This is a genomic window from Acidovorax sp. GW460-11-11-14-LB4 (assembly GCF_059423685.1).
In genome coordinates, this window is sequence record NZ_JBWKYJ010000016.1 from 1 (window position 1) to 55,889 (window position 55,889).

The window sequence follows — 55,889 nt, forward strand, 5'->3', positions numbered from 1 at the left end:
CCAGCCCCAGCCCACCCAGGGCTTTTGGGCGATCAGGTGCAGCACATTGGCCCACAGCACGCGGCGGCTGGTGCAACCAGGCTCTTCGTCGAGGATGCGCACAAATAGCCCATCCGATGCGAACCCGGTCCAGTCCAGCAGTAAACGGGGTAGCAGCCAAGCCGCTGCGCCATACAACACCAGCCCCACCAATCCCAGCCCCAGGACCAGGCGCCCCCACGACACGCGCCAGCACAACATCAGCCCCAGCATCAAGAGCCACTGCGCGGCCCCGGTGCGTGATGCCGTGGCGGCACTCGACATCGCCAGCAACGCCAACGCCCAGGCCACCAGCAACCCCGTCAACCACCCGGGCCAAGCCTTTCCTCTCTGCACGGGGGTGGCGATGCCTGGGTGTTGCAGACGTGCCTGCCTCTGGGCCAGGACCCACAACAGCGCCCAAACGCCCAGGCTCAGGAGCGTTGCCTGCTGATTGCGCTGGCGCAGGTTGCCAATGGCCTGCCCCAGCGTGGAGGGCTGCACTCCTGGGAGGCCAGGGTCCCCCAGGAAGTACTGCAGCAGCCCGATGACTGCACTGATCAGTGCCGCTACGAGAAGGCCGGCCGCCAGCATCCGGCTCGACACCAGGGCTGGCGCAGCCCTGGTCTCCCCTTCCTGATCCCGCCCCGGCGAACTGCCGTAGCGAGCCAGAGCCAGCAGCACCAGCACCGCGCCGCAGCCCCAGGACGCCAGCAGGGGCCAGAAGTTGTTGATGGGGGCCTGCGTGAAGCAGAACAGGAACGGCAGCGCCAGTGCCAGCAGTGTCAGCGGCGTGGCCATGGTGGCAAAGGGCATGGGATGGCAGGTCGGGCAGAAAGGGCGCGCCGTGGATCATATGCGCGGCTGCCCGGGTACCCGCTGGCGCCCATGGGACAATCGCCGCCATGCACGCATTGTTTGAAGAAGCCGGCAAATTTCTCGCCGGCCGTATCCTGTCCGAAGCCGATACCTCCGCCCAAGTGGAGCTGGACTCGGGCAAACGGGTCAAGGTCAAGGCCGCCCACATCCTCCTGAAGTTCGAAAAACCCTCCCCGGCAGAACTCATCGCCCAGGCCCAGGCCGTGGCCGAGACCATCGAGTTGGATCTGGCCTGGGAGTTCGCGCCCGAAGACGAGTTCGGCTTTGCCGACCTGGCACGCGACTATTTCTCCGACAACGCCACACTGGCCCAGCAGGCCGGTGCGCTGTTCCGCCTGTACGACGCGCCCCACTACTTCCGCCGTGCGGGCAAGGGCCGGTTCAAGAAGGCATCGGCCGAGATCCTGCAGCAGGCGCTGGCCGCCATCGAGAAGAAAAAAGCCATCCTCGCGCAGATCGATGAATGGGCCGCGCAACTGGGCCGGGGCGAATGCCCGCAGCCCATCCGCGACCAGCTCTACAAGATCCTGTTCAAGCCCGACAAGAACGCGCCCGAATACAAGGCCGTGGTGGACGCCAGCCGCGCCACGCACACCGCGCCGCTCGATCTGCTGCAAAAGGCGGGTGCCATCGACTCGGCCTACCAGTTCCACTGGAAGCGCTTTTTGTTCGAGAACTTCCCCAAGGGCACAGGCTTTCCAGCCGTCACGGCGCCCGTCATTGCCGATGAGCTGCCGCTGTCCACCGCGCAGGCGTACTCCATCGACGACTCGCAGACCACCGAAATCGACGACGCGTTGTCGGTGCAGGGCCTGGGCACCGGCACCGTGGTGCTGGGCATCCACATCGCCGCGCCCGGCCTGGCCATCCAGCCGGGCAGCGCGATTGACCAGCTCGGCCGTGCGCGCCTGTCCACCGTGTACATGCCGGGCTACAAGATCACCATGCTGCCGGATGATGTGGTGCAGACCTACACGCTGGACGAAGGCCGCGCCAACCCGGCCGTGTCGCTGTACGTGACCATCGACGAAGCCACGCTGGAGTTCAAGGGCTCCGAGACCCGGCTGGAGCGCGTGCACATCGCCGCCAACCTGCGCCACGACCAGCTCGACGGCGTGGTGACGGAAGAATGGCTGACCAACCCGGCGTTTGAGCATCAAAACGACCCCCACCGCCTGTCCGACCTGCGTGGGCAGCTATCATTTTTGCACCGCCTCGCCAAAGACCTCAAAGCCCGCCGCGAAGTCGTGCGTGGCAAGCCCGAGAACTTCAACCGGCCAGACTACAACTTCCGCCTGGTCGGCAACAATGGCGCCGAGCCCACGGGCGACGAGCAGGTGCAGATCAGCGTGCGCCAGCGCGGCGCGCCGCTCGATTTGATCGTGGCCGAGGCCATGATCGTGGCCAACAGCACCTGGGGCAGCTGGATGGCCGAGCTTGGGGTGCCCGGCATCTACCGCAGCCAGGCCAGCATGGCGCCGGGCGTGAAGGTGCGCATGGGCACCAAGGCGCTGCCGCATGCGGGCATCGGCGTCAAAGCGTATTCGTGGGCCACCTCGCCCCTGCGCCGCTACACCGATCTGGTCAACCAGTGGCAGATCATTGCCTGCGCGCGCCACGGCAAGACGGCCGCACTGGCCGCGCCTTTCAAGCCCAAGGACGCAGACCTGTTCTCCATCATCAGCAGCTTCGACGCCGCCTACAGCGCCTACAACGGCTACCAGGCGGGCATGGAGCGCTTCTGGACGCTGAAATATGTGGAGCAGAACGGCATCACCGAGTTGAACGCCACGGTCTTCAAGGAAGGCCCGGGCGGCAGCTTCCTGGTGCGGGCAGACGATATTCCGCTGGTCTTTCCCGTGCTGGGTGCGCAGAACCTGCCGCGCGGCGCGCGCCTGAAGGTCAAGCTGGGCGAGGTGGACGAAATCACGCTGGACATCCACGGCACCGTGATCGAGCGCCTGGACGACCCCGCCGACACCAGCGACGACGGCCCGGTGGACGATGCCGAGGACGACGACACCGTGGCAGGGCCCATCGCCATTGCGGTGGACGTGAACGAGGCCCCCGCCGACGCCACTGCAGCAGCACCGGCCGCCTAAGCCCCGGACAGCCCCTGATAATTGCCGGCGATGAAACTCCCTGCCTTCCTCCGCACCTTCAGCACGCTGCAGCTGGCGCTGGGCGTCTCCATCGCCGTACACGCTGCACTCATCTCGGTGCGCTTCATTGACCCCGAGGGCTTCAACCGGGTGTTCCAGGACACGCCGCTCGAAGTCATCCTGGTCAACGCCAAGTCGAACGAGCGGCCCGACAAGGCCCAGGCGATTGCCCAGGCCAACCTGGCAGGCGGTGGCGATGCAGAGAAGGGCCGGGCCACCAGCCCCCTGCCCTATTCGGCCCTGACCACCATCGGTGACGACTACGAAGAAGCCCAGCGCAAGATGGACGCGATGCAGGAGCAGCAGGCCCAGCTGCTGGCCCAGTTGCGAAAGCAGCTGGCCACCATGCCCGCGCCCGATCCGCGCCAGGCCAGCCAGAGCGGAGAACAGGCCAGCGAGCAGGAAAAGCGCCGCCAGCTGGTCAAGCTGCTGGCCGAGATAGAAAAACGCATCAACGAAGAAAACTCGCGCCCCAAGAAGCGCTACATCAGCCCCGCCACCCGCGAGGAAGCCTACGCCGTGTACTACGACGCGCTGCGCCGCAAGGTCGAGGACAAGGGCACCGAAAACTTCCCGGAGCAGGGCGGGCGCAAGCTGTACGGCGAGCTGACGATGATCGTCACCGTCAACCATGACGGCCGCGTGCTGGGCACGGAGATCGTGCAAGGCTCAGGCAATGGCACGCTGGACCGCCGCGCCGAAGCCATTGCCCGCGCCGCAGGGCCGTTTGGCGCCTTTGATGCCGAGATGCGCAAGAAGGCCGACCAGATCGCCATGGTGGCGCGCTTCAAGTTCACCCGCGACCAGACCCTGGAAACCGTTGTGAAGTAACTGCCCGGCGGGTGCGCAGCGAGGCCCTTCTCGCCGGCCGCCAAGGCCTCCACGCCCACCTGCCCGCCCCACAGAACACACCGCACGGCCGCCCGTACCGCCAGCCCCACGCCGCCCTAGCCACCCATGACATCCCCCGCCTCCCCTGCCGACCTGTACTGCGTGATGGGCAACCCGGTCGCCCACAGCCGCTCGCCTGCCATCCACGCCCGTTTTGCCGAGCTGACCGGTGAACACATTGCCTACGAATGCCGCCTGGTGCCCATGGACGGTTTTGCCCAGGGTGTGCGGGCGTTTGCCGCTGAGGGCGGGCGCGGCTGCAACGTCACCGTGCCGTTCAAGACCGAAGCGCCAGGCCTGGCGACCGAATGCAGCGAGCGCGTGCAACTGGCGGGTGCGGCGAACACCCTCACCTTCCGCGCCGACGGCAGCATCTACGCTGACAACACCGATGGCCTGGGCCTGGTGGCCGACATCACGCGCAACGCGGGCGTGTCGCTGGCCGGGCGCGATGTGCTGCTGGTGGGCGCCGGGGGCGCCGCCGCAGGCGTGTTGGGCCCGCTGTTGCTGGCGGGGGCCCGCCACATCACCGTGGCCAACCGCACCCTGGCCAAGGCGCAGGCGCTGGTGCAGTCGCACAGCGCCTTGGCTGCGCTACAAAAAGCAGAGCTGTCAGCGCAAGAACCACTAGCGCTATCGGCCCATTTCGATGTAATCATCAACGCCACGGCCAGCAGCCTTTCTGGCGGCGGCATCCCGGTGCCCGCTAGCGTGCTGCGCCCCGGAGCCCTGGCCTACGACATGATGTACGGCCCCGCAGCGCAAGGCTTCCTCGACTGGGCGCGCCAGCACGGTGCGGAGCCCCGTGACGGCCTGGGCATGCTGGTGGAACAGGCCGCTGAAGCCTTCTTGCTGTGGCGCGGTGTGCGCCCGCCTTCGGCCCAGGTGCTGCGCGAAATGCAGCAATCCATTGCGGCCTGAGCCCCGAGGACGCCCCGATGAAAGCCGTGCTGCGCTGGCTGGGACTGCTGGTGATCGCCTTCGTGGCGTTGCAGCTGTTCTTCGTGCTGCGCATTGCCGCCATGGTGGCGATCAACCCCCAATCCACCACCTTCCAGCGCTCTGAAGCCTGGACGCTGCTGGCCAGCAAAGGCCACGTGCCCTGGCGCCAGCAATGGGTGCCGTACGCGGACATCTCCGACCACCTCAAGCGCGCCGTCATCGCCTCGGAAGACGATGGTTTTGTGAACCACGACGGCGTGGACTGGAACGCCATCGAAAAAGCCTGGGAGCGCAACGCCAAGGCCGAAGCCCTGGCCAGCAAGGCGCAGGCCCGTGCCCCCGAGCGCCCGGTGCGTGCGCCCAAGATCCGGGGTGGCTCCACCATCACCCAGCAGCTGGCCAAGAACCTGCTGCTGTCGGGCGAACGCACGCTGCTGCGCAAGGGGCAGGAGTTTGTTCTCACACTGGCGCTGGAGCAGTTGCTCTCCAAGCAGCGCATCCTGGAGATCTACCTCAACAACGTGGAATGGGGCGAAGGCGTGTTCGGCGCCGAGGCGGCCGCGCAGCACTACTTCCGCAAAAGCGCCAGCCGCCTGAGCACCGCCGAAGCCGCGCGCCTGGCCGTGATGCTGCCTGCGCCCAAGCGCTTTGAGAAAACGCCCGGGTCGGCGTATCTGGCAGGACGGACACGCACGATCCTAGGGCGCATGGGCGGCGCGGAGTTGCCCTGAACTTCACCCACAGGTAAGCAGCGCGCCTTATCGCCCCAGCGGCGCATCGCGCCGCTGCAGCCACAGCGCAGACGTCCCCTCTGGCCGCAGTGTCACTTGAAACCGGGGCGCTCCCACGGCGCCCCCCACCGGCAGCCGCACGGTGTAGCGCTGCAGCAGCATGGCCGCCAACAGCGTCATCTCCAGCATCGCAAAGTGCTGGCCAATGCACACGCGAGGACCCAGGCCGAACGGAATCCACGCGCCCCGGGGGATGGGCGGCGCGCCGTCCAGAAAACGCTCGGGCACAAAACGGTCCGGCTCGGCAAACCAGCGTGCATCGCGGTGCAGCACCCAAGGGGTGATGCGCAGCATGGCGCCCTGGGGCACCGGCACGCCGCCCAGCGCGACGGGCGCGGTGGTGCGGCGGCTCATCAGCGCGGCAATCGGAGGGTACAGGCGCAGCGCCTCTTTGAGCGTGGCGCCCAGCCAGGGCAGCTGGGCCATATGCTCGGGGCCGGGGGTGCCGCCCTGCAGCACGGCATCGACCTCGGCCTGGGCGCGCTGCGCGGCCTCGGGGTGCTGGGCCATGAGCAGGGTCCACCACAGCAGCGTGGTGGCGCTGGTTTCGTGTCCGGCCTGGAAGCTGACGATGCACTGGTCAAACACCTCCTGCGCCGACAAGGCCTCGCCGGTTTCCTCGTCGCGCAGGGCCAGCAGCATCTGCAGCAGGTCCGTGCGCGCAGGGGCATCGGGTGGGGGCACCTCGGCCTGGCGGGCATGGATGTGGCGCCACACCAGCCCCTTCAACGACCGGATAGCCCGCCGCTTGGCCGCCTTGCCCGGCAGGGGCAGCCAGTCGGGCAGCGTGAAGGGCATAAACATTTCGCGGAAGGCGGTTTCCGACAGCGTCTGCGTGGCCCAGGCGGCATCGCGCGCATCGGCCTGGGCCGATTCGCTGAACAGCGTGCGCAGGATCACGTCCATGGCCACGTCCGTCCACAGCGCATCCACCGCCACCTGGGCGCCGGGCTGGCCCGGGGGCACGGCAGCGTCGAGTGCGCTGCGGGCGGCATCGGTCATCAGTTGTGCGTAGCCTGCCACCCGCTTGGGAGTGAAGGCGGGCATCAGCATGCGGCGCTGGCGCTGCCAGGTGTCGCCTTCGGTCACCAGCACGCTCTGGCCAAACACTTCTTCGAACACCGCAATGCCACGCTCCCAGCGAATGAGCTGGTCGGCATGGGTGACGAGTGCCTCGCGCACGAGGTCGGGGTGCATCAGGTCCCACGCATCTTCATACCCTAGTCGCATGCGGGTGAGGTCGCCATGCTCGCGCTGCAGTTGGGTGACAAAGCCCAGGTAGTCGGCCCGCATGGCGCGCAGCAGCGGCAGGCCCCACCAACGGGTTCGCGGGCCGCGTGGCGTTGCAGGCGTGGGGGGATGAGTGGGAGAAGTAACAGAGGACGTGGTGACTGTGGGCGAGTTCATGCCCCACATGCTGCAGCGCAGCGACGAGTCAGTATTGAACGATTGCGACAGCCCCCGTCGCCTACACTCGCGCCCCATGGCAAGCTTGGCCCCCCTTTCCCCCCGGCACCCTGCCGGGTTGATCCCCTCGGGCGAACTGTGGCTGCCGCGCGCCAGCCTCACGGCCTGCCTGCGCGCGGCCATGGCGCGCAGCACGGTGGGCCATGCGCTCAGCGATGCGCAGCGCATCAACCGCTTCCCTGCATCCCCCTTGTGCAGCCTGAGCTGGTGGTTTGAAGGCCGCAGCGAGGCCCTGGTGGCCGAGCGCCCCGACACCATGCCCACGGAACACAGCCCGCGCGAGGCCTACCCCGGCCGCTGGGTGCTGGCAGGCCCGCAGACGCGCCCCACTTCCAGCTACTGCGCAGGGCCCACGCACGCCATGATGGTGATGTTCATGCCCGACGCGCTGCACCAACTCACCGGCGTGGGCCCCGGCGCCCTGACCGACCGCATGGTGGACGCGCAATCCCTGTTGCCGCCCGATTGGCTGGCGCTGTGCGAGGCAGTGCAGAACCTGCCCGACAACGCGGCCCGCCTGCAGCACCTGGAGGACTTCCTGGAGCCCCGCTGGCAGGCCTGCCGCCCCGCCCAGGCATTGCCCACACAGCGCTACGGCGACTGGGCCGCGCACCTGGCGCAGCGCGCCGCCCTGTCGGCCCCCGGCCGCAGCCTGCGCCAGCTGGAGCGGCGCATCAAGCGCTGGGCCGGGCTGCCCCTGCGCGAGCTGCGCGGCTTTGGCAAGGCCGAGCAGGCGTTCTTCGACACCATCGCGGCCGATGCATCCCAAGGCAGCGTCAAATGGGCGGATGTCGCAGCGGGCGCCGGGTTCTCGGACCAGTCGCACCTGTGCCGCGTCACGCGCCGCATCACGGGCTATGCACCGCAGGCGCTGTATGACGGCATCTATGGGGACGAAGCTTTCTGGGCCTATCGCATCTGGGTGTAGCGCTGCCCAGGTCCTTGCCTGGCATGCAGGCCCGGCGCCCGTATCATCCCCGCCATGCTTGCCAAGTTGATGAGTTTCCTTCTGCTGGGGATCGTGCGGTTTCTCACCGGCTCCCAGGCCCGCTGGTATGGCTGCCCGCCCAAGGCCGAGCAGCGTATCTACTTTGCCAACCACCAGAGCCATGCCGACATGGTGCTGATCTGGGCGGCGCTACCCGAAGAGCTGCGCAGCATCACGCGGCCCATCGCTGCCAAGGATTACTGGACGAAGACGCCGTTCCGGCAGTGGATCACCACCGCCGTGTTCAACGCCGTGTATGTGGACCGCCAGGCCACGCCCGCGCGGCCGGTTGCGCCGGTGGCGGCCGAGCCCACTGGGGCACCAGCCACGCCGAGCGATGCAGACACGGCCGCCGCAGGTGGCCCAGACCCATCACCCGAAGCCCCGCCGCGCGCTCCAACCCCCGAGGAGTTGCGTTCCGCCCTGCCAGAGTCCGACCCGCTGGCCCCGCTGGTGCGCGCGCTCGAGAGCGGCGACTCCATCGTGATCTTCCCGGAAGGCACGCGCGGCCATGGCGACGAGCCCCAGTCGTTCAAATCCGGCCTGTTCAAGCTGGCACAGATGTTTCCGCAGGTGGTGCTGGTGCCCGCATGGATCAACAACGTACAGCGCGTGATGCCCAAGGGCGAGGTGGTGCCTGTGCCCATCCTGTGTTCGGTGACCTTTGGCGCGCCCATCCAGCTCGAAGCGGGTGAAGAGCGCCGCCCGTTCCTCGACCGTGCGCGCCGCGCCGTCATCGCTCTGCGAGAAGTCTGAGCATGACCCGTCCGAAGCCCCTGACCTTGCCGAATGCTGCGCCCCAGAGCGCGCGCTGACATGAACCAATTCTTGCGCAACCTCACCGCCACCCAGCAGATCGGGGCCTTGTTCCTGGTCGTGTTCGGCATCCTGTCCATCGTCACCGTGTGGGCCTTTGTGCGCAATCTGCGAGAGCACGCCAGCGACGACCCCGAAGCAGAAGCCCGGGCCCTGGAAGCCAAGCGCTTCTGGGGGCTGCTCAAGACCTCCTGGGTCATGGCCACGGTGTTCTGGATCGGCTGGGTGCTGGGCGAAACGGTGGCCACGGTGCTGTTTGCCATCGTGGGCTTTTTTGCGCTGCGCGAGTTCATCACCCTGTCGCCCACGCGCCGGGGCGACCACCGCAGCCTGGTGCTGGCGTTCTTCGTGGTGCTGCCCTTGCAGTTCTGGCTGGTGGGCAGCAAGCACTTCGACCTGTTCACCGTGTTCATCCCGGTGTACGTGTTTCTGGCGCTGCCCGTGGTGAGCGCACTGGCCAACGACCCCCAGCGGTTTCTGGAGCGCAATGCCAAGCTGCAGTGGGGCATCATGGTCTGCGTGTACGGCATGAGCCACGTGCCCGCGCTGCTGCTGCTCGACTTCCCGGGCTACCGCGACAAGGGCGCGTTTCTGGTGTTCTTTCTGGTGTTTGTGGTGCAGACCTGCATGCTGGTGCAGCACCTGCTCGGGCGGCGCTTTCCGCACAAACCGGTGGCGCCGCAAGTGAGCCAGAGCTTTCAGTGGACCAGCTGGCTGGCAGGCGTGGCCGCCGGGGGCCTGGCAGGCGGTCTGCTGACCTTCATCACCCCCTTCAAACCCGGCCAGGCGCTGGGCATGGCGCTGCTGGCCTGCGTGGCGGGCAGCCTGGGGCACCTGGTGATGAAAGCACTCAAACGCGACCGCGGCATCACCAGCTGGGGCATGCAGGGCATGTCCGTCACCGGTGCCGGGGGCCTGCTCGACCGGGTGGATGCGCTGTGTTTTGCAGCGCCCGTGTTCTTCCATTCGGCACGCTGGTACTTCGGTTTGTAGAAGAATCGGCCGATAGCGCTAGTTCCCATTGCCCCAATAGCTATAAAAACGAGAGCAAATGCGCATCCTTGGTATTGACCCCGGCCTGCAGACCACCGGCTTCGGCGTGGTGGACATGGACGGCCACAAGCTCAGCTACGTGGCCAGCGGCACCATCCGCACCACCACCCTCGCGCTGGGCGACCTGCCCGGGCGCCTGAAGATCCTTTTCGACGGCATCACCGAGGTCGCAGCCCGCTACCAGCCCGATGTGGCCTCGGTCGAGATCGTGTTCGTCAACGTCAATCCCCAGTCCACACTGCTGCTGGGACAGGCGCGGGGCGCCGCCATCACCGCCCTGGTGGCCAGCAATCTGCCCGTTGCCGAATACACCGCGCTGCAGATGAAAAAGGCCGTGGTCGGCCACGGCCGCGCCGCCAAAAGCCAGGTGCAGGAAATGGTGCGGCGGCTGTTGCAGCTGCCAGGCCTGCCGGGCACGGACGCAGCCGACGGCCTGGGCATGGCCATCACCCATGCACACGCCGGTTCCGCCATGGGCCGCTTGGGCGAAGCCGCCACGCTGAACCGGCGGCAGCATGCGATGTACAAGGATGGGCGGAGTTATTGAAATCCCGCCATTGCCAACGTCGAAGTACCTAGGTTTGGAGCATCGCCCATACTGCACCTGACAGACGCACTTGGATCAGTTGCACTGTGAGTAGCCTCGAGGCGATAGGGATGACGTCTCGCGCGCTACGCGCCTGGCCAAAAGGATCGAAGACTGAACTGCATCAAAGCTGGCCCCAGTCCCAGGCCAGTAGAGGCCACGCGGTCCTGAGCAGAGCGTCAGAATCTGCGGTTTGGCATCAATCTCCGCCCCTTCTCCGCGCTCCACCACCATCTCATAACGGATGGTTGAAGCGGGTTTGCCTCGAAAGGTCTCCAACACGCGTGCGTGATAGATGTGACGCTCCTCGGTCACTACGTCAGCTGCCTCGTGGTGCGCACTTTTATTGTGCAGTGGAGCTATGTCCACACGGGTGTGAACAACAAGGGCCGAGTAGGGCGTCTGCGCAATCGCTTTTGCCAGAAACTCCCTTTCGGAAGACGCCATGGCTTCGGCAGAGTTCGTTTCTCCTGCGGCTGACATCGTCACCGCAAAGGCACCGTCGGTGTTGAACCAGGAACCCGCGATAAATGTGGCTACCAACACGCTAGCGCGCAAACTCATGACTCACTCCCCGCTTCAGACGACGTCCCCTGAAAGACTGGCAAAGATTTGCCCTGCGCCGATCCGGAGGGAAAGGTGAATGCATCCCAGACACTCGCGGGATATCGACTGATATTGACTTCATTGCCCTGGTTGCCTCCGAGCATGAAGTAGTGTTTGCCATCACGGCTCTGGCCGACCGCAAACGCCACATACCCTCCGCCAGACCTGCTTTTGATACAGATGGCACCATACACGGGACTCTTGAGTTCCACGCCGAAGTTAGACCACTCCTTGGCTCTGAACGCGTTTGGAGGAGGCAAGTAGCCGTGCTGGGACATGACCCAAGCCACGAACGATCCACACCAAGCGTCCTTCTTGCCAGAATCGTCTTTGGCCCAGTATTTGGCGGCCTTGTGATACTCCATGATGCGCGGATTGGCGCTGGCACCTGCCAGTTCTTTCTGACCCAGTTCGCGTTCGGCCGTCGCGATCCAAGGAGCCCCCAAATCAGCGCTGGAGGGCGCGGGGTTGGTCAAGGCAAGCTTCGATTGCACCGTGTTTTCGGCGTCAGCCCGGCACATGAGCGCGGTCATTGTTTTGCTGCCAGGCCGAATCAACCCATCCGGACGCGTTATGCCTATGCTGCGTTGAAAGGCGTGAATCTTGAAAATGGTCCGCGCCCCGGGCGAACCATCTGCCACCAGTTGCTGAACACCCGGCATGTCAATCTCGTTCAGCGACCGCTGAACGATCATGGTGTCGTTCAAGGAATTGCGGCCGCCTTGGCCAACGGTATCCGTGATCATCGGCGTCTCCTATGCGCTCGCTGGATGTTCAAGGCTTTCACGCCAACTGCGTCTTCATCCGCTCCGCCCGCTCCTTCGGCGAGGGGTGGGTGGACAGAAAGTTGCTCGAATCACCGCCCGACATCACGGCCAGCTTTTCCAGTGCGCTCACGCAGGCACTCGGCTGGTAGCGCTTGGCTTTCATGAAGCCCATCGCGTAATCGTCGGCCTCGCGTTCGTTGCTTTGGGAGTGCTGGGCGCGCACCACTTTTTCAAACAGATCGCCCAGTTGCGAGTCGGCGATGGCGCCGGCGCGGCTGTTGCTGGACGAGACGGCATTGCGCAGGGCGCTGGTGCGCAGGGCCGCCTGGATGCGGGCCTTGCTGTGGCCCTTTTTGACGTGGCCGATTTCGTGGCCGATGACGTAGCGCACTTCGTCATCGGTGAACTTGTCCATCAGGCCCGAGTACACACGGATGGTGCCGTTGGCCATGGCAAAGGCATTGATGTCGGGGGTGAGGTAGACCTTGAAGTTCATCTTCAGGCCGTCATACGTGCCCAAGCCCGCCGTGAGTTTGTTCAGGCGCGTGGCGTAAGGGTTGCCAGCGGGAGCAATGCGGTTTTGGCGGTCGCTTTCAGCGGCCATCTGGTCAAAGGCAGCCTTGACCTCGTCGTCGGTCAGCGACTCGGATTTGGCCAGGTCCTTGCCCGCGTCGAGCATCTTGCCCAGGTCAAACTGTGCCCAGACGGGCGATACGGCACTCACGCCGGATGCCAGGGTCACAAGCGTCAGTAGTTGGCGGCGGTCCATCGAATTCCCTCTCTCTTCTTTATCGTTGCTTTAGGTATGGATGTTTTATTGAGCAACCTTGTGCAAGCAAAGGTTCTCAAGTGCGCCGAAATATAGCGACGCACCCCCCCGATTTCGGGGGCGAGTCCTATCTGCAGATGTAAGAGCTGTGTGTCGATGCTCGGCGCGGTCAGTACGCCAAGGCGTCGTTCACGTCCGCTCTAAAAAAGGTATCGCTAGCGACACCTCCACCTTCGCGCTGCGCGACGCGCGCAGCGGCAGAGGATTGCGGCTTCAGAAGGCCGAACGGCTTGGCAAAAAGAATGCCCCCACCCGGGGTGGTGCGGCTCAGCGCCCCAGCCCGCGCTTGAGCTCCTTGAGCAGCAGCAGCACCTGGTTGGATGCGTGGCGGCAGCTGCCGTTGAGCAGCTGCGCTGCCTTGGGCTGGTCGCCCGACTGGAAAGCTGTCACCACGTCGGCCGCCTGCTGGTGAAAGTATTTGTGCCGCGCCACCAGCATGTCGAACGCGGGGTAATGCCCCAGGCGCACCCGGCCCGTGCCGTAGAGCCATCGGCCCAGGTCACAGCGGTCGTCCTGGCAGATGCGTTCGGGCCGCATGACTTCGTCGGAGCGCCCGTTGACCATGTCTTGCAGCTGCAAGCGCCAGCGCTCGTGGCTGGCAATGGCGGCGTCGATGTCGATCTCGGTCATCAGCGTGGCCGCGTACTCGGCATCCAGCACCAGTTCACTGCCGTTGTCTTCCATGGCCCAGGTGGTCTCGGGGCTGGTGGGGTCCTGCTCCCGGATCTTGAACAAGCGGCTGAAAAAACCCATGCGTCATCCCTTTTGCGCGACTGGCCCGCGCAGCGCGAAATGGCAGCCGGCGCGGAAATGTCTTGAAACATTCTGTGGCGCCTCCGCCGTTTTGGCTACCAAAAAATGGCTCCTTCGTAAAAATGTGCGTGGGCAACCATGCTGCCACTGCCAGCTCTGCACCCACCGCCTGCACAAAAGCAACGGCAGCCGGACAATGCATGCATGACTTCCACTCCCCGCCGCCCTGCCCTTTCCATGCTTGATCTGGTGGCCGTCCGCGAAGGCGGCACCGTGGCCGATGCGCTGCAGATTGCGCTGCGCACCGCCCAGCATGCCGAAAAACTGGGCTTTGCCCGCTACTGGCTGGCCGAGCACCACAACATGGCGGGCATTGCCAGCTCCGCCACCGCCGTGCTGGTAGGCCACATTGCCGGTGGCACCTCGCGCATCCGCGTCGGGTCGGGCGGCGTGATGCTGCCCAACCATGCCCCGCTGGTGGTGGCCGAGGCCTTTGGCACACTGGCCGAGCTGTACCCTGGCCGCATTGACCTGGGCCTGGGCCGCGCGCCGGGCACCGACCCCACCACCATGCGAGCACTGCGCCGCGACCGGGTGGAAACCGAAGAAGACTTTCCCCGCGACGTGGCAGAGTTGCAGCGCCTGCTGGCCCCTGCCGAGCCCGGCCAGCGCCTGATTGCCATGCCAGGTGCGGGCACCAATGTGCCGATCTGGCTGCTGGGCTCCAGCCTGTTCTCGGCCCAGCTGGCAGCCGAGCGCGGTTTGCCATATGCGTTCGCCTCGCACTTTGCGCCGCGCCTGCTGCACCAGGCCATTGACCTGTACCGCAATCTGTACCGGCCGTCTGCCGCCTGGCCCAAGCCCTATGTGGCCATCGGCGTACCGCTGATCGCTGCCCCGACGGACGAAGAGGCCGACTTCCTGGCCAGCAGCACCTACCAGCGCGTGCTCGGCATCTTGACGGGTGACCGCCGCCGCCTGCTGCCGCCCATCGAGAACTACGCCGCGCGCCTGCAACCCCAAGAGCGTGCAGCGATTGGCGACTTTTTGGCTGCGGCCGTGATTGGCGGACCGGACACGGTGCGTGCAGGACTGGCCCGCCTGAGCGAAGCCACTGGCGCCGACGAGCTGATGCTGGTGAGCGATGTGTACGACCCTGCGCTGCGTCTGCGCTCGCTGGACATTGCGGCCAAGGCCCACGCCACACTGGGCCAGGCCGCCGTCGCGGCCTGAGCACCTGGGCAGCCGGGGGGCGCCTGGGCGCCGCTCTTGGTCTTCAGCGCGCCAGGTAGCCGCCATCCACGGGGTAGTACGCCCCGGTCACAAACGACGCCTTGCCGGACGCGAGCCAGGTCACCAGCTCGGCCACCTCCTCGGGCTGCCCCAGGCGGCCGATGGGGTGGGCGCCAACCAGCATGGCGTTGATGCCGGCGTCCTGCTCCAACCCGCTGATCATGGGCGTGTGGATGAAAGCAGGGCCCACGGCATTGACGCGCACGCCGTGCGCGCTGTATTCGATGGCCGCAGCCTTGGTCAGCCCCACCACCCCGTGCTTGGCCGCCGTGTAGGCGGGCGCCGTGGCAAAGCCCACCGAACCCAGGATGGACGCCATGTTGATGATGGCGCCGCCACCGTTCTTCAGCATTGCGGCGATCTGGTACTTCATACCGTAGAACACGCCCGACAGGTTAATGTTGATGACCTGCGCCCAGCCGTCCAGCGGGTAGTCAGCCGTAGGCGCCTGCGGGCCGCCGATGCCCGCGTTGTTGCAGGCCACGTCCAGGCGGCCGTAGTGGGCGACGGTGCGCTGCACCAGCGCCTCGCAGTCCTCGGGCTTGCCCACGTCGGCCGCCACAAAGATCGCATCGCCCCCGGCGGCGCGCACCAGCGCGGCGGTTTCCTCGCCCGCCTGCACATTCACGTCCGACACCACCACCTTGGCACCTTCGCGCGCCCACACCAGCGCAATGGCGCGACCGATGCCCGACGATGCGCCCGTTACCAATGCCACCTTGTTCTTCAGCATGAAAGACCCCTTGTTCGTTCCAAACGCCTGCAACCCGATGCCACAGATCAACTTTCATTCTGCGCGTGCCATGCGTCAGCGCCTTGACCTGTGTCATGCCCCGGGCATGGAAGCAGGGTGGAGGCATTGGGCCTTGGGTAGCGGCTACCATCAGGGGCTGCCGGCCCTGCGGCGGATGTTTGCCCGTTGCAGGACTGCGTGATTTCCACGCCCGCGCCCCACCACCCACGCCCGCATTTGCATGCCTGCTTTTTCCTTTGAAGCCCTGGACGCCCAGGGCCAGACCCGCAAAGGCCTCCTGGAGGCCGACACCGCCAAGGCCGCGCGCAGCCTGCTGCGGGCCCAGGCGCTGGTGCCGCTGGCAGTGGAAATGGTGCAGACCGGCCAGTCGCTGGACGGCCGGTCCGCGAGCCTGGGCCAGCGCCTGTTCACCCGGCCGGTGTTCAGCGCGACCGGGCTGGCCATCTGGACACGGCAGATCGCCGGGCTGGTGTCGTCGGGCCTGCCGCTGGAACGTGCACTCACCGCGCTGTCCGAAGAAGCCGACGATGAACGCCAGCGCCACCTGGTCGCCGCCCTGCGCGCCGAGGTCAATGCAGGCGCCACCTTTGCCCGCGCACTTTCGCAGCACCCGCGCGAGTTCTCTGACATCTACTGCGCCGTGATCGGTGCGGGCGAGCACAGCGGCAACCTGGGCCTGGTGCTGGAGCGCCTGGCCGACGACCTGGAAGAGCGCCAGGCGCTCAAGGCCAAGCTGGTGGGCGCTGCGCTGTACCCGGCCATCGTGACCCTGGTGGCCATCGTGATCGTGTTGTTCCTGGTGGGCTATGTGGTGCCGCAGGTGGCCAGCGTGTTTGCAGGCACCAAGCGGGCGTTGCCGTTCCTGACAGTGGCCATGCTGGGCCTCAGCGCCTTTGTGCGCAGCTATGGCTGGGTGATGTTGATTGCTTTTATTTTGATAGCGCTTGGGACAAGATGGGCGCTCACCATCGGCCATATTCGCGAGAAATTTGATGCCGCCTGGCTCAATCTGCCCCTGGTGGGCAAACTGGCGCGCGGCTACAACGCAGCACGGTTTGCCGGCACGCTGGCCATGCTGGCAGGCGCCGGGGTGCCGATCCTGAAGGCCTTGCAGGCGGCTGCTGAAACGCTGAACAACCGCGCGCTGCGGGCCGACGCGCTCGACGCCCTGGTGCTGGTGCGCGAGGGAGCTCCGCTGGCCTCGGCCCTGGCCCAAAAGAAACGCTTTCCGGGGCTGCTGTCGATGTTTGCACGCCTGGGCGAACAGACCGGACAACTGCCCGTGATGCTGCAGCGCGCGGCCCGCCAGCTCTCGGCCGAGGTCCAGCGCCGCGCCATGGCCCTGGCTACGATCCTGGAGCCGCTGCTCATCGTGGGCATGGGCCTGATCGTGATGCTGATCGTGCTGGCCGTGTTGCTGCCGATCATCCAGCTCAACCAGTTTGTGAAGTGACCTTATGGCCGTGACGCTCGACGACAAGCTGGTAGTCGCCATCTCCTCGCGCGCGCTGTTCAATTTTGAGGAAGAGAACCGCGTCTTCGAAAAGGACAACGACCGCGCCTACGTGGACATGCAGCGCCAGCGGCTCGACGTACCTGCTGCGCCGGGCGTGGCGTTTTCACTGGTGCGCAAGCTGCTCGCGTTCAATACCTCCGAGCACCAGCGCGTGGAGGTGGTGCTGCTGTCGCGCAATGACCCGGTGAGCGGCATGCGCGTGTTCCGCTCGTGCCATGCCCATGGTCTGCCCACCATCCAGCGCGGTGTGTTCACGCAAGGGCGCGACCCGTTTCGCTACCTGCGGCCGCTGGGTGCACACCTTTTCCTGTCCGCCAACGAGGCCGACGTGCGCGAGGCCTTGCACCTGGGCTACCCCGCCGCGCGGGTGGTGACGGAGTCGGTGCAGGCGGGCGACTCCAACCCCAACGAAGTGCGGATTGCCTTTGACGGCGACGCCGTGTTGTTCTCCGATGAGGCCGAGCGCGTGTACCAGGCGGAGGGGCTGGCCGCCTTCCAGCAGCACGAGACCGACAAGGCCGCACAGCCCCTGCCCGACGGCCCGTTCAAACCCCTGCTGGCCGCCTTGCACCGCCTGCAGTCTGCGGGCGAGGCCGGTGGCACCGGCATGCGCATCCGCACCGCGCTCGTCACCGCCCGCAGCGCCCCCGCGCACGAGCGCGCCATCCGTACCCTGATGGACTGGAACATTGCGGTGGACGAAGCCATGTTCCTGGGCGGCCTGCCCAAGGGCGAATTTCTGCGCGAGTTCGAGCCCGATTTCTTCTTTGACGACCAGACCGGCCACGTCACCTCGGCAGCGCGCCACGTGCCTGCGGGCCATGTGAACAGCGGCATCTCGAATCCGGCGCGGGTCGCAGGGAACTGACCCGCAGGAGCCTCGGCTGCAGGCCGGCGCGCTGTGCCACCCTGCACCCAGCCCTTGGGAAAAGTTCTGCAAAGACTTGCAACGCCCGGTGAATGTCTGCAAAGCCCCGGTTGCAAACCACCGCCCTCGCCCCCCATGTGCCACCATGGCCGTTGAGACTTCGAAGGAGAACACTTTGCGCATTCGCACATCCCTGGCGTCTATGGGGTTGCAAAGGCCGGTCCTGGCGACGGTGGCCCTGTTGGCAGCCTGTGCAGCACTGGCACAAACGCCCCCACCAGCACCGGCCCCTCCAGCGGAGACACACGCCGCCACAGAGCCCGCAGCGGCAGTGAGCCCGGGCGAGCTGAAGGCACAACGTGAATTCAAGATGCTGGACTTCAACGGAGACGGCAAGCTCAGCCGCTCTGAGGTAAAGCTGTTCCCGCGCCTGGCGGCAGCCTTTGACGAGGCCGACACGGATGGCGATGGCTTTGTGTCGTATGCCGAAGTCCGTGCCTTTGCCGCCAAGTACCGCGCCGAGCGTGATCGTCAGCGGGCAGCGGCACAAGCGGCTGCGACGTCGGCGGCACCGGCTGCGCCGCCCCCTGCGCCAGAGACCCGTCCGTGAGGAGCGCTGATTGCACTTTGCCAAGCGGCAAAGCCCCAAAAATCAGTCCAATCGACTTGGAGCGCTAGTGCAATATGCGCTGCCAGCTATCTAATTAATAGCAAATAATACCTGGCGCATCGAGGCAGTACCCACAGCTTCCGTGCGCACGGCACCGTGCACCCACTGCATGCAGCGCCTGTACGTCACAGTTTGCCGCTGCGCAGTGGCTTCGCTGCACTGCACCGGGCTCGCCACCGCACGCAATGAGCCGTCCTCAGGGCAGGCAGCCCGGCAGCGCCAGCTACTCAGGCGCCACCGGTGCGCTTGACCTTGGGGTCGGTGTAGGTCAGCGGCTCGTTCTTGACCTGCTGGGCCAGGCGCTCCTGCAAGGTCATCTTGTTGACGTCCTGCGCTACCTCTACCGCGCTGCCGCTGGCGCGCCACATCGACTGGATGAACTCCAGCAGCTGCTTGTAGATCGGCTCTTTGGGAGGCTCCGGCGGCTCTTCGACGGTGTCTTTCTTTTTTACCGCCGTCCAGTCCCGGTTGGGCGCCTCGGGCGCCGAGGGTTTGTCCGGCTCGCGCACGATCGCCCCCTCACCCATCCGGTCCATGGACTCGACAGGGTTGGGAGCGTTGATGGGACGCACCGGAGGCGCACCCGAGGCGCCAGTGGAATACAAATCAGCGCCCTGAGGACGCCAGGACGGCGATCGATCGACAGGTGGCATTTGCATGACATTGGCCCGTAGTTGAACAAAAGGTACAGAGGGTCTTTCGGCCTCTTCGTACATTCATTACGGCAAAAAGAAGGGTGAATTTAGGTCTTTTTCACCGATTGAACGAAATTTAGGGTTTTCCCTAGTAAAAAACCAGCTTTTTGGGACGGTTCTGCGTCAGGCAGGGACCATGAAGGTGCCAAACAGTGCCCCGAATGGGCCGAATCGGCTGAACAGAGCGCTGGGCATGCGCCAGATGTCGCAACCGCACCACGCCGTCAGAAGGCGGGGCGCCCGCAGGTCGTCACCCGCTGCAGGGGAACAAGCAGAGAAGTAGGCGGCTCGGGCCGTGCGCAAGGAATGCGCAAGAGGGGGTCTCCGCCGGCCCCACATTCCCGACAGAGCATGTTGACGGTTCTGCAGAGGAGCGCAGACAGGCTCCTACGACTGGCAGGACAAGGTCCGAGCCCTGGACGGAGCCGGCTTGACTCCGCCATACAAGGTCAAAGAAAGCGTTCGAGCAACCGGCGCGAATGCTTGTCCAGCGCCGTGGTGTCCTTCACACGGAACTGCAATCCGTCGCCCCCGGCAATCAGCAGCCGGGTGCGCCCGCCCAGGCGGCGGATGTCTTCTTCGGCCTTGAGCACCAGGCGGGCAGGCCCCCGGTCGGTCTCCACGTCCCAGGTGCTGGGGGTCGAGAAACTAGAAACGGCCAGGATTTTCTGGATAGTGGGCACAAACTCGCGCACCTCCAGCTCTTCATCAATGAGCTGCCGGGCGGCGCCCGTCACGGCCTCCAGCCGGGGAACCCACAGCAGCTCATGGCCGTCGGCGCCCACCAGGGACAGCCCCTCGCCCGGCGCGGCGATAGGAAAAGCACGCACGGGAGTCACGCCCTCATGGGCCATGCCATCGGCCAGGGTCAGGACGAGGCGGCCGTGCGGGTTGCGCGTGAGCTGGAAGGCGGGGGTGGACGACGATGGGGTCAGGGAAGCATTCATGGCAGGGTCGCTCACAGCGTCTCAGGGGTTGCCGGCGGGGTGGGCCGGGTGCAGCAGGCTGCTGTCGATGATCACGCCTGCTGCCTGCGCGTCTTCTTCGGCGCGGCGGGCCTGGGCTTCGTACAGCCGCCAGTAGGCGCCCTGCTTTTCCATCAATTCATCGTGCGGGCCCACTTCCACCACTTCGCCGCGGTCCATGACCACCAGGCGGTCGGCCTTGCGCAGGGTGGACAGGCGGTGGGCAATGGCGATCGTCGTACGGCCTTGCACCAGGTTATCGAGCGCCTTCTGGATTTCCTTTTCGGTCTCGGTGTCCACGGCCGAGGTGGCCTCGTCCAGGATCAGGATGCGCGGGTCGATCAGCAGAGCGCGCGCAATGCTGATGCGCTGGCGCTCGCCTCCCGACAGGCCCTGGCCGCGCTCGCCCACCAGCGAGTCGTAGCCATGCGGCAAGCGCAGGATGAATTCATGCGCATGGGCGGCACGGGCGGCGGCCACGATTTCCTCGCGCGTCGCTTCGGGCTTGCCGTAGGCGATGTTCTCCGCGATGGTGCCAAAGAACAGGAAAGGCTCCTGCAGCACCAGGCCGATGTGGCGGCGGTAGTCGGCCACCGCAAAGCGACGGATGTCGATGCCATCGACCTGGATGGACCCGTCGCTCACGTCGTAGAAGCGGCTGATCAGGTTGACCAGCGTGCTCTTGCCCGAGCCACTGTGGCCCACCAGACCAATCATCTCGCCGGGGCGGATGTCCAGATCCAGCCCCTTGATGACCGCGCGGCTGCCGTAACGGAAGCCCACGCCCTGCATGCTGATGGCGCCTAGCACCTTGTCCACCTTCACGGGTTGGGCCGGGTCGGGCACGTTGCTCACATGGTCCAGGATGTCGAAGATGCGCTTGGCGCCTGCAGCGGCCTTCTGGGTGACCGAAACGATGCGACTCATCGAATCCAGCCGCCCGTAAAACCGCCCGATGTAGGCGATGAAGGCGGTGAGCACACCCACCGTGATCTGGTTGCGCGACACCAGCCAGATGCCGAACGCCCAGACCACCAGCAGCCCGATTTCGGTCAGCAGCGACACCGTGGGGGTGAACAGGCTCCAGGTCTTGTTGAGCTTGTCGTTCACTTCCAGGTTGTGCTGGTTGGCATCGCGAAAGCGCTGGGCCTCGCGCTTTTCCTGGGCGAAGGCCTTGACCACGCGGATGCCGGGGATGGTGTCGGCCAGCACATTGGTCACCTCGGACCACACACGGTCGATCTTTTCAAACCCGGTGCGCAGGCGGTCGCGCACGGTATGGATCATCCAGCCAATGAAGGGCAGCGGCACCAGCGTGACCAACGCGAGCCACGGGTTGATGGAGAACAGGATCGCCGCCGTCATCACGATCATCAGTACATCGGTGATGAAGTCGAGCGCGTGCAGCGACAGGAACACGTTGATGCGATCTGTCTCCGACCCGATGCGCGCCATCAGGTCGCCGGTGCGCTTGCCCCCAAAGTAGTCGAGCGACAGGCGCAGCAGGTGCTCGTACGTGGTGGTGCGCAGGTCGGCGCCGATGCGCTCGGACACCAGCGCCAGGATGTAGGTGCGCGCCCAGCTCAGGCCCCAGGCGGCCAGCGCCGACAGCAGCAGGCCGCTCAGGTACAGCAGCACCAGGCCAGGTTCGATCTGTTTGCCGTTCTGGAACGGAATCAGGATGTCATCCATCAGCGGGATGGTGAGGTAGGGCGGCACCAGGGTCGCGGCCGTTGACGCCAGCGTCAGCGCAAAACCGGCCGCCAGCTGTTTGCGATAGGGCCGCGCAAAACGCCACAGGCGCAGCAGCACCCAGGTGGAGGTCTGGGGTGGCTGGGCACGGGCACAAGCCGGGCACTCTTCGGTGTCGGGCGGCAGCGGCGTGTGGCAGGTAGGGCAAGCGGGCTCGTCGGCTTCGTCCTCGGCACCGCTGTCGCCCCGGGCGCTTTGCTGCTCAAAACGTTGCACCAGGCGCAGCGCCTGCGCATGGTGCGCCAGGGTAAAGCGCCACTGGGCCAGGCGCTCCTGGGGGTTGTGCAGCTCGAGCGAGCCCACTCCGCCATGGTCATGCAGCTTGAGCGTCAGCCCTTCACCCAGGGGCCAGCTGCGCCAGGTCGTGGTACCAGGGTCGCAGGCCAGCAGCCGTTCGGAGGTCACCACCACCCACCCCGCCGCAAAGCGCAGTGTGGCGCTCAGGTCAACCGGCAAAGCCGCCAACACGTTCTCTTTGGAAGCGAGCATGGCCCGCAAATCGGCTCCCACAGGGCTAGAAAAGACACCCGAGGCGTCCACAGAATGGTGATGTTGCATTTTTGGTTGGGTTTTCCGCCACCGGCTGCCTGCGGTGGCCGCTCTCGCGAAAGCAAGAATTCTCACCGATACTGCACGCCACGGTGCGACGGCATCCTCCTGTAACGTCTGTGGCGGCCTTTTGGCTGACACTGCGCACAGGCCCTGGACTGGCGCACAATCATCGTCCACAAAATTCCCTTTCGTCCCCCTACCGCACAGCCCTTACCAAGGCCGGAACCACAACCGCTGCAATCCATGGCGAAACTCAACGACATCCAACTGCTTCGCATCAACTACCTGCGGGGCCCCAATATCTGGACCTACCGGCCGGTCCTGGAAGTCTGGCTGGACCTGGGCGAGCTGGAGGACTACCCCTCCAACACCATCCCCGGCTTCAATGACCGCCTCACGGCCTGGCTGCCAGCGCTGATCGAGCACCACTGCGGCGTGGGCGAGCGCGGCGGCTTCCTGCAGCGCCTGCAAGAAGGCACCTGGTGCGGCCATGTGCTGGAGCACATCGTGATCGAGCTGCTCAATCTGGCAGGCATGCCCACCGGCTTCGGCCAGACGCGCAGCACCAGCCAGCGCGGCGTGTACCGCATGGTGTTCCGCGCCCGCGACGAAAGCGTGGCCCGCGTGGCACTGGCCCAGGGCCATGCACTGATCATGGCGGCCATCAACGACCAGCCTTTTGATGTGCAGGCCGCCGTGGCGCGCGTGCGCACCGAGGTGGACGACCAGTACCTCGGCCCCAGCACCGCCTGCATCGTCACCGCCGCCACCGACCGGGGCATTCCCCACATCCGCCTGAATGACGGCAACCTGGTGCAACTGGGCTATGGCGCCCGCCAGCGCCGCATCTGGACCGCTGAGACCGAGTACACCAGCGCGATTGCTGAAGGCATTGCCAGCGACAAGGATCTGACCAAGGGCCTGCTCAAGTCCTGCGGCGTGCCCATCCCCGAAGGCCAGGTCGTCAACAGCCCCGAGGAAGCCTGGGAGGCCGCGCAAGACATCGGCCTGCCCGTGGTGGTCAAGCCCTCCGACGGCAACCACGGCCGGGGCGTGACGCTGGACCTACGCAAGCAGGAAGACATCGAAGCGGCCTACCACGTGGCCTACCCCGAGGGCAGCGACGTGATGGTGGAGCGCTTCATCCCTGGCGACGAGCACCGCCTGCTGGTGGTGGGCGGCAAGGTGGTCGCCGCAGCACGCGGCGAGCTGGTCACCATCACCGGCAACGGCCGCTCCACCGTCAAGGAACTCATCGACACCCAGCTCAACTCCGACCCGCGCCGGGGTTACGAAGAAGAGTACCCGCTCGAAATCATCGACCTGGCCACCGACACCAAGGTGCAGCTCGAACTCAAGCGCCAGGACCTTGAAGCCGACTCGGTGCCCGCCGCTGGCCGCCAAGTGGTGGTGCAGCGCAATGGCAACGTGGCCGTGGACTGCACGGACGACGTGCACCCTGAAGTGGCGTACATCGCCCAGCTTGCCGCCAAGGTGGTGGGCCTGGACATTGCAGGCATCGACATGGTGGCCCGCGATATTTCCAAGCCCCTGCACACCCAGGGTGGCGCGATTGTCGAAGTCAACGCGGGCCCTGGCCTGCTCATGCACCTGAAACCCGCCGTGGGCGCGCCGCGCCCTGTGGGCCAGGCAATTGCCGAGCACCTGTTCCCCTCCGACGCCGATGACGAAGGCCAGGCCGGTCGTATTCCGCTGGTGGGCGTGGCCGGCACGCGCAGCACATCGACCATCTCGCGCGTGGTGGCCTGGCTGCTGCACCTGAGCGGGCACCACACCGGCCTGGCCTGCCGCGAAGGACTGTTTCTGGATCGTCGCTGCGTGGAGGCCACCGACTGCGCCCACTGGGAAGCCGCCCACCGCCTGCTGATGAACAAGATGGTGCAGGCCGCCGTGATCGAAAGCGACGCCCGCACCATCCTGCGCGACGGCCTGGCGTATGACCGCTGCCAGGTGGGCGTGGTGACCGACATGGACGGCGTGGAAACGCTCGCCGAATTCGATGTGCACGAACAGGACCAGATGACCAAGGTGATGCGCACCCAGGTGGACGTGGTGCTGGCCGAAGGCGCTGCGGTGCTCAATGCCGCCATCGCCCAAGTGGCCGACCTGGCCCCCCTGTCCGACGGCGACGTGGTGCTGTATGCGCAGGACGGCACGCTGCCCGTCATCGCCGAACACCGCGCCAAGGACAACGGCCGCGCCGTCTTCGTGAAGAACGGCCGCGTGGTGCTGGCCACGGGCAGCGCCGAGCATGTGCTGGGCGCCCTGTCTGATCTGACTTTTGGCCGCAATGCCGTGGTGCCAGACACCGACGCCCTGCTGGCCGCCATCGGTACGGCCTGGGCGCTGGACATTGCCCCCGACCTGATCGGCGCAGGCATCAAGACCTTCGAGCCCGAACTGGTCCCCACTGCCGCCCTGCGGTCGTGATGGCCTCTCGTGCATTTGCCTTTGTTTGTTGTTTGACCCCACATCCCACGACCTGAACAGGGCCCCAGCGCTCTGATGGACCACTGAAAGAGACTTCCATGGATGTAACCCGCACCCGGGCCCTGCGCGGCCCCAACCTCTGGAGCCGCCACATGGCCATCGAGGCCGTGGTGACCTGCGCCGAGAACGAGCGCGCCGTGGGCCAGATGGCCGGATTCGAAGCCCGCCTGCGGGCCCTGTTCCCCGCCATCGGCGCACTGCACCCGGAAACCGGTGGCGGCGATGTGTCGCTGGCCCACGTGCTGCAGACCGCAGCACTGGCGCTGCAGGCGCAGGCCGGCTGCCCCGTGACCTTTGCGCGCACCACGGCCACCAGTGATGTCGGTGTGTACCAAGTGGTTGTCGAATACAGCGAAGAAGCCGTGGGCCGCAAGGCGTTTGAAGACGCGCAGCAACTCATCCAGGCCGCGCTGGGCAACGGCAGCTTCGATGCCGAAAAGGCCGTCGCCGACCTGCGCGAGCTGGACGAAGACGAGCGCCTGGGCCCCAGCACCGGCTCCATCGTCGAGGCGGCCGTAGCCCGGGGCATCCCCTACCGCCGCCTCACGCGCGGCAGCCTGGTGCAGTTTGGCTGGGGTTCCAAGCAGCGCCGCATTCAGGCAGCCGAAGTCGATTCGACCAGCGCCGTGGCCGAATCCATCGGTCAGGACAAGGACCTGACCAAGCGCTTGCTGCACGCCGCTGGCGTGCCGGTCCCGCTAGGCAAGCCGGTGGAGACGGTGGACGAAGCCTGGGAGGTCGCCCTCAAGGTCGGCCTGCCCGTGGTGGTCAAGCCCCAGGACGGCAACCAGGGCAAGGGCGTCACCGTCAACATCACCGACCGCGCACAGCTTGAAGAAGCCTACAAGAACGCCGCCGACTACGGCACCGTGATGGTCGAGCGCTTCTTGCCCGGCCACGACTTCCGCCTGCTGGTGGTGGGCGACCAGCTGGTGGCCGCCGCTCGCCGCGAGCCGCCCCAGGTGCTGGGCGATGGCGAGCACACCGTGCGCCAGCTGGTGGACGTGGTCAACCAGGACCCCCGCCGTGGCGAAGGCCACGCCACGTCGCTCACCAAGATCCGCCTCGATGACATCGCCGTGGCCCGCCTGGCCATGCAGGGCCTGACGCCCGACTCGGTGCCCGAGAAAGGCCAGCGCGTCATCTTGCGCAACAACGCCAACCTGTCCACCGGCGGCACCGCCACCGATGTGACTGACGACGTGCACCCCGAGGTTGCGGCCCGCGCCGTGGCCGCCGCCCAGATGGTGGGCCTGCACATCTGCGGTGTGGACATGGTGGCCGAGACCGTGCTGCGCCCGCTCGAAGAACAAGGTGGCGGCTTTGTGGAAGTGAACGCCGCCCCCGGCCTGCGCATGCACCTGGCCCCCAGCTACGGCAAGCCCCGCAACGTGGGCCAGGCCATGGTGGACAAACTGTTTGCCCATGGCGACGACGGCCGCATCCCTACCGTGGCCGTGACCGGCACCAACGGCAAGACCACCACCGCCCGCCTGATTGCGCACCTGTTCACGGCCCAGGGCCTGCGCGTGGGCATGACCAACACCGACGGCGTGTACGTGAACGGCCGCCAGATCGACAGCGGCGACTGCAGCGGCCCCAAGAGCGCCCGCAACGTGCTGCTGCACCCCGAGGTGGACGCCGCCGTGTTCGAGACCGCGCGGGGCGGCATCCTGCGCGAAGGCCTGGGCTTTGACCGCTGCCAGGTGGCCGTGGTCACCAACATTGGCGCGGGCGACCACCTGGGCCTGAACTACATCACCACGGTGGAAGACCTGGCCGTGCTCAAGCGCGTGATCGTGCAGAACGTAGCCCCCACGGGCTACGCGGTGCTCAACGCCGCCGACCCCATCGTGGCGGCCATGGCTTCGGCCTGCCCCGGCAAGGTGATCTACTTTGCGAGTGACCGCCACCACCCCGTGATGGTCACGCACCGCGCCCAGGGCCACCGCACCGTCTACGTGGACGGTGACTCCATCGTCGCCTCCGAAGGCTCGTGGCGCGAAACCATCCACCTGCGCGACGTACCCATCACGCGCAACGGCAAGATCGGTTTTCAGGTCGAGAACGTCATGGCCTCCGTGGCTGCCGCCTGGGGCGTGGGCATGCCCTGGCAGACCATCCGCCGCGGCCTGTCGGGTTTTGTGAACGACAGCGACAACGCCCCCGGCCGCTTCAACATCATGGACTACCGGGGTGCGACGGTGATCGCCGACTACGGCCACAACCCCGACGCCATGCGCGCCCTGGTGCAGGCCGTGGACGCCCTGCCCGGCAAGCGCCGCAGTGTGGTCATCAGCGGTGCGGGCGACCGGCGCGACGAAGACATCCGCGAACAGACCGTGATCCTGGGCGCCGCGTTTGACGACGTGATCCTGTACCAGGACGCCGCCCAGCGCGGCCGCGCCGACGGCGAAGTGATGGCCCTGCTGCGCGAAGGCCTGGCCGGTGCGCCGCGCACCACGCATGTGGAAGAGATCCGTGGCGAGTTCATCGCCATTGACACCGCCCTGGAGCGCCTGCAACCCGGCGACCTGTGCCTGGTGCTGGTGGACCAGGTCGAAGAAGCGCTGGCCCACCTGGCCCAGCGCTGCACCGAAGGCGAGACCGCGGCATGACCGCTGCGCGCACGTTGGCAACCGCCGCCGTGGTGGCGCTTGCGGCCCTCACGGGCGGCACAGTGCAGGCCGCATCGGGCGAAAAAATCGGCACCGTGGACACCGCGTTCCAGTGGATCGGCCGCGACCACGACATCATCGTCGAGGCCTATGACGACCCAGGCGTCCGGGGCGTCACCTGCTACGTCTCGCGGGCTCGCATCGGTGGTGTCAAGGGCACGCTGGGCCTGGCCGAGGACCGCGCCGAGGCCTCCATTGCCTGCCGCCAGGTCGGCCCCATCAGCATTCCCGAGCCACTGAAGAAACAGGAGGAAGTGTTCAGCGAACGCATGTCCATCCTGTTCAAGCGCCTGCGCATAGTGCGCATGGTGGACCCGGCCCGCAACACGCTGGTGTACCTGACCTACTCTGAAAAGCTCATCGACGGCTCCCCCCAGAACAGCGTGACCGCCGTTCCCGTGGACCGCGCCACCGCCATCCCGCTGCGCAAGTGACGGTAGCCCGGTGTGGCCGGGGCATCGCTCAGACATCAAAAAAGGGGCTCCAGGCCCCTTTTTTGATCGTACATGCCAGTAGCGCTAGTGCAATATACCTGAGCAGCTATCAAATAAATAGCATCTAGCCCTGAGCGGCAATCTGCCGCAGCGCCTGCTCAAACACCTCCACCGGCTGCCCGCCCTGGATCAGGTGGCGCTCGTTGACGATGATCGCGGGTACCGAATGGATGCCGTTTTGCAGATAGAACTGCTCGCGCTCGCGCACCTCGTCGGCGTAGCGGTCTGAGGCGAGCAGCGCACGCGCCTCGGCCACACCCAGCCCCACCTCCCCCGCCACACGCACCAGCACCTCGTGGTTGCTCGGGTCCTGCCCGTCGGTGAAATACGCCGTGAACAGTGCCTTCTTCAGCGCGGGCTGCACGCCCTTCTCTTCGGCCCAGTGCAGCAGCCGGTGCGCATCAAAGGTGTTGTAGATGCGGCTGCGCTTGTCCATGCTGAAGGTGAACCCCAGCGCCGCACCGCGCGCCGCGATGGCCTCGCGGTTCTTCTGGCTCTGCTCGGGCGTGGCGCCGTACTTCTCTTGCAGGTGCTCGCCAATGTCCTGACCCGCAGGACCCATCTGCGGGTTCAGCTCGAACGGCTGAAAGTGCAGGTCCAACGCGACCTCGCCCTGCAGCCGGTCCGCCGCCTGCTCCAGCGCCTTGAGGCCGATGATGCACCAGGGGCAGGAGACATCGGAGACGAAATCGATTTTGAGGGTGGTGGTCATGGGTCAAGTCTGTGGATGGCAAGCCAGGATGGTAGGACGGGCTGCAAAACCGCGGAGGCCGCAGGCTTAATGGTGCACCAACCAGAGCCTGCTTCGGGTATCACACCACCATGGGCGTTGCTCCGCCGTCCATCGTCAGAACCACGCCCGTGACGTAGCTTGCACGCTCGGACGCCAGAAACAGCACCACGTTGGCGACCTCCTCCGGCTGCGCCAGGCGACCCAACGGCACCTTGCTCGTCGCCTGTGCGAGCGCTTCCTGCTCAGAGATGTTGTGCATGCGTGCCGTGGCGATCATCCCTGCCTGCAACCGCTCGGTGTGGGTGGCGCCCGGGTTGACGGCATTCACGCGTACACCCTTCGGCCCGTAGGCGGCAGCCATGCCCGCGCTCATGAGCATCAGCGCCGCATTGGCCGCCCCGCCAGGCATATGGATGGGGCTGGCGACCTTTCCTCCGGCGCCCACCACATTGACGATGGACCCCTGGCCCCGCGCGCCCATCTTCTTGACCACCAGATCCACCATATGGACGTACGTGAAGAACTTGGCGTTCATCGCGTCGTGCCAGGCCTGCGCGCTCAACTCCTCGGGCGGGGTGCGCCGGGCAGCCCCTGCAGAGTTGACCAGCACATCGACGTCCCCAAAGGCGGCTTCGGCAGCCGACAGCGCTTTCGCCGCCGACTCGGGCTGCTGCAGGTCAGCGGCATGGACGCTGATGCGCCCAGCGCTGCCATGGACATCCACCGATAACCGACCACGTGCGGCCTCCAGGTGTTCGGTGCTGCGCGATACCAGGCTGACGCGCGCCCCTTCGGCCAGAAACGCCGCCGCGCAGGCATAACCAATGCCTTTGCTGCCCCCCGTGATGAGGACATGTTTGTCCTTCAGATTCAGATCCATGGACTTGCTCCGAGAAAGGTGAAGTGTGCAGGACCAGCCGCCTTATTCGATCGAAATGCCAGCCGCCTTCACCACGGCACCATACCGATCCAGGTCCCGCTTGATTTCGTCGCGGTATTGCTCGGCAGTTCCGGGTGTGGGCTCGATGCCCATTACACGCAATTTCTCACGCACGGCGGCATCGTTCAGCACCGCGTTCAGTTCTGTGTTCAGGCGCGTGATCACCGCCGCAGGCGTACCCACCGGTGCCAGCAGCCCCACCCACGAGTTGACAACAAAGTCGGGTACACCGCTCTCGACAAACGTGGGCACATCGGGCAAGGCGCTGGTACGCTGCGCGCTCGACACCGCAATGGCCTTGAGCTTGCCGGACTTGATGTGTCCGTGAGCGCCCGCCACCGCCGTGTACACCAGTGGAATCGTGCCCCCCAGCACGTCGGTCATGGCTTGGCCACCGCCCTTGTAGGGCACATGGGTCAGGTTGGCGCCCGTCCGGATTTTGAGCAATTCACCGGCAATGTGGGGTGTACCACCCGTCCCCGAGGTTCCAAACGAGAGACCTCCATGTTGGGTCTTCGACAAGGCAATCACATCGGCCAGGCCCTTCACCGGCACGCCAGGGTTCGCCACGAGCACCAGGGTGGCATCGCCAATCTTGCCGACTGGCGCAAAGTCTTTGGCCGTATCAAAAGGCAGTTTCGAAAACACATGTGGATTGATCACCATGGTGCCGTCAAAGCCCAGAACCAAGGTGTAGCCATCTGCTGGCGCAGACTTGGCCAGCGCCGTGCCAATGTTTCCGGAGGCCCCCGGCTTGTTGTCCACCACGATTTGCTGGCCGAGGCGCTTGCCAAGACTTTCGGCAATCAGACGCCCGCTGGTGTCGGTGACGCCCCCAGGGGTGAACGGAACAATCAGCCGGAGGGGTTTGCTGGGCCAGACGTCCTGAGCGTACGTGGCCGCGGGCATCCCGGCCGCCGCGCCCAGGCACACCAGGGCTGACAGGGCGAGCAGCTTGCGCCGACATTGCAAGCCGGGCGCAGGCGGCACGTTGCCGTAGGGGATGAGAGATGGATGAGGTTTCATGTTTGTCTCCTTCGTGTTGTGTTTTGAGGTCGTCATGTCGAGGGGGCGAAAGGCTCCAGCAGCCACGCGCCTCGCAAGTCAGGGTGTCTCGGCGTACTGGCGTTCAAATGCCCAGACGTCCTCGAAACCCATGAGCTGCGTCAACTCCGCGAAGGGCATCAAGCCAGCGTCGCTGTTCACCGACGAGCCCGTGCGCTGAAACTGCGCATACACCGTCTTCATGGCCTGGGTAGCGGCCAGCAAGGCAGTCACCGGAAAGATGGCGAGCTTGTAGCCAATGGACTCCAGCTCGCTGTGCGACAGCACGGGCGTCCGTCCGCCCTCCACCATGTTGGCCAGCAGGGGCTTATCCACGGTTTGGCCGATCTTTCGCATCTCTTCCTCGCTCTCGGGCGACTCGACAAAAAGGATGTCCGCTCCAGCACGGGCGTAAGCCTCTGCCCGGCGCAGGGCCTCATCGAGACCAAGGCTGGTACGGGCGTCCGTGCGCGCAATCACCAGGAAATCGGACGAACTGCGGCTGTCGACAGCGACGCGAATCTTGCGCACCATGTCTTCCATGGGGATCACCCGGCGGCCAGGGGTGTGGCCACATTTTTTGGGGTATTCCTGATCCTCCAGCTGGATGGCTTGCGCGCCAGCAGCCTCGTAGCCCTGCACCGTGTGGCGCACGTTGAGCAAACCGCCATAGCCCGTATCGCCGTCCGCAATCAGCGGGGAGCGGGCCATGCCTGCCATGGCCTTCACCCGCCCCACCATGTCCGAATACGTGGCCAGCCCGGCATCTGGCAAGCCCAGGTGCGAGGCCACCGTGCCGAAGCCCGTCATGTACAAGGCATCAAAGCCGAAGGTGTCGGCCAGCCGCAACGACACCATGTCGTACACCCCGGGGGCGATCACCAGCCCGGGCTGGGTCAGGCGCTGGCGCAAAGAGATGGGAGCGGGCAAGGAGGACGTGGAAGAAGGAGCAGATTCAGACATGGCAATGGAGTGATGTTGCAAACAGGGTTGTTTGGATGGAGTTACTGCACAGTACGTGCCAGCGCGCCCGCCTGCCGCAAAGCATTGATTTGATTGACCATGCTCGCACCAATGTGGCGGAGCAGCGGCATACATGTTTCATTGACCACCCCAATGTTTCATATTTGTGTTTCACTTGCAGATCAATGAAACGCAACAGCCTTTCGTTGAAACGCGTCCACAGCCAGTGTCTAGTCCGCGCAACCGTCCGCCCTATGCCAACCCCCGTCACACCACTTGCCAGCCGCCCTCGCCTTTGCTTCATGAGCTATCGCCAGATCCGGCTGATGGCCATGCCCATCGTGGCGGAATACCGGGACAGGGCGGATATCGAGGTGATCGACGGCAGCTTTGAGGTGGCGCTGGACCTGGCCCGCAAGCGGCTGGTCAGCGGACTGGTCGATGTCTTTGTGAGCGCGGGGTCCAACGCCAGCCTGCTGCGCAGCGGGATCAGTGCCCCGGTGGCCACCATTCAGTTGAGCGGGTTTGACATCCTGCAGGCGCTCATCAAGGCCCGGGCAACGGCCGACCGCGTGGGCATCGTGATGTACGGCCATACCCTTCCGGAGCTGGAATCCGTCAAAGGTCTGTTGAACATCGACATTCACCAGTACGCCTACCAGACGCCTGACTCGGCCCGCGCGTGCATCCGCCAGCTGCACAGCGATGGCATCCGCGTGGTCGTGGGCTCCAGCCTGGTGGTGGAACTGGCAGAAAACGCAGGCCTCGTTGGATTGCTGGCGTATTCGCATGCCAGCATCCGCCAGGGCTTTGAAGACGCTCTGGAGCTGGCGCGGGTGGCGCAGCTGGAGGCCGGGCGATACGAACAGCTCAACACGGTGCTGCACACGCTGCAAGAGGCAGTCCTGGCGGTGAATCAGTCCGAACAGATCATCGCCATCAACCCGGCGATGCAACGCATTTTGGGCCTGGTGCGTGCGCCGCGCCTGGGTGAACCCCTCGCGTCTGTCACCACCGATCTGTCGCTGCGCGAGACGCTGGAAGGCGGCCAGCCCGAACATGGCGCCGTGCTCCGCCTGCAAGGCCGCGACTGGATTGCCAATCGCACGCCCATTTACGAGGGCGGCCACACCACCGGTGCGGCGCTGACCTTGTACGACGCTCGCACCATCCACGAGGCCGATAACAGCCTGCGCATTCAGCACCGCCGCAGTGACCACGCTGCGCGCCACCGCTTTGAAAGCTTGGCGGGGCAAGCCCCCGCGTTTTTGCAAGCCATCGCCAGAGCCCGCCTGTATGCCGCCACCGACTTCAGTCTCCTGATCACCGGCGAGAGCGGCACCGGCAAAGAACTCTTTGCACAGGCCATGCACAACGCAAGCCAAAGGGCGCGTCGCCCGTTTGTCGCCATCAACTGCGCAGCGTTCCCGGAAACGCTGCTCGAAAGCGAGCTGTTCGGCCACGAGGAAGGCGCTTTCACCGGTGCGCGCCGCGGCGGCAAGCGCGGGCTGTTTGAAGCAGCCCACACGGGAACCCTGTTTCTGGATGAAATCGGCGACATGCCACTCACGCTGCAAACCCGCTTGCTGCGCGTCTTGCAGGAGCGCCGCATTACCCGCTTGGGGTCCGTCACATCCATCCCAGTCGACGTGCGCGTGATAGCGGCAACCCACCAGCCACTGCTGCAGATGGTGAATGCGCGCCAATTCCGCCAGGACCTGTACTACCGCCTCAACACCCTCACTTTGGCATTGCCTCCGCTGCGGGATCGCAAAGGCGACGTCCAAGTCTTGGCTACGCGTTTGCTGGCCCACAGTCTGAGCCGGGTCGGCGTGTCTGGTGTCACCGCCGCTGAGGTGTTGGCCCAATGGGGAGGTGCCATGGAACAGCACCCATGGCCCGGCAACGTGCGCGAGCTGGAAAACATGTGTGACCGCATCGCCGTTTGGCTGTCTCAGTACCGGCACATCGACAAGGTGGAGTGGAGCGAGCTACGTCACGAATGCCCGGAACTTCTTGCGGCACGGCCAGACATCGAACAGGCCCTGGCTGCTCTGGCGACACCGGAGCAACCGCCAGAACAACCCGATCGGCACACAAAGGCCCTGGCTGCGCTGGAGCGCCATGGCGGACGCACTGGTGCAGCCGCTGCAGAGCTGGGGATCAGCAGGTCGACGTTCTGGCGATGGTGTCGGAAACCGACCCACAAACCGTCTGAACTTGCGCGCGCACCTGCCCAAGAGCGGTCATCCGATGAAGATGGGGCGTGATGGCGGGCTGCCATAACACCCCACTGCCCACAACATCGCCCCGCCGCAGCACTACCCCTTGCCCCGCAGCTCCGTCTTCAACACCTTCCCATAGCTGTTCTTCGGCAACGCCTCCACCCACCGGTATTCCTTCGGCCGCTTAAAGCGAGCAATGTGCTCCAGGCACAGCGCATCCAGCACGGTATCGGCCACCGCGCCACCCTCCCCTGCCACCAGGAAGGCCACCACCACCTCGCCCCATTCCGCATCGCGCTGGCCCACCACAGCCACCTCGCGCACCTGCGGGTGGAGCAGCAGCACCTCTTCGACCTCGCGCGGGTAGATGTTGCTGCCGCCGGAGATGATCACGTCCTTGGACCGGTCCTTGAGCGTGAGAAAACCGTCGGCATCCAGCGCGCCCATATCGCCGGTGTAGAGCCACCCGTCGCGCAGCGTCTGCGCGGTGGCGGTGGGGTTGTTCCAGTAGCCGGGCATCACGGTGTCGCCGCGCACCACCACCTCGCCGGTCTCGCCGGTGGGCAAGGGCTGACTCATGGCATCGACCACACGCACTTCCACCAGCGACTGCGCCACGCCCACCGACACCATGCGCTCGGCCCAGCGCGGGTGGTCGCGGTCGGCCAGCTGGGCGCGCGACAGGGCGGTGATGGTCATGGGGCTTTCGCCCTGGCCGTAGATCTGTGCAAAGCGGTTGCCCATCACGGCCAGGGCGTTGCGCAGGTCGTCGGCGTACATGGGGCCGCCGCCGTAGACGATGGTCTTGAAGCCTGAGACGTCGGCACCCGTGGCACGCACATGGTCCACCAGGCGGTGCACCATGGTGGGCGCTGCAAACAGCGTGAGCTGGCCCACGCTGGCCGCGAGCTGCACCAGTTCGGCCGGCTCGAACCCGCCCGACAGTGGCACCACATGCCGCTCGCCGCGCAGCACCTGGGCGTAGTTGTAAAGCCCCGCGCCGTGCGACATGGGTGCGGCGTAAACCATGGCGTCACCGGGCAGGATGTCGTCCACATCGGTGAAGTAGCAGGCCGTCATGGCCAGCAGGTTGCGGTGGGTCTGCATCACACCCTTGGGTCGGCCTGTGGTGCCCGAGGTGTAGAACAGCGAGGCCACGTCATGCGGCGCGCGGTCGCATACGTCCATGGGCGTGTGGGCGACTGCGGCGCGGTATGCGTCGGAGCCAAAGACCAGCACCGCGTCCTGCGGCGCCCCGGCCTCGCGCACGGCGGGTGCCAGCGCTTCAGAGGTCAGCACCACGCGCGCGCCCGAGTCGGCCAGCACGTAGGCGAGTTCTTTGGCATGCAGCTTGTAGTTGACCGGCACCGACACGGCCCCCGCCCACAGGATGGCGTGCAGGGCCTCCAGGTATTCGGGCGCATTGGCGGCGTAGATGGCCACGCGGTCGCCCGGGGCCACGCCACAGCGTGTGCGCAGATGGGTGGCCAGCGCGGCGGTGCGGGCAGCCAGCGTGCCGTAGCTCCACAGCACCTGGTCGCCATGCAGCAGCGCGGGCTGGTGGGCGTACAGCAAGGCGCTGCGGCGCAGCAGGTGGGCGATGTTCATCGGGCGCGCTCCAGAATGCTCACGTAGTTGGCCACGGCCGAGCCGCCCATGTTGAACACGCCCGCCAGGGTGGCACCCGGCACCTGCAGGTCGCCCGCCTCGCCCATGAGCTGCATGGCCGACACCACATGCATCGACACGCCCGTGGCGCCGATCGGGTGACCCTTGGCCTTGAGCCCGCCCGACGCGTTGACAGGCAGGCGGCCGTTGCGCAGCACGGTGCCGTCTTCCAGCAGGCGGTGGCCCTGGCCTGCGGGCGCCAGGCCCATGGCCTCGTACGTGAGCAGCTCGGCGATGGTGAAGCAGTCGTGCACCTCCGCCAGCGACAGGTCGTGCACCGCGCACCCGGCCTGTTGCAGCGCCTGCTGCCAGGCGCGCCGGGGCCCCTCAAAGTCCACCACACGGCGGCGCGCCATGGGCAGGTAGTCGTTGACCTGCACCCGCGCCCGCAGGCGCACGGCGCGGGGGAAGTCGGCCATCGCATCATCGGCCGCCAGGATGACCGCCGCCGCGCCGTCAGACACCAGAGAGCAGTCCGTCTTGCGCAGGGGCGCGGCAATCATCGGGTTGCGGTCGGACACGGTGTTGCAGAACTCAAAGCCCAGGTCCTTGCGCATGTGGGCCCAGGGGTTGAGCGCGCCGTTGGCGTGGTTCTTGGCCGCGATGCGTGCCAGGGTGGCCGAATGGTCGCCATGCGCGGCAAAGTAGTCCTGCGCGATGGACGCAAAAATGCCTGGAAAGCCACCGGGCGGATCGCCCGCCTCGCCGGAGTAGCCGCAGTCACCCAGGATGCGCGTGGTCTCTGCGCCGGAGACAGCGGTCATCTTTTCGGCGCCGATGACGAGGGCAACCCGAGCGCGGCCGGCTTCGATCGCATCGCACGCGGCATAGAGGGCGGCCGAGCCCGACGCGCAGGCGTTCTCCAGCCGCGTGGCGGGCTTCCAGCGCAGGGCGTCGTCGCACTGCAGGGCCAGTGACGAGGCAAACACATCGGGCGTGAAGCCGCCGTTGAGGTTGCCCAGCCACACGCCATCCACCGCTGTGCCGTCGATGCCCGCGTGCTGCAGGGCCTCGCGGCCCGCGCGGGTGATGAGGTCTTCCAGGCCCATGCCGTCCAGCCGTCCAAACGGCAAATGTGCCCAACCCACGATCGCTACGCCCATGTCCATCCTCCGTTGATGTGCGCCACGACGGCGCGATGGCAAGCACTGTAGGCAAGCGATGGCCCTCCGCACAGTCGCCGAACTACCCAAGGGAAAACCCGAATCCCTGGCGCCACGCACAGCCCGCGCCATCAATCCCCCACACGCTGTGGCGTTGAAACCGCATTGCCTAGACTGCACCTAAGAACCTGTTCACAAGCCACCGCACAACACACTGCAAGCAGTGTGCAACCCCTCCCACCCCTTTTTTCTGCACGACGACCATGACCCTGGACCAGCAAAAATCCATCCTCACCATCGCCCTTCTGGCCGCATTTGCCGATGGAAACAAGGACGATGCCGAACGTGAAGAGATCCGCCGCATTGCCCAGTCGCTCGCGGGCGACGGGGGCGTGGCCGACCTGCCGCGCATCTACCAGGACGTGCTGCTGCAGCGCACCAGCGTGCAGGCCGCCGTGCAGGGTCTGAGCGAGCCCATGCACCGCCAGCTGGCCTACGAGATGGCTGTGTGCGTGTGTGATGTGGACGGCCGCCAGACCGCGGCGGAGCGCGAGTTTCTGACCCGCCTCAAGGCGGCCCTGCAGCTGGGCGACCCGCAGACGGCAGCGTTTGACCAGCAAGCCGATGCGCTGGTGGACGTGGCCGAAAAGGCCGTGCCGATGGCGGTGCCGGTGGCCACTGCTGCGGCAGCGCCCCTGGCCGCAGCAGTCGGTGCAGGTGCCTCGGACGCAGAGCTGGACAAATCCATCCTGAACTATGCGCTGCTCAATGGCGCGCTGGAGCTGCTGCCGCAGTCATGGGCGTCGATGGCCATCATCCCGCTGCAGGTGAAGATGGTCTACGGCATCGGCAAGGCCCACGGGGTGGAGCTGGACCAGGGCCACATCAAGGAGTTCATCGCTGCTGCCGGCGTGGGCATGACGTCGCAGTATCTGGAGCAGTTTGGTCGCAAGCTGCTGGGCGGCCTGCTGGGCAAGGTGACGGGCCGCACCATCGGCGGGCTGGGCGGCGCTGCCACAGGCATGGCGTTTTCGTTTGCCACCACCTACGCGCTGGGGCAGGTGGCCAAGCGCTACTACGCAGGGGGCCGGGTCATGAGCACGGCCATGCTGCGCGAGACCTTTCAGGGCCTGCTCACGCCCGCCAAGCAGCTGCAGACGCAGTACTTGCCACAAATTCAACAGAAGGCAGCGACGCTGGACGCGGGCCAGATCATGGCCCTGGTACGGGGCAAATAGCGAACGCTATCTAATTGATAGCTGCTTGAGCATATTCGACTAGCGCTTGCAGCCGATTTGACTCAAAACCCGTCCCACAGGCACGTAGTGGCCTGCTCGGACGCCCCGCAGCGCGCCACCACGCTGCGCGCACCCGTTGCCGCCGCGCAGCACCTTGCGATTCGGCAGGTAATACACCGCCCGGTGCATGACAGAATCCGACCATGCTCGACCACACGGATCCTGTCGCCTCCATCATCCCGGCCATGTCGCTCGATTCGCCGTCCGACAACGCCATGGCCGCCATGTCGCGCCTGGCCCTGGGGCCCGCGAACACGGACTACTACCTGAAGGTGTTCGAGCGCTTTGACGACACGGGTCGCACGACCACCACCTGGAACTGGGCCGCCTGCCTGTGCACCCTGAACTGGATGCTGTTTCGCCAGCTGTGGGGCGCTGCGCTGGTCTATGTGGCGGCGGCCGAGGGGCTGGCACTGATCGTGTTTGGCGTGGGCCGTTCGTTTTTGCACTGGCCCGTGGGCATCGAACTCGGGGTGCTGGGCGCCTTTGCGGTGCTGGCCTTTGCCGTGCCGGGGCTTTACGGCAACGCCATCCTGTACGCCGACATCCGCAAGCGCATTGCGCGCGCGCTGGCCGCGTCGCGCACCGTGCCGGAAGCCTGCGCGCTGCTCGAAAAGCAGGCCAGCTCGCGCAAGCGGCTGCAGGTGCTCGTGCTGGCAAACGTGGTGCTGGGCCTGGCCGCACTGATCGCCTACCTGGCGCTGTCCCCGTCGGACGTGAAGCCCCTGGCGCTGGAACCCGCCGTCACGGTGGCGCAGGCCACGGCAGCGGCCCAGGCGGCATCTGCCACCAAGCCCGTGGGTGCCTTGCCGGTGCCGGAGGCCGAAGGGGCACCCACACCGCCAACGCCAGCCCCTGAAGTGGCAACAGAACCACCGCCAGCGCCCACACCCGCGCCCCAGGCTGCTGCAGCAGCAGCCCCCAAGCCTGCGCTTGCGCCTGCACCTGTGGCGTCGGCACCTTTGGCTGTCGCGCCCGCTCCTGCCGCCACTGCCGTTCAAAAATCGGCCGAGCCCCCAGCTCCAGCACTGTCCGCATCGGCCACGGCCGCCCCTCCAGCCGCCAAGGCGTCCACACCCAAGCCAGCCACGCCAGCCGCATCGACCCGCGCACCGACGCCTGCGGCCAGCGCCACCGCTACCGCCCCTGCACGCCGGGATGCCGCCAGCCGCGCAGCAGCCCCCACCAAGCCCAAGACACCGGCGGCAGCAGCGTCCTCCACCGCCGACACCGCGCTGCCCACGGTGGGCTCTGCCCCGGGCTACTACATCAACGTGGGCCTGTTCGCCGAAGAAGCCAACGCCCGCAAGACGCAGGCGCGCTTGCTCAACGAAGGTCTGCCCGCGTTTCGCCAGGAGTTGAACAATTCCAAGGGACGCCGCATCCGCGTGCGGGTGGGGCCTTACGCCACCCGCGCCCAGGCCGATGCCGCGGCCGAGGCGATCCGCGCGATGGCGCTGGACGCCGTCGTCTTCAAGCAGTAGCACCCCCTGGACGCGGGGCGTAGCACTGTCCTACGCACGTGAATGCCCGACGCCGACGCAGGGTCGCCGAGTCTGCAGGTACGCTGAGCCCAGAGCAACTTTGGGCGTATGCACCATGACGCGAAAGACCTCCCCGCACCACAACGCCACCCGCCGGTGGGCCACCCTGGCCGCGGTGGCTGCGGGCGCACTGCTGCTGACGGGCTGTGCCCCTTGGCGCATGTGGACGGCCGCCGACCTGGCCCGCGATGCACGCCCCTACACCGCTCAGCCCCCGCAGCCGACGCGGCGTGTGCTGGTGGTGGGAGACAGCACCGCCGTGGGCACTGGTGCCGGCACCGCAGCAGACAGCCTGCCGGGGCGCATCGGCCAGGACCATCCCCAATGGCGCATCGACAACCTGGCGGCCAACGGCGCCAAATTTGGCGATGTGGTGCAGCAACTGGAGCGCGCTGGCGGCGGCTACGACCTGGTGCTGGTGCTGGCAGGAGGCAACGATGTGATCCGCTTCACGTCTGAAGACACGCTGCGCGACCACGTACAGCAGGCCGTGGCGCTCGCGCGCCAGAAGGGGCAGCAGGTGGTGCTGATGCCTTGTGGCAATGTCGGCCACGCGCCCTTTTTTGTGCCGCCCCTGTCGTGGGCCATGTCGCGCCGGTCCGAGGCACTGCATGCGCTGGTGCGGGAGGCAGCCAGCGCGCAGCAGGTGCACTACGTGCGCTTGCTCAAGCCGCGCGACCAGGACCCGTTCGTGACCCGCAGCCAGGAACTGAACGCCGCCGACGGCCTGCACCCCAGCAGCGCGGGCTATGCGGAGTGGTACCGCGAGCTGGTGGCTCAGGGTGCGCTGAACAGCCTCACGCCGTAGCCCCCGTTACCCGTCCGTTGACTCGCTACGGGACAGCCACTGCAGCACGGCATCGATGACCCACTGCGGGTCATCCAGGGGCAGGTCGTGCCCCGCCCACGGATGCGACTGCAGCGGCAGCCCCCAGGCCTGCGCAATGGCCTGCGAGCATTGGCGGGACACCAGGTGGTCCTTCTCGCTGCCCAGCAGCAGCACACGATCCACGGGTGCGGCCGCCGGCGCGCGGTACCGCGCGGCCGCCACCAGCTGGCGCAGGGCATTGTGGGCCGACACCGGCCGTTGCCTGCGCACAGCAGTCCACTGCGCCAACACGCCGGTAGCAGCGGATGGCGCGCTGCGGCTGGTGATTTGCCACACCACCTGCTCCGCAGCGTCCGCAGATCGCCACCGCCACGCCAGCCGCAGCAGCGGTGCGATGTTGTGCAGCTGCAGACGGTGCCAGAACGGGCTGAACGGGCGCAGGCTGGTGTTGATGAGCACGCAGCCCGCCACCTCGTGGGGCGCCACGCGCGCCCATTCGGTGGCCACCATCGCCCCCAGCGACATGGCCAGCAGGTGGTAGGGCGGCGCCACCGCACGCTGTGCCAGCTCTGCACGGCAGGCTTGCACAATGCCCTGCACCGACAGGGGCGACACCAGGCCATGGAACTCGCCATTGCCTGGCAGGTCGAGCGCCAGCACCTGGTCGCCCGGCACCGCTTGCGCAAAGCGCTCGCCAAAGGCGCCCCAGTGCGCGGCCTCGCGCGTCAGCCCACGCAGCAAGATCCATTGGCGTGGAGGGCGCACAGGCATCTCAGTACCACGCAGCCAGGGCATCGGCACGGCGCTGCGCACGCTGATCGGGCGCTGGCACCCAGCGTACGTGGCTGCAGGCCGCACGCGACAGAAAGTCCAGCAGCGACAGGTGCCGCCGCAGCACCCGCTGCTGGCGGTGGTTGATGAGCGGATTGAAGATGCCGTTGCGCGAGAACAGCTGGCGCGGGTTCTTCTTGATCCACAGCCACGAGCCCATCTCCAGCGTGAGCGGCAAGAAGGTGTGTGCGGGCACATCGCGGCAGGCCTGCAGGTACAGGTGGTCCCACAGATCGCCGTGGGCCAGGTACTGCGCGCTCTGCGGCTCGATGATGTACTGGTGGTTGCTGTGCGCCTGCAGAAAGATGTCTTGCAGCGCATGCAGCTCGGCCAGGTGCGGAATGGGCCGGCGCGTGTGGGCAAACGGGAACCACAGCCGGTCCTTGACCCCAAAGCCCGAGTGGCAGTCCAGCGCAATGCTGAACGGCCGCGCCAGCAGCTGCTGCGCCACCAAGTCGCACAGCGCCTGGCTCTCGGCCTCCATGGGCTCGCCCAGCCTGCCCCGGTACCAGGGCAGGCCCGCGCTCACGCGCTGCCCGCCAATGCCCCAGGGCACCGGGTCCACCGCGTCGACGGGCGCATTGCGCATCAGGTCCACACCGCGCGGGTTGGCGCGCGTGGCAGACCACATGCCGCCAGGGTTGACGATGGGCATGAAGACCAGGCGCACACGCTCCAGCTGCTGGTGCAAGGTGGTGTCCCACCGCAGCCGCATGACCACGTTTTGCAGGTAGGCAATGACCACCTCGGCACCAATGCGTTCCAGCCCATGCACGCCGCCAAAGAATCCGACGGCGGGCACGTCCAGCGCCGGGTTGCCCAACCCAATGGCGTAGATGGGAAATTGCGTGCCCGATGCCACAGACACCTGCTGGACGACCTGCACCTGCAGATGGGGCGCCCCCAGGTCCAGGATTTTTTCCAGCGCCGCAAGCTCGGGCAGCATGTTCAATGGGTGGGGGTAAGTCGGTGTGTGGGGCACGCCAGAGCACGTACCAGGCAGTGAGGATAGCGCCCGGGGCCCAGCACGGACAGCGCTGCGGCCAACCTGTGGGGTTTGCGCGAACCGACGCGAAACCGTCACACAAGGGCGCTACCTTGCCTGCAGTCACCACCCTTTGGAAGAGGCGCAACATGCTCTGGAAATTGTTCGGACTGCAGCGGCTGCTCGATGAGCTGTTCGATGAACGCGGGTGGCTGAGCCTGGACCTGCCCCGCACCACCGGCTGGGACCACGATGATGTACCCGCCATCGCGCAAGACTGAGGCCTACCGCTGGGCCATGGGCTGGGCGATGCTGGCCTGTGCACTGGCCTGGGGCGTGGTGGAGTTTCTGGCCCTGCAGCGCGCGCGCTGGCAGCTGTGGCGCGAGCGGCTGCACACGCCTGCCCACCACTAGCAAGATCGCCATGAGCGACCGGCTGCAGGACCTGCACGAAGAGGTGGCCAACAGTGCGCTGCACGGTGCTGCGCTGGTGGGCGCCTGCCTTGCCGTGCCACAACTGCTGCAATCAGCCCCCGCCGCGCATCCCGCAGCCATAGGGGGTGTGCTGGTGTTTATAGCCACCATGGCGCTGCTGTATGGCGCGTCCACCCTGTACCACGCGCTGCCGCCGGGGCGGGCCAAGCAATGGGCGCTGCGGCTGGACCATGCGGCGATTCACCTGTTCATTGCGGGCAGCTTCACCCCGTTTGCGTTGAGTGCGCCGGGCCACACGCACCATGTCACCGCCCTGGCCCTCGTCTGGCTCGCGGCCCTGGCGGGCTGCTGGCTGCAGCTGCGCACAAGGCGCACTGCGCCCTGGCTGTCCACGGCCTTGTATGTGGCGATGGGCTGGGTGGCGCTGCTGGCGGCCTTGCCCCTGATGGCCCATGTGCCCGCCGTGAGTGCCGCCTGGCTGGTCATCGGCGGGGCCGCGTACACGGCCGGTGTGGTGTTTTTTGTGATGGACGCCGTAGTGCGCTACGCCCACGCCGTGTGGCATGGCTGTGTCATCGCAGGCACGGGCTGTCATGTGATCGCGGTGCTGGGCCTGCAGACGGCAGCATAGCCACGCAGACAACAAGGGGGCGCAAAGCGCGCTCCTGCACCGACCTCGCGGGCCCTGCGCAAGCAGTTGGCACCGCACCCATGCGACGGCTGCAAACACCTGCGGCACGCAGGCCCTATCGCGTCTGGCGTTATCGCACCTAAAATCACGCAGGTCCTCGCCCGCAGAGGCAGGGCCCATCGTCATTCCAATCAACGAAAAAACATCATGGCAACTGCAAAGAAAACTCCCGCTCCCGCAAAGAAGGTGGCCGTCAAGGCCGCAGCACCCGCCGCCAAGAAGGCAGCACCTGCAGCCAAAAAGGCGGCTCCAGCCGCCAAGAAAGCAGCCGCTCCCGCCGCCAAGCCCGTGGCCGCTGCTGCCGCCCTGAAGCCCATCAAGGCTGCGTTCAACAAGACCACACTGGTCGCCCATCTGGCCGAACAGTCGGGTGTGGAGCCCAAGGCCGCTAAGGCCGTGCTGGCTGCGCTGGAAGCCGCCATCCTGGGCTCGGTGCACAAGAAGGGCTCTGGCGAGTTCACGCTGCCTGGCGTGCTCAAGATCGGCCTGCAGCAAGTGCCTGCCAAGAAAAAGCGTTTTGGCAAGGACCCGTTCACGGGGGAAGAGCGCTGGTTCCCCGCCAAGCCCGCCTCGGTCAAGATCAAGACCCGCGCCCTGAAGAAGCTCAAGGACGCAACCGCCTGATGCACCCAGCGCCGCAAGGCGCCTGCTTCAGCACCAGGGGCCGCGAGGCCCCTTTTTTCTTTTGGGGGAACCCGCAAGGGTGCGCGACGACGCCTCCCCTACACGCCCTGGGCCCCGCGCAATCAGGCCCTGATGACCCCTGGCGCTTCAGGATGGGCATACAAAGCCTGCACCGCCGCCGCACGGCGTGACAGTACCGCCCCCTGATTGATGTAGCCCTTGTCGGTGATCTCCCCGGCGTCTGCATCAGGCGCCATGTCCATCACCATGGCCCGTGTGGGGCATTGCGAAGACCCGGCGCCCGCATCGCGGCGCGCGCGCATCACGGCCTGCAATGCCTGCTCCAGCCGCTCAGCGTCGGCCGCACCGGCCGCAGACGGGAACACCAGCATGCCCACCTCATCGCGGTCATGCCCGGTGAGCACGATGTCCTGGACCAGCGGCGCCAGTTGCGACACCAGCTCCACCCGCAACGTGCCCACCGACACCCAGCTGCCGCTGGACAGCTTGAAATCCTCCGCCACGCGCCCGTTGAAGACCACGCCTTTGTCTGGCTGCTCCGCGTCCACCAGATAGCCCGCGTCGCCGATGCGGTAGAACCCCTCGTGATCGAACGCAGCCGCCGTTTCGCGCGGCGCATTGCGGTAGCCTGCAAACACCGACACGCCACGAACCCGCATCTCCAGCTTGCTGCCGTTGGGCACCAGCTTCAGCTCCAGCCCTGGCAAGGGTGCACCAATACAGCCCGCGCCTTCAAGGTGCCAGTGCGCGGTGGTGACGGCCGGCGCTGTCTCTGTGGATCCCCACGATGTCGTGAGCCACAGCGGCTGGGCGGGGCGCACGCGCCGCGCAACGGCCTGCAGGCGCTGCCAGGTCGATGGAGCCAGCGCCGCCGCCGCATAGAAGGCCAGCCGCATGCGCGCCAGCACGTCGGCGGCCAGACGGTCGTCGGCCTCCAGAAACGGCAGCAGCATGTCAAAGCCCCGAGGGACGTTGAACAGCATGGTGGGCTGTACCTCGCGCAGGTTGCGCACCGTCTTGTCGATGAGCCCCGGCACCGGCCGCCCCTCGTCGATGTAGAGCGTGCCGCCGTGGCACAGCACCATGTTGAGGTTGTGGTTGCCGCCAAAGGTATGGCTCCAGGGCAACCAGTCCACCAGCACTGGCTTTTCATGCTCCAGAAAGCGCCACGCCTGGGCCATCATCTGCTGGTTGGCGCAGAGCATGCGGTGGGTGTTGATGACCACCTTGGGCCGGCCGGTGGAGCCGGAGGTGAGCAGGTATTTGGCATGGTCATCGGGCAGCAGCGCCTGCATGGCCTGCTGCACCTGGGGTGTCTCCTGCCCGGCGAGCAGATGCTCCCAAGGCAGGGCACCCGGACACGTGGAGGCGTTGCGGCTGAACACCCGCACGGCATCGCTGTCCCAGCCTTGCAGGGCTGCCGCATAGACGCTGGCATCGGACGCATAGACCAGGCTGGGCTCCAGCACCGACAGCATGCTGTGCAGGCGGCTGGGGTCCTGGGAGCGCGCATACGCGCTCGACAGCGAGCAGGGAGTGATGCCCACATGCATGGCTGCCAGCATGAGCACCGCATGGTCCACCGCGTTGTCGGACAGGATGGCAATCGGCCGCCCGGCGGGTAAGCGCAGGTCCAGCAGCGACTGCGCCACGGCGCCCACCTGGCGGCGCAGCTGGGCATAGGTCAGGCTGCGCCAGCCCTCTGCGCTGTCGCTCCGCTCGGCCAGTGCCAGGGCCTCTGGCGTCTCTTTGGCCCAGCGCTCCAGCCATTCCCCCACACAGCGGGCATAGGGTTGCAGCGCCATGGGAGAGCGCAGCGTGAAAGAACCATCGTCAAACTGGGTGCGCACAGCGCGCGCCGGGGCAATCTGGCGCTCGTCATCAAGAAAGGCTGGGTACATGGTGGGTTCTCGGGAGCGATGGAGGTACAAACACTGAGGCGCGATGCCTCAGGCATCGAGATCAGGGTCGGGTTGGCCGAGCAGCCCTGACGCCTGTTTGGCACGCAACAGCTCGATGAGCAAGGCATCTCGCGCACGGGCCAGATCGCTGGCCTGCCTGTCACCCAGCGCCTGCGCCACACCTTCGGTCACCTGGCGCTGCAAGGCTTCGGTCATGGACGGGGCGCCCAGGTCCTTCCACCAGCTTTCGATGGGGCCACCCAGGTGGGCCAGCAGGTGGGCAATGCCACCGTCGCCGCCCGACAGGTGCAGGTTCATGAACGGTCCCATCAGCGCCCACCGCAAGCCAGGGCCCTGCGAGATGGCGGTGTCGATGTCTTCCACGGTGGCCACGCCCTGGTCCACCAGGTGGAAGGCCTCGCGCCACAGAGCGGCCTGCAAGCGGTTGGCAATGTGCCCCTTGATCTCGCGCCGCACCTGGATGGGACGCTTGCCGATGTGGGCATAGAACGCCATCGCATCAGCCACCGCCTGGGGCGTGGTGCGCTCGCCGCCGCCCACTTCGACCAGCGGGATCATGTGCGGCGGATTGAACGGGTGGCCCAGCACCACGCGCCCGGGGTGCGCGCAATCCTTCTGCATGTCCGTCACCGCCAGCCCCGAAGAACTGGAGGCCAGCACCACATGCGCCGGGGTCGCTGCATCCATGCGGCGGAACAGGCCCACCTTGAAGTCGAGTCGCTCGGGCCCGTTCTCCTGCACAAAGTCGGCCTGCGCCAGAGCATCTTCCAGCCGCACATGAAAGTGCAGGCGCTCCTGGCTTGCCCCCGAGGCCAGCCCCTGCTGCGCCAGCGCCACCCAATGCGCGGCGACGGCGTCCCGCAGTCGCTGCTCGGCCCCTGGCGACGGGTCGGTGGCATGCACGTCCAAACCCCGTGCCAGAAAGTACGCGGCCCAGCTCGCGCCAATGGTGCCAGTGGCCACCACAGCCACGCGCTTCACGGTGTGTGCCATGGGGAACCTTTCAGGACTCTGCCGTGAAGCCGACCTTCTTCACCAGCGGGCCCCAGCGCTCATATTCGGTCTGTTGCGAGGCCAGCATCTCCGCAGGCGTAGAGCCCTTCGCGATGAGCCCCACCACGGCCAGGCTGTCCATGACGGCCTTGTCCTTGATCGCTGCGTTGATGGCGGCGTTGGCGGCAGACACCACGGCTGCTGGCGTGCGGGCCGGGGCGTAAAAGCCAAACCATTCCTCGGTCGTGAGTTCTGGAAAGCCCTGCTCTGCAAACGTGGCGACCTCAGGCGAAAACGGAGAGCGCGCCTGGCCTGAGGTGGCGATCAGCCGCAGCTTGCCCGCCTTGTGGTTAGGAATGAAGTCTCCGCTGGGCGTGACCATCGACGCGATCTGCCCGCCCACCACATCGGTTACGCCCGGGATGGAACCGCGGTACGGCACATGCTTGAGGTCCACGCCGTTGTTCAAGCCCAGCAGCGCACCGATGAAGTGTGGCGTCGAGCCTGCAGCGGGTGAGCCGTAGTTCGCCTGCCCGGGGTTGGCCTTGGCCCAGGCCAGAAAGTCCTTCACCGTCTTGACGGAGGCAGGCACTAGCGGCCCCACAGCCAGACCATGGTGCATGACGGCGCCGATGGACACCGGCACAAAGTCCTTGGCCGGGTCGTAGCTCAGGCGGCTGTAAATGTGCGGGTAAATGGACGTGCACGAAAACGGCGACAGCGTGAGCACGCTGCCATCGGCGGGCGCCCCCTTGAGCGACTCCAGCGCGATGCGGCCGCCCGCGCCGGGCTTGTTTTCCACCACCGCGGGGTTGCGGGTGTAGGGCGATCCCGCCAGCTTCTCGCCCACCCTGCGCGCCACGCTGTCGCCCGCGCTGCCTGCGGGAAAGCCGTAAAAGATCTTGACCTGGTCGATGGTCTGCGCCCAGGCGGCCAGCGGCGACAAGGCCCCCAGCACAGAGGCGCAACCAACGTGGTGCATGAACTGGCGGCGGGTGTGCATCATCATGTGTCTCCTGTGGATGGAGCAGTCATTATTTTTTGACGCCCTTGCACATTCAGTCATCGCGATGACATTTGGACTCAGGGAATACGCGCACGCGCCTGTACAGCACACAGTGGCGCAGGAGACACTCTCACCATGTTGGTCAAACTGGCGCCCCCTACCCTCACCGATCTGCTGCTGCACTCTGCCTGGTTCCCGGCCCTGGACAGCGCCGCCCAGCAGCGGGTGATGGACGATGTGCGCGAGGTCGAAGTGCCCCAGGGCGGCGCGCTGTGCCGGCGCGGCCACACCCCCGTGCACTGGTATGGCGCCATCGAGGGGCTGCTGAAGTGGACGGTGACCTCCGGCGATGGCCGCTCGGTCACGCTCGGCGGACTGTCGGCGGGAAGCTGGTTTGGCGAGGGCACCTTGCTGCGCGGCACGCCGCGCACGGCCGACGTGATCGCACTGCGCCCCAGCCGCGTGGCGCTAGTGCCGATGGAGACCTTTGAATGGCTGCACGCTACGCAGCGCAGCTTTGACCACTTTCTACTGCGCCAGATCAACGAGCGCATGCACTGGTTTCTGGGCAACTTCACGGCCCACCATCTGCTCGATACCGACAGCCAGGTGGCCCGTGCACTCGCCGGCCTGTTCCACCCCTGGTTGCACCCGGGCAGCGACACGCACCTGCAGGTGTCGCAGGAAGAGATTGCCAACCTCTCGGGCGTGTCGCGCCAGCGCTGCAACGCGGCGCTGAAGCGGCTGCAGGCAGCGGGCCTGTTGGAGATTGAATACGGCGGCATCACCGTCACCGACCTGGAAGGACTGCGGCGCCAGGTGGAATAGCGCTTTCGCTTGGACTCGCTGGGGCACGGGCTATTGCCCTGCCACCGCCCCGTCCGCAGCTATGCAGGAGTGTGGTGCGCTTGGATGAAGGCAACCGCAGCGGCCACCACCGCGTCAGGCTGGTCGCGGTGCGGAGAATGCGCGCAGTCCGGCAGCTCCAGCAGCCGGGTCCCCGGCACGCGTTGGGCAATGCCCCGGATTTGCGCTAGGGTGCCGTACTCGTCGTCACAGCCCTGGATGGCCAACACGGGTGCGCCGATCTTGGCAACCTCGGGCTCGATGTTCCATGTGCGAAAGGCTGGGTCCAGCCAGATACGGTTCCAGCCCCAAAAGGCGGAATCCACATCGTCGTGGTAGCGCCCCAGCTTGTGGCGCAGATCGGTCTGTTCGTAGGCCTCCCGCGCGCGTTCGATGTTTTGCACCGTCACGTCTTCCACAAAGATGTGCGGCGCCATCACCACCAGACCTTGCACGCGCTGCGGCCAGCGTGCAGCCAGCAACAGGGCAATCGATGCGCCGTCGCTGTGGCCGAAGAGCCAGGCGGCTTCCTGCACGCCCAGTGCATCGAGGAATGCGGGCACCACCTCGTGTGCCTGCTGGTGCATGAAGTCCACGCCCCACACCTCGTCCGCGCGCCGGGGTGTGGACCGGCCATAAGCAGGGCGAGAGAACACCAGCCCCCGAAACCCACCCGCATCGCACAGCTGGCGTGGGAAGTCCTTCCACATCGCCACAGAGCCCAGGCCCTCATGCAGGAACACCACCAAGGGGGCAGTGCAGCGCTCGGGGGCTATCCACTGGTACTCGATATGGACCATGCGGTTGCGCCAGCGCACTGGCACATGCTCAGTGCGCCCCACGGGGCTGGGTGCAACGCCGTTGGCACTCACGCCCGCTGCTCCCGCTCGCGCAGCCGAAAGCGCTGGATCTTGCCGGTGGCCGTCTTGGGCAGCTCGGGCAAGAATTCGATCAGACGCGGGTACTTGTAGGGCGCCAGGCGTTCCTTCACAAAGGCCTTGAGTTCATCCGGTGTGACCGCCTGGCCGTCCTTGAGCACCACAAAAGCCTTGGTCTTGGTCAAGCCGTCGGCGTCCTGCGTGCCGACCACGGCTGCCTCCAGCACGGAGGTATGCTGCATCAGCGTGGCCTCCACCTCGAAGGGGGACACGTAAATGCCGCTGACCTTGAGCATGTCGTCGCTGCGCCCGGCGTAGGTGTAGTAACCCTCGGCATCGCGCACATATTTGTCGCCGCTTTTGGTCCACGCGCCCTGGAATGTCTCGCGGGTCTTGGCGCGGTTGTTCCAGTACATCAGCGCAGCGCTGGGGCCCTGGATGTAGAGGTCGCCAATCTCGCCCTGCGCCACCTCGCTGCCGTCTTCGCCGCGCAGGGATATCTCGTAGCCCGGCACCGGTTTGCCCGTGGTGCCGTAGCGCACATCGCCAGGGCGGTTGGACAGGAAGATGTGCAGCATCTCTGTCGAGCCAATGCCATCGATGATGTCGCAACCGAAATGGTCCTTGAAGCGCTGTGCGATCTCGGCCGGCAGCGCCTCGCCAGCAGACGAGCACATGCGCAGCGCCACCGCACTCTGGGAAGGCAGGCGAGGCGAGGCCAGCATGCCGGCAAAACCGGTGGGCGCCCCAAAGAACACCGTGGGCTGGTGGCGCGTCCAGCGCTCGAACGTGGCGTCTGGCGTGGGTCGCTCCGCCATCAGCACCACTGTGGCGCCCACTGACAAAGGGAAGGTCAGGCTGTTGCCCAGCCCATACGCAAAGTAGAGCTTGGCAGCCGAAAAGCACACATCCTTGTCGGTCAGGCCCAGCACCGCCTTGCCATACAGCTCGGCCGTCCACCACAGGCTGCCCTGCGTGTGCACCGTGCCCTTGGGCTTGCCCGTGGAGCCCGAGGAATAAAGCCAGAACCCAGGCTCGTCCGGGCCGGTGCGGGCGGGCGCAGTCAGCGCGGAGGTGCTGGCGATGGCGACCTGCATGTCCACTGCCCCTGCAGCCAAAGTGCCCTGCGGCTGCGACACCACGCAAGCACGCACCTCATGGTGGGGTGCCAGGGCCAACGCCTCGTTCAGCACCGGCAGCAATGCGCCGGAGACCAGCGCCGCCTGCGCGCGGCAGTGCGTCAGCATGTAGGCGTAGTCGTCGGGCTTGAGCAGGGTATTGACCGCCACCGGCACCACACCCGCGTACAGGCACCCCAGAAACGCCACCGGCCAGTCGCTGGTGTCCAGCATCAGCAGCAGCACGCGCTCCTCGCGCCGCACGCCAGTGTTGGCCAGCACCGCCGCCAGCCGCCGTGCGCAGTCTTCCAGCGCGCTGTAGCTCAGGGTCCCCCGGTCATCGATGTAGGCGATGCGGTCACCCCGCGTGCGGTTGAGAGCAAACAGATGCTCTGCAAAATTGAACTGTTCCGGAAGGCTGTTCATGGGGTGTCTCCGTCGCGATGGTGTTGTCGTTTGGGGGTGGGGCTGAGGGGTCAGCAGCCCAGCGCCGCGAGCACTTCTGGGCTGGCCTGCACCGCACTGCGCTGGTGGTAGAAGTCCAGCGCCCGCAAGCCGCCCAGCTCGGCACCACCACCAGCCCGGCCGGGCCCGCCATGCAGCGACATAGGCATGACATTGCCGTGGCCCGTGTGCGCAGTGGCCACTGCCGGCGTCACCACATGCACACGGCCATTGCTCGCAGCCAGCGCAATGGCGGCCTGGGCCAGGGCCTTGTCGTCGGAGCCATAGAGCGAGGTCACCAGCGAGCCCTGGCCACGCTGCGCAAGGGCCAGCGCATGGGGCAGGTCGTTGTAGGGCAGCAAGGTGGCCACCGGTCCAAAAACCTCCACGTCATGAACGATGGAGGCCTTGTCGGCATCGCGCGCGCCCAGCATCACCGGGCCGACGCAGGCGGCCACTGCAGGGTCGGCATCGACCAGCGGCCGCGTTCGGCCGTCATACACAAGGTCGGTATGGCCCCCCAGGGCGGCAATGCCTGCCTGCACCCCATCGAACTGGGCGCGGCTGACCAGCGAGCCCATGCGCACTTCCGGGTTGCGGGGGCTGCCCACCACCACGCGGGCCAGCTGGGCGCTGACAGCCTCCGCCACCGCAGCGTACGACGCAGCGGGGACGAGGATGCGGCGGATCGCGGTGCACTTCTGGCCGGACTTGACGGTCATCTCACGGACGACTTCGCGCACCAGCAAGTCAAAGGCGGCGCCGCCCGGCTCTGCGTCGGGCATCAGTAGCGCGGCATTGAGGCTGTCCGCCTCGATGTTGGCGCGCACCGAACGCTGCGCCACCGCCGGATGCGCGCGGACAACGCCCGCCGTCTCGGCAGAGCCGGTGAACGACATCACATCAAAGGGTTGCAGCGCATCCATCAGGCCCGCCGAGCTTCCCGCGATGATCGACAGCGCGCCGGCGGGCAACACCCCCGCGTTCACCACGTCCTGCACCATGCGCTGGGTCAGCCACGCCGTGGATGTGCCGGGCTTGACGATGACCGGCATGCCCGACAACAAGGCGGGCGCGGCTTTTTCCCACAGCCCCCAGGCGGGAAAGTTGAACGCGTTGATGCACAGCGCCACCCCTGGCCTCGGCACCTGCAGGTGCTGCGACTGAAAGACCGGTTCCTTGCCCAGCCTGACGGCATCCCCGTCACGCAGCACGCGCACATCGCCCAGCGCCTCACCCCATTTGGCGTATTGGCCGAGCGTGAAGATGCCGCCGTCGATGTCCACCGCAGAGTCCGTCTTGACGGTGCCGGAATTGGCGGTGGCGATGTCGTAATAGCTGTCGCGGTGCGCCTGCAGCACCTTGGCGACCGCGCCGAGCATGGCGGCCCGCTCACGATAGGTGGCAGCGCGTAGCTCAGCTCCCCCCTGTTCGCGGGCAAACGCAAAGGCCTCGGGCAGATTCAACCCCGTGGCGTCCACCCGCACCAGGGCGGTGCCCAGCACAGGATCGCGCAGCTCAGTGCCAGGCCCCGTTCCGTGTTGCCAGCGGCCGGCAACGTGGTTGGCGAGCAATTCAATCATGCAGGCGTTCTTTCAAAGCAAGAGGGTCCATGGGGGGAGCAGCGCAGGCGCCAGCCCTAGCGTGTGAACTGGATCTGCCCCTCGGGCAACAGGTACAAAACCAGCGCCCTGCCGCGCGCCACCGTAGGGTGGTGGGCACTGCCGGGCGGGTAGACGCACCAGCCGGCAGGGTGGCCGTCAAACAACGCATCGCCCTCCAGTGGCATGATCAAATCGATTTCGCCCTGCGGGTGGGTGTGGTGGGGGCCAGCAATGTTTTGCATGTCCACCACGTCCACAGAAAACCGGTGCAAGGCATCTTCGGGCTTGAACACACGGCCATAGCGGATGCCGCCGCCTTCGCGTTCACACAGCCCGCCTTCACGTGCGCCCTGAATGCACGCCTCCCGCAAGCGCTGGTAGGTCGCACTGGTGGGGCCGTGCGCGGTGTTCAGCCATTGCGCCAGAGCGGCATCCAGGGGTTTGCCAGCGAGCTGGGCGGTCACATCAACCAGGGCTTGGTGAAATGCAGTTTTGTCGGACATGGGCAGTGGGTGCAGCTAGAGTCGGGGCCCAATCTGCACCGTTTTTGATCCACCGCCTTGCGCGCATCCAAAACATGCAGTATTTTGCCAATTTATGAACCATAGTTATCTCAAAGATCCATGTCAAGCACTATAGTGCATGAATGGCGTTTTCCCTGAGAAGACCAGGGCGCTCCATGAAAAGGATGGGTATGAATGAAACAGAAACGGCGGGGCTGCTGGCCCCCGCCTCCGCGCAGGAGGGTGCGCCGCCATCGGCCGAGGAGCCCAAGAACCCCCTGCTGGTGGCGCTGGGCGAGCGCGTTCGCAACCTGCGTGCGCAGCGGGGCCTGACCCGCAAGGCAGTGGCCGTGGCTGCCGATGTGTCGGAGCGCCATCTGGCCAACCTGGAGTACGGCACCGGCAACGCCTCCATCCTGGTGCTGCAGCAGGTGGCCCATGCCCTGCACTGCTCGCTGGCGGAGCTGGTGGGTGACTTCACGACGCAATCGCCCGAATGGCTGCTGATCCGCGAATTGCTGGAACACCGCAGCGAGCCCGAACTGCGCCGCGCGCGCCTGGCGCTGCACGAGCTGCTGAGCGGAGGGCACAACGACACCGCAAGGCACCGCCGCATCGCGCTGGTGGGTCTGCGGGGGGCTGGCAAATCCACCCTAGGGCCTTTGCTGGCGCGCGAGCTGGACGTGCCGTTCATTGAACTGAGCCGCGCCATCGAGGCCCTCGCCGGGTGCAGCGTGCGCGAAATCCACGACCTGTACGGCACCACCGCCTACCGCCGCTACGAGCGCAGGGCGCTGGAAGAAACGATACAGATCCACAGCGAGGTGGTCATTGCCACGCCGGGCGGCATTGTGTCGGACCCCGCCACTTTCAACGAGCTGCTGGCCCACTGCACCACCGTGTGGTTGCGGGCCGCGCCCGAGGAACACATGGGGCGCGTGGTCGCCCAGGGCGACATGCGCCCGATGGCCGCCAGCAAAGAGGCCATGGACGATCTCAAGCGCATCCTGGACGGGCGCGCTGCTTTTTACTCCAAGGCCGAAATCACGGTAGATACCTCCGGCCAGACGCCCGAGCAAAGCCTGCAAGCCCTGAGTGCCAGTGTGCGCAAGGCCATGGCCCGGGCGGCGTAAAACCCCGCACTCCCCCTGAGCGGCTGCAGCCCGGACACGGGCGCCGCAGCGCCCACGCCCACGCCCATCCCGGCACCGCACAGCGCCACCGCCACGGTGGCCTGTGCAGTTCGCCCCCTCACACCCCTGCGCAACCCTCAGCGACGCTGCACATCCGCCCGACTGCCATCGGCAAAAAAATGCATTGACATACCGAACAACATGCATGATGATGCACATCAATAACAAGTCATAAGCACTATATTGCATTAATTCTCCACGGAGACCTCATGGCAGACCTCACCCACGTTCCCGAACGCGTTGACTACCGCACTGATCCCACGCAGTACCGCCACTGGACCTTGTCGGTCGAGGGTGCCATTGCACGGCTGTCCCTTGACATTGCGGAGGACGGCGGGATTCGTCCTGGCTACAAGCTCAAGCTCAACAGCTACGACCTGGGGGTGGACATTGAGCTGCATGACGCGCTCAACCGCATCCGCTTCGAGCACCCCAGCGTGCGCAGCGTCATCGTCACCAGTGGCAAGGACCGCATCTTCTGCTCGGGCGCCAACATCTTCATGCTGGGGGTATCCAGCCACGCCTGGAAGGTCAACTTCTGCAAGTTCACCAACGAAACGCGCAACGGCATTGAAGACTCCTCCAAACACTCAGGCCTCAAGTTCATTGCGGCCGTGAATGGCGCCTGTGCAGGCGGCGGCTACGAGCTGGCACTGGCGTGCGATGAAATCATCCTGGTCGATGACCGGTCGTCTGCCGTATCGCTGCCCGAAGTGCCTTTGCTGGGCGTACTGCCCGGCACCGGTGGGCTGACACGCGTCACGGACAAGCGCCGCGTGCGGCACGACTTGGCCGACATCTTCTGTACCAGCGTGGAGGGTGTGCGTGGCCAGCGCGCGGTGGACTGGCGCCTGGTAGACCGTATTGCCAAGCCCGCGCAATTTGCAGCCACGGTGCAAGAGCGCGCCACTGCCCATGCGCAGACAAGCACCCGCCCCAGCGGCGCACAAGGCATTGCCCTGCCCCGCGTGGAGCGGCAGGACCATGCCGACGGCATGCGCTACCAGCACGTGACGGTGGACATCGACCGCGCACGGCGCACAGCCACGCTGTGCATCAAGGCACCTCAAGGGGCGCAACCCGCAGACACGGCCGCCATTGAAGCAGCGGGCGCCGCCTGGTGGCCGCTGGCACTGGCCCGCGAGCTGGACG

At 66.3% G+C, this 55,889-nt stretch carries 51 protein-coding genes (1 of these 51 running past the window's edge); 26 read left to right on the top strand and 25 right to left on the bottom strand.

All coding sequences use genetic code 11. The features are described from left to right. On the bottom strand, positions 1-834 hold an 834-nt coding region (locus AC07X4_RS08595), incomplete at its 3' end, for a pilin glycosylation ligase domain-containing protein (RefSeq protein ID WP_494739841.1). 89 nt (positions 835-923) lie between these two features. On the opposite strand from AC07X4_RS08595, the gene AC07X4_RS08600 reads away from it, so the two are divergent. From AC07X4_RS08600 to mtgA, 4 genes are all read left to right on the top strand, one after another. Then, positions 924-2,999: a ribonuclease catalytic domain-containing protein gene (locus AC07X4_RS08600; protein WP_494739842.1), complete on the top strand. Its 2,076-nt coding sequence runs from the start codon at positions 924-926 to the stop codon at positions 2,997-2,999. A gap of 30 nt (positions 3,000-3,029) precedes the next feature. After that, a complete protein-coding gene (locus AC07X4_RS08605; protein ID WP_056746921.1) occupies positions 3,030-3,890 on the top strand; it encodes an energy transducer TonB in 861 nt (286 codons plus the stop codon). A gap of 126 nt (positions 3,891-4,016) precedes the next feature. Further along, positions 4,017-4,871: a shikimate dehydrogenase gene (gene aroE / locus AC07X4_RS08610; protein WP_494739843.1), complete on the top strand. Its 855-nt coding sequence runs from the start codon at positions 4,017-4,019 to the stop codon at positions 4,869-4,871. A gap of 17 nt (positions 4,872-4,888) precedes the next feature. After that, the gene (gene mtgA, locus AC07X4_RS08615) at positions 4,889-5,623 is read left to right on the top strand and encodes a monofunctional biosynthetic peptidoglycan transglycosylase (protein WP_192420477.1); all 735 of its coding nucleotides are present in this window, start codon (positions 4,889-4,891) and stop codon (positions 5,621-5,623) included. Between the two features lie 27 nt (positions 5,624-5,650). On the opposite strand, the gene AC07X4_RS08620 is transcribed toward mtgA, so the two are convergent. Then, complete coding sequence (locus tag AC07X4_RS08620) at positions 5,651-7,090, bottom strand: cytochrome P450 (protein WP_494739844.1); 1,440 nt, start codon at positions 7,088-7,090, stop codon at positions 5,651-5,653. Positions 7,091-7,166: 76 nt separating this feature from the next. Here AC07X4_RS08620 and AC07X4_RS08625 point away from each other — a divergent pair, with 76 nt between their 5' ends. From AC07X4_RS08625 to ruvC, 4 genes are read left to right on the top strand one after another with little or no spacing between them, the layout of a single operon-like run. Beyond that, entirely contained in the window at positions 7,167-8,078 is a 912-nt protein-coding gene (locus tag AC07X4_RS08625; protein ID WP_494739845.1) for an AraC family transcriptional regulator, read from the top strand. A gap of 54 nt (positions 8,079-8,132) precedes the next feature. Then, positions 8,133-8,894, top strand: coding sequence for a lysophospholipid acyltransferase family protein (locus AC07X4_RS08630; RefSeq protein ID WP_056746924.1), 762 nt, complete (start codon positions 8,133-8,135; stop codon positions 8,892-8,894). Between the two features lie 60 nt (positions 8,895-8,954). After that, on the top strand, positions 8,955-9,947 hold the full coding sequence (locus AC07X4_RS08635; protein ID WP_056066583.1) for a phosphatidate cytidylyltransferase: 993 nt from the start codon (positions 8,955-8,957) through the stop codon (positions 9,945-9,947). 58 nt (positions 9,948-10,005) lie between these two features. Next, positions 10,006-10,554, top strand: a complete 549-nt coding sequence (gene ruvC, locus AC07X4_RS08640) for a crossover junction endodeoxyribonuclease RuvC (RefSeq protein ID WP_056066401.1) — start codon at positions 10,006-10,008, stop codon at positions 10,552-10,554. Between the two features lie 75 nt (positions 10,555-10,629). On the opposite strand, the gene AC07X4_RS08645 is transcribed toward ruvC, so the two are convergent. From AC07X4_RS08645 to AC07X4_RS08660, 4 genes are all read right to left on the bottom strand, one after another. Next, on the bottom strand, positions 10,630-11,157 hold the full coding sequence (locus AC07X4_RS08645; RefSeq protein ID WP_494739846.1) for a hypothetical protein: 528 nt from the start codon (positions 11,155-11,157) through the stop codon (positions 10,630-10,632). After that, the gene (locus AC07X4_RS08650; RefSeq protein WP_494739847.1) at positions 11,154-11,945 is read right to left on the bottom strand and encodes an NlpC/P60 family protein; all 792 of its coding nucleotides are present in this window, start codon (positions 11,943-11,945) and stop codon (positions 11,154-11,156) included. The genes AC07X4_RS08645 and AC07X4_RS08650 overlap by 4 nt, the downstream gene beginning before the upstream one ends. Positions 11,946-11,982: 37 nt before the next feature. After that, complete coding sequence (locus tag AC07X4_RS08655; RefSeq protein WP_494739848.1) at positions 11,983-12,735, bottom strand: M48 family metallopeptidase; 753 nt, start codon at positions 12,733-12,735, stop codon at positions 11,983-11,985. Between the two features lie 327 nt (positions 12,736-13,062). Next, positions 13,063-13,548, bottom strand: a complete 486-nt coding sequence (locus tag AC07X4_RS08660) for a CZB domain-containing protein (protein ID WP_015015652.1) — start codon at positions 13,546-13,548, stop codon at positions 13,063-13,065. Between the two features lie 204 nt (positions 13,549-13,752). On the opposite strand from AC07X4_RS08660, the gene AC07X4_RS08665 reads away from it, so the two are divergent. Then, the gene (locus tag AC07X4_RS08665; protein WP_494739849.1) at positions 13,753-14,781 is read left to right on the top strand and encodes an LLM class flavin-dependent oxidoreductase; all 1,029 of its coding nucleotides are present in this window, start codon (positions 13,753-13,755) and stop codon (positions 14,779-14,781) included. A gap of 43 nt (positions 14,782-14,824) precedes the next feature. Here AC07X4_RS08665 and AC07X4_RS08670 read toward each other — a convergent pair whose 3' ends face one another. Beyond that, positions 14,825-15,574: an SDR family NAD(P)-dependent oxidoreductase gene (locus AC07X4_RS08670; RefSeq protein ID WP_395452936.1), complete on the bottom strand. Its 750-nt coding sequence runs from the start codon at positions 15,572-15,574 to the stop codon at positions 14,825-14,827. 241 nt (positions 15,575-15,815) lie between these two features. Here AC07X4_RS08670 and gspF point away from each other — a divergent pair, with 241 nt between their 5' ends. The 3 genes from gspF (at position 15,816) to AC07X4_RS08685 (ending at position 18,589) form a co-directional block, all read left to right on the top strand. After that, positions 15,816-17,048 (top strand): type II secretion system inner membrane protein GspF, encoded by a 1,233-nt coding sequence (gene gspF / locus AC07X4_RS08675; protein ID WP_099729298.1) that lies wholly within the window; start codon positions 15,816-15,818, stop codon positions 17,046-17,048. A 4-nt stretch (positions 17,049-17,052) separates the two neighbouring features. Beyond that, a complete protein-coding gene (locus tag AC07X4_RS08680) occupies positions 17,053-17,979 on the top strand; it encodes a 5'-nucleotidase (RefSeq protein ID WP_116747934.1) in 927 nt (308 codons plus the stop codon). Between the two features lie 202 nt (positions 17,980-18,181). Further along, positions 18,182-18,589, top strand: coding sequence for an EF-hand domain-containing protein (locus tag AC07X4_RS08685; protein ID WP_056066421.1), 408 nt, complete (start codon positions 18,182-18,184; stop codon positions 18,587-18,589). A gap of 287 nt (positions 18,590-18,876) precedes the next feature. Here the strand turns inward: AC07X4_RS08685 and AC07X4_RS08690 are convergent, their stop codons facing one another. The 3 genes from AC07X4_RS08690 to AC07X4_RS08700 all read right to left on the bottom strand — a co-directional run bounded on the left by AC07X4_RS08690 (position 18,877) and on the right by AC07X4_RS08700 (position 22,619). Then, positions 18,877-19,308: a hypothetical protein gene (locus AC07X4_RS08690; RefSeq protein WP_494739850.1), complete on the bottom strand. Its 432-nt coding sequence runs from the start codon at positions 19,306-19,308 to the stop codon at positions 18,877-18,879. Positions 19,309-19,793: 485 nt separating this feature from the next. After that, positions 19,794-20,291: a cyanophycin metabolism-associated DUF1854 family protein gene (locus AC07X4_RS08695; protein ID WP_494739851.1), complete on the bottom strand. Its 498-nt coding sequence runs from the start codon at positions 20,289-20,291 to the stop codon at positions 19,794-19,796. 21 nt (positions 20,292-20,312) lie between these two features. Next, entirely contained in the window at positions 20,313-22,619 is a 2,307-nt protein-coding gene (locus AC07X4_RS08700; RefSeq protein ID WP_494739852.1) for a cyanophycin metabolism-associated ABC transporter, read from the bottom strand. 237 nt (positions 22,620-22,856) lie between these two features. Here AC07X4_RS08700 and AC07X4_RS08705 point away from each other — a divergent pair, with 237 nt between their 5' ends. From AC07X4_RS08705 to AC07X4_RS08715, 3 genes are all read left to right on the top strand, one after another. After that, positions 22,857-25,064 carry a cyanophycin synthetase gene (locus tag AC07X4_RS08705; protein ID WP_436077594.1) on the top strand — a complete coding sequence of 736 codons (2,208 nt, stop codon included), beginning with the start codon at positions 22,857-22,859 and terminating at the stop codon, positions 25,062-25,064. A gap of 98 nt (positions 25,065-25,162) precedes the next feature. Further along, positions 25,163-27,742 (top strand): cyanophycin synthetase, encoded by a 2,580-nt coding sequence (gene cphA, locus AC07X4_RS08710; protein WP_099729296.1) that lies wholly within the window; start codon positions 25,163-25,165, stop codon positions 27,740-27,742. After that, positions 27,739-28,236 (top strand): CreA family protein, encoded by a 498-nt coding sequence (locus AC07X4_RS08715; RefSeq protein ID WP_121942043.1) that lies wholly within the window; start codon positions 27,739-27,741, stop codon positions 28,234-28,236. The genes cphA and AC07X4_RS08715 overlap by 4 nt, the downstream gene beginning before the upstream one ends. Before the next feature lie 124 nt (positions 28,237-28,360). Here the strand turns inward: AC07X4_RS08715 and AC07X4_RS08720 are convergent, their stop codons facing one another. The 4 genes from AC07X4_RS08720 to AC07X4_RS08735 all read right to left on the bottom strand — a co-directional run bounded on the left by AC07X4_RS08720 (position 28,361) and on the right by AC07X4_RS08735 (position 31,976). Beyond that, positions 28,361-29,008: a DsbA family oxidoreductase gene (locus AC07X4_RS08720; RefSeq protein WP_494739853.1), complete on the bottom strand. Its 648-nt coding sequence runs from the start codon at positions 29,006-29,008 to the stop codon at positions 28,361-28,363. 100 nt (positions 29,009-29,108) lie between these two features. Further along, positions 29,109-29,909 carry an SDR family oxidoreductase gene (locus tag AC07X4_RS08725; protein WP_436077591.1) on the bottom strand — a complete coding sequence of 267 codons (801 nt, stop codon included), beginning with the start codon at positions 29,907-29,909 and terminating at the stop codon, positions 29,109-29,111. 42 nt (positions 29,910-29,951) lie between these two features. Next, entirely contained in the window at positions 29,952-30,995 is a 1,044-nt protein-coding gene (locus AC07X4_RS08730) for a Bug family tripartite tricarboxylate transporter substrate binding protein (RefSeq protein WP_436077590.1), read from the bottom strand. A 78-nt stretch (positions 30,996-31,073) separates the two neighbouring features. Further along, entirely contained in the window at positions 31,074-31,976 is a 903-nt protein-coding gene (locus AC07X4_RS08735; protein WP_436077589.1) for an isocitrate lyase/PEP mutase family protein, read from the bottom strand. A 254-nt stretch (positions 31,977-32,230) separates the two neighbouring features. Between AC07X4_RS08735 and prpR the strand changes: the two genes are divergently transcribed. After that, positions 32,231-34,246, top strand: a complete 2,016-nt coding sequence (gene prpR / locus AC07X4_RS08740; RefSeq protein WP_494739854.1) for a propionate catabolism operon regulatory protein PrpR — start codon at positions 32,231-32,233, stop codon at positions 34,244-34,246. Between the two features lie 51 nt (positions 34,247-34,297). On the opposite strand, the gene AC07X4_RS08745 is transcribed toward prpR, so the two are convergent. Beyond that, positions 34,298-35,809: an AMP-binding protein gene (locus AC07X4_RS08745; protein ID WP_436077587.1), complete on the bottom strand. Its 1,512-nt coding sequence runs from the start codon at positions 35,807-35,809 to the stop codon at positions 34,298-34,300. Next, positions 35,806-36,972 (bottom strand): acetyl-CoA acetyltransferase, encoded by a 1,167-nt coding sequence (locus AC07X4_RS08750; RefSeq protein WP_494739855.1) that lies wholly within the window; start codon positions 36,970-36,972, stop codon positions 35,806-35,808. Before AC07X4_RS08750 ends, AC07X4_RS08745 begins: the two co-directional genes overlap by 4 nt. Positions 36,973-37,235: 263 nt before the next feature. Here AC07X4_RS08750 and AC07X4_RS08755 point away from each other — a divergent pair, with 263 nt between their 5' ends. The 3 genes from AC07X4_RS08755 to AC07X4_RS08765 all read left to right on the top strand — a co-directional run bounded on the left by AC07X4_RS08755 (position 37,236) and on the right by AC07X4_RS08765 (position 40,622). Further along, a complete protein-coding gene (locus AC07X4_RS08755) occupies positions 37,236-38,210 on the top strand; it encodes a YcjF family protein (RefSeq protein WP_494739856.1) in 975 nt (324 codons plus the stop codon). 203 nt (positions 38,211-38,413) lie between these two features. Next, complete coding sequence (locus AC07X4_RS08760) at positions 38,414-39,754, top strand: SPOR domain-containing protein (protein WP_494739857.1); 1,341 nt, start codon at positions 38,414-38,416, stop codon at positions 39,752-39,754. Between the two features lie 115 nt (positions 39,755-39,869). Further along, positions 39,870-40,622 (top strand): SGNH/GDSL hydrolase family protein, encoded by a 753-nt coding sequence (locus AC07X4_RS08765; RefSeq protein ID WP_494739858.1) that lies wholly within the window; start codon positions 39,870-39,872, stop codon positions 40,620-40,622. A gap of 6 nt (positions 40,623-40,628) precedes the next feature. Here the strand turns inward: AC07X4_RS08765 and AC07X4_RS08770 are convergent, their stop codons facing one another. Further along, positions 40,629-41,414, bottom strand: a complete 786-nt coding sequence (locus AC07X4_RS08770) for an alpha/beta fold hydrolase (RefSeq protein ID WP_494739859.1) — start codon at positions 41,412-41,414, stop codon at positions 40,629-40,631. A gap of 1 nt (position 41,415) precedes the next feature. Continuing rightward, positions 41,416-42,420, bottom strand: coding sequence for a M14 family zinc carboxypeptidase (locus AC07X4_RS08775; RefSeq protein ID WP_494739860.1), 1,005 nt, complete (start codon positions 42,418-42,420; stop codon positions 41,416-41,418). 188 nt (positions 42,421-42,608) lie between these two features. Between AC07X4_RS08775 and AC07X4_RS08780 the strand changes: the two genes are divergently transcribed. The 4 genes from AC07X4_RS08780 (at position 42,609) to AC07X4_RS08795 (ending at position 44,209) form a co-directional block, all read left to right on the top strand. Then, positions 42,609-42,740, top strand: coding sequence for a hypothetical protein (locus tag AC07X4_RS08780; RefSeq protein WP_255342784.1), 132 nt, complete (start codon positions 42,609-42,611; stop codon positions 42,738-42,740). After that, positions 42,712-42,873 carry a hypothetical protein gene (locus tag AC07X4_RS08785; RefSeq protein WP_167514362.1) on the top strand — a complete coding sequence of 54 codons (162 nt, stop codon included), beginning with the start codon at positions 42,712-42,714 and terminating at the stop codon, positions 42,871-42,873. The genes AC07X4_RS08780 and AC07X4_RS08785 overlap by 29 nt, the downstream gene beginning before the upstream one ends. A 10-nt stretch (positions 42,874-42,883) precedes the next feature. Then, positions 42,884-43,525, top strand: a complete 642-nt coding sequence (gene trhA, locus AC07X4_RS08790) for a PAQR family membrane homeostasis protein TrhA (RefSeq protein WP_494739861.1) — start codon at positions 42,884-42,886, stop codon at positions 43,523-43,525. A gap of 207 nt (positions 43,526-43,732) precedes the next feature. Beyond that, entirely contained in the window at positions 43,733-44,209 is a 477-nt protein-coding gene (locus tag AC07X4_RS08795) for an HU family DNA-binding protein (RefSeq protein WP_056066465.1), read from the top strand. Between the two features lie 122 nt (positions 44,210-44,331). On the opposite strand, the gene AC07X4_RS08800 is transcribed toward AC07X4_RS08795, so the two are convergent. The 3 genes from AC07X4_RS08800 to AC07X4_RS08810 are packed head-to-tail and all read right to left on the bottom strand — an operon-like array spanning position 44,332 to position 48,148. Continuing rightward, positions 44,332-46,131 carry a feruloyl-CoA synthase gene (locus AC07X4_RS08800; protein ID WP_494739862.1) on the bottom strand — a complete coding sequence of 600 codons (1,800 nt, stop codon included), beginning with the start codon at positions 46,129-46,131 and terminating at the stop codon, positions 44,332-44,334. Between the two features lie 48 nt (positions 46,132-46,179). Next, positions 46,180-47,145 carry a 3-hydroxyacyl-CoA dehydrogenase NAD-binding domain-containing protein gene (locus AC07X4_RS08805; protein ID WP_494739863.1) on the bottom strand — a complete coding sequence of 322 codons (966 nt, stop codon included), beginning with the start codon at positions 47,143-47,145 and terminating at the stop codon, positions 46,180-46,182. A gap of 10 nt (positions 47,146-47,155) precedes the next feature. Continuing rightward, entirely contained in the window at positions 47,156-48,148 is a 993-nt protein-coding gene (locus AC07X4_RS08810) for a Bug family tripartite tricarboxylate transporter substrate binding protein (protein WP_494739876.1), read from the bottom strand. Positions 48,149-48,286: 138 nt separating this feature from the next. Between AC07X4_RS08810 and AC07X4_RS08815 the strand changes: the two genes are divergently transcribed. Further along, positions 48,287-48,979, top strand: coding sequence for a Crp/Fnr family transcriptional regulator (locus AC07X4_RS08815; RefSeq protein ID WP_015015681.1), 693 nt, complete (start codon positions 48,287-48,289; stop codon positions 48,977-48,979). A 59-nt stretch (positions 48,980-49,038) separates the two neighbouring features. On the opposite strand, the gene AC07X4_RS08820 is transcribed toward AC07X4_RS08815, so the two are convergent. Genes AC07X4_RS08820 through AC07X4_RS08835 form a run of 4 tightly spaced genes read right to left on the bottom strand, consistent with a single transcriptional unit; the run spans position 49,039 to position 53,544 of the window. Continuing rightward, the gene (locus AC07X4_RS08820) at positions 49,039-49,869 is read right to left on the bottom strand and encodes an alpha/beta fold hydrolase (protein WP_494739864.1); all 831 of its coding nucleotides are present in this window, start codon (positions 49,867-49,869) and stop codon (positions 49,039-49,041) included. Next, complete coding sequence (locus tag AC07X4_RS08825) at positions 49,866-51,419, bottom strand: benzoate-CoA ligase family protein (RefSeq protein WP_494739865.1); 1,554 nt, start codon at positions 51,417-51,419, stop codon at positions 49,866-49,868. The genes AC07X4_RS08820 and AC07X4_RS08825 overlap by 4 nt, the downstream gene beginning before the upstream one ends. A gap of 50 nt (positions 51,420-51,469) precedes the next feature. Beyond that, positions 51,470-53,020, bottom strand: a complete 1,551-nt coding sequence (locus tag AC07X4_RS08830) for a 3,4-dehydroadipyl-CoA semialdehyde dehydrogenase (RefSeq protein ID WP_494739866.1) — start codon at positions 53,018-53,020, stop codon at positions 51,470-51,472. 56 nt (positions 53,021-53,076) lie between these two features. Continuing rightward, entirely contained in the window at positions 53,077-53,544 is a 468-nt protein-coding gene (locus tag AC07X4_RS08835) for a 4-hydroxylaminobenzoate lyase (RefSeq protein WP_494739867.1), read from the bottom strand. Between the two features lie 191 nt (positions 53,545-53,735). Between AC07X4_RS08835 and AC07X4_RS08840 the strand changes: the two genes are divergently transcribed. Together AC07X4_RS08840 and boxC are read left to right on the top strand one after the other, a co-directional pair. Beyond that, positions 53,736-54,677 (top strand): helix-turn-helix transcriptional regulator, encoded by a 942-nt coding sequence (locus AC07X4_RS08840; protein WP_295939800.1) that lies wholly within the window; start codon positions 53,736-53,738, stop codon positions 54,675-54,677. A gap of 269 nt (positions 54,678-54,946) precedes the next feature. Continuing rightward, positions 54,947-55,889: the 5' portion of a 2,3-epoxybenzoyl-CoA dihydrolase gene (gene boxC / locus AC07X4_RS08845; RefSeq protein WP_494739868.1), read on the top strand. 728 nt of this gene lie beyond the right edge of the window; 943 of the gene's 1,671 nt are visible here — the first part of the coding sequence; it begins with the start codon at positions 54,947-54,949; its stop codon lies beyond the right edge, outside the window.

Excerpts from the sequence above, each read along its gene's own strand:
- AC07X4_RS08730 (WP_436077590.1), bottom strand. The coding sequence starts at position 30,995 with ATGAAACCTCATCCATCTCTCATCCCCTACGGCAACGTGCCGCCTGCG.
- AC07X4_RS08765 (WP_494739858.1), top strand. The coding sequence starts at position 39,870 with ATGACGCGAAAGACCTCCCCGCACCACAACGCCACCCGCCGGTGGGCC.
- AC07X4_RS08825 (WP_494739865.1), bottom strand. The coding sequence starts at position 51,419 with ATGAACAGCCTTCCGGAACAGTTCAATTTTGCAGAGCATCTGTTTGCT.
- ruvC (WP_056066401.1), top strand. The coding sequence starts at position 10,006 with ATGCGCATCCTTGGTATTGACCCCGGCCTGCAGACCACCGGCTTCGGC.
- AC07X4_RS08685 (WP_056066421.1), top strand. The coding sequence starts at position 18,182 with ATGGGGTTGCAAAGGCCGGTCCTGGCGACGGTGGCCCTGTTGGCAGCC.
- AC07X4_RS08835 (WP_494739867.1), bottom strand. The coding sequence starts at position 53,544 with ATGTCCGACAAAACTGCATTTCACCAAGCCCTGGTTGATGTGACCGCC.
- AC07X4_RS08625 (WP_494739845.1), top strand. The coding sequence starts at position 7,167 with ATGGCAAGCTTGGCCCCCCTTTCCCCCCGGCACCCTGCCGGGTTGATC.
- AC07X4_RS08665 (WP_494739849.1), top strand. The coding sequence starts at position 13,753 with ATGACTTCCACTCCCCGCCGCCCTGCCCTTTCCATGCTTGATCTGGTG.
- AC07X4_RS08780 (WP_255342784.1), top strand. The coding sequence starts at position 42,609 with ATGCTCTGGAAATTGTTCGGACTGCAGCGGCTGCTCGATGAGCTGTTC.
- AC07X4_RS08725 (WP_436077591.1), bottom strand. The coding sequence starts at position 29,909 with ATGGATCTGAATCTGAAGGACAAACATGTCCTCATCACGGGGGGCAGC.
- AC07X4_RS08705 (WP_436077594.1), top strand. The coding sequence starts at position 22,857 with ATGGCGAAACTCAACGACATCCAACTGCTTCGCATCAACTACCTGCGG.
- AC07X4_RS08760 (WP_494739857.1), top strand. The coding sequence starts at position 38,414 with ATGCTCGACCACACGGATCCTGTCGCCTCCATCATCCCGGCCATGTCG.
- AC07X4_RS08600 (WP_494739842.1), top strand. The coding sequence starts at position 924 with ATGCACGCATTGTTTGAAGAAGCCGGCAAATTTCTCGCCGGCCGTATC.
- mtgA (WP_192420477.1), top strand. The coding sequence starts at position 4,889 with ATGAAAGCCGTGCTGCGCTGGCTGGGACTGCTGGTGATCGCCTTCGTG.
- AC07X4_RS08650 (WP_494739847.1), bottom strand. The coding sequence starts at position 11,945 with ATGATCACGGATACCGTTGGCCAAGGCGGCCGCAATTCCTTGAACGAC.
- AC07X4_RS08785 (WP_167514362.1), top strand. The coding sequence starts at position 42,712 with ATGATGTACCCGCCATCGCGCAAGACTGAGGCCTACCGCTGGGCCATG.
- AC07X4_RS08720 (WP_494739853.1), bottom strand. The coding sequence starts at position 29,008 with ATGACCACCACCCTCAAAATCGATTTCGTCTCCGATGTCTCCTGCCCC.
- cphA (WP_099729296.1), top strand. The coding sequence starts at position 25,163 with ATGGATGTAACCCGCACCCGGGCCCTGCGCGGCCCCAACCTCTGGAGC.
- aroE (WP_494739843.1), top strand. The coding sequence starts at position 4,017 with ATGACATCCCCCGCCTCCCCTGCCGACCTGTACTGCGTGATGGGCAAC.
- AC07X4_RS08805 (WP_494739863.1), bottom strand. The coding sequence starts at position 47,145 with ATGGCACACACCGTGAAGCGCGTGGCTGTGGTGGCCACTGGCACCATT.
- AC07X4_RS08800 (WP_494739862.1), bottom strand. The coding sequence starts at position 46,131 with ATGTACCCAGCCTTTCTTGATGACGAGCGCCAGATTGCCCCGGCGCGC.
- AC07X4_RS08620 (WP_494739844.1), bottom strand. The coding sequence starts at position 7,090 with ATGAACTCGCCCACAGTCACCACGTCCTCTGTTACTTCTCCCACTCAT.
- AC07X4_RS08735 (WP_436077589.1), bottom strand. The coding sequence starts at position 31,976 with ATGTCTGAATCTGCTCCTTCTTCCACGTCCTCCTTGCCCGCTCCCATC.
- AC07X4_RS08660 (WP_015015652.1), bottom strand. The coding sequence starts at position 13,548 with ATGGGTTTTTTCAGCCGCTTGTTCAAGATCCGGGAGCAGGACCCCACC.
- AC07X4_RS08670 (WP_395452936.1), bottom strand. The coding sequence starts at position 15,574 with ATGCTGAAGAACAAGGTGGCATTGGTAACGGGCGCATCGTCGGGCATC.
- AC07X4_RS08770 (WP_494739859.1), bottom strand. The coding sequence starts at position 41,414 with ATGCCTGTGCGCCCTCCACGCCAATGGATCTTGCTGCGTGGGCTGACG.
- AC07X4_RS08745 (WP_436077587.1), bottom strand. The coding sequence starts at position 35,809 with ATGAACATCGCCCACCTGCTGCGCCGCAGCGCCTTGCTGTACGCCCAC.
- AC07X4_RS08775 (WP_494739860.1), bottom strand. The coding sequence starts at position 42,420 with ATGCTGCCCGAGCTTGCGGCGCTGGAAAAAATCCTGGACCTGGGGGCG.
- AC07X4_RS08690 (WP_494739850.1), bottom strand. The coding sequence starts at position 19,308 with ATGCAAATGCCACCTGTCGATCGATCGCCGTCCTGGCGTCCTCAGGGC.
- trhA (WP_494739861.1), top strand. The coding sequence starts at position 42,884 with ATGAGCGACCGGCTGCAGGACCTGCACGAAGAGGTGGCCAACAGTGCG.
- AC07X4_RS08715 (WP_121942043.1), top strand. The coding sequence starts at position 27,739 with ATGACCGCTGCGCGCACGTTGGCAACCGCCGCCGTGGTGGCGCTTGCG.
- AC07X4_RS08810 (WP_494739876.1), bottom strand. The coding sequence starts at position 48,148 with ATGCACACCCGCCGCCAGTTCATGCACCACGTTGGTTGCGCCTCTGTG.
- AC07X4_RS08830 (WP_494739866.1), bottom strand. The coding sequence starts at position 53,020 with ATGATTGAATTGCTCGCCAACCACGTTGCCGGCCGCTGGCAACACGGA.
- AC07X4_RS08680 (WP_116747934.1), top strand. The coding sequence starts at position 17,053 with ATGGCCGTGACGCTCGACGACAAGCTGGTAGTCGCCATCTCCTCGCGC.
- AC07X4_RS08695 (WP_494739851.1), bottom strand. The coding sequence starts at position 20,291 with ATGAATGCTTCCCTGACCCCATCGTCGTCCACCCCCGCCTTCCAGCTC.
- AC07X4_RS08605 (WP_056746921.1), top strand. The coding sequence starts at position 3,030 with ATGAAACTCCCTGCCTTCCTCCGCACCTTCAGCACGCTGCAGCTGGCG.
- gspF (WP_099729298.1), top strand. The coding sequence starts at position 15,816 with ATGCCTGCTTTTTCCTTTGAAGCCCTGGACGCCCAGGGCCAGACCCGC.
- AC07X4_RS08795 (WP_056066465.1), top strand. The coding sequence starts at position 43,733 with ATGGCAACTGCAAAGAAAACTCCCGCTCCCGCAAAGAAGGTGGCCGTC.
- AC07X4_RS08755 (WP_494739856.1), top strand. The coding sequence starts at position 37,236 with ATGACCCTGGACCAGCAAAAATCCATCCTCACCATCGCCCTTCTGGCC.
- AC07X4_RS08700 (WP_494739852.1), bottom strand. The coding sequence starts at position 22,619 with ATGCAACATCACCATTCTGTGGACGCCTCGGGTGTCTTTTCTAGCCCT.
- AC07X4_RS08635 (WP_056066583.1), top strand. The coding sequence starts at position 8,955 with ATGAACCAATTCTTGCGCAACCTCACCGCCACCCAGCAGATCGGGGCC.
- AC07X4_RS08815 (WP_015015681.1), top strand. The coding sequence starts at position 48,287 with ATGTTGGTCAAACTGGCGCCCCCTACCCTCACCGATCTGCTGCTGCAC.
- AC07X4_RS08630 (WP_056746924.1), top strand. The coding sequence starts at position 8,133 with ATGCTTGCCAAGTTGATGAGTTTCCTTCTGCTGGGGATCGTGCGGTTT.
- AC07X4_RS08750 (WP_494739855.1), bottom strand. The coding sequence starts at position 36,972 with ATGGGCGTAGCGATCGTGGGTTGGGCACATTTGCCGTTTGGACGGCTG.
- AC07X4_RS08840 (WP_295939800.1), top strand. The coding sequence starts at position 53,736 with ATGAATGAAACAGAAACGGCGGGGCTGCTGGCCCCCGCCTCCGCGCAG.
- AC07X4_RS08655 (WP_494739848.1), bottom strand. The coding sequence starts at position 12,735 with ATGGACCGCCGCCAACTACTGACGCTTGTGACCCTGGCATCCGGCGTG.
- AC07X4_RS08645 (WP_494739846.1), bottom strand. The coding sequence starts at position 11,157 with ATGAGTTTGCGCGCTAGCGTGTTGGTAGCCACATTTATCGCGGGTTCC.
- prpR (WP_494739854.1), top strand. The coding sequence starts at position 32,231 with ATGCCAACCCCCGTCACACCACTTGCCAGCCGCCCTCGCCTTTGCTTC.